At 72.8% G+C, this 56,105-nt stretch carries 54 protein-coding genes and 1 pseudogene (1 of these 55 cut by a window edge); 27 read left to right on the forward strand and 28 right to left on the reverse strand.

Annotated features, from left to right (window positions below):
• Window positions 1-85 precede the first annotated feature (85 nt).
• The 5 genes from ACZ6TV_RS29505 to ACZ6TV_RS29525 all read left to right on the forward strand — a co-directional run bounded on the left by ACZ6TV_RS29505 (window position 86) and on the right by ACZ6TV_RS29525 (window position 9,374).
• Window positions 86-505, forward strand: coding sequence for a carbohydrate-binding protein (locus ACZ6TV_RS29505; protein WP_465300545.1), 420 nt, complete (start codon window positions 86-88; stop codon window positions 503-505).
• Window positions 506-624: 119 nt separating this feature from the next.
• The gene (locus ACZ6TV_RS29510) at window positions 625-1,809 is read left to right on the forward strand and encodes a sensor histidine kinase (RefSeq protein WP_465300546.1); all 1,185 of its coding nucleotides are present in this window, start codon (window positions 625-627) and stop codon (window positions 1,807-1,809) included.
• On the forward strand, window positions 1,806-2,456 hold the full coding sequence (locus ACZ6TV_RS29515; RefSeq protein ID WP_465300547.1) for a LuxR C-terminal-related transcriptional regulator: 651 nt from the start codon (window positions 1,806-1,808) through the stop codon (window positions 2,454-2,456). The genes ACZ6TV_RS29510 and ACZ6TV_RS29515 overlap by 4 nt, the downstream gene beginning before the upstream one ends.
• A 155-nt stretch (window positions 2,457-2,611) precedes the next feature.
• Window positions 2,612-8,893 (forward strand): RHS repeat domain-containing protein, encoded by a 6,282-nt coding sequence (locus ACZ6TV_RS29520; RefSeq protein WP_465300548.1) that lies wholly within the window; start codon window positions 2,612-2,614, stop codon window positions 8,891-8,893.
• 10 nt (window positions 8,894-8,903) lie between these two features.
• Window positions 8,904-9,374 carry a hypothetical protein gene (locus ACZ6TV_RS29525; protein ID WP_465300549.1) on the forward strand — a complete coding sequence of 157 codons (471 nt, stop codon included), beginning with the start codon at window positions 8,904-8,906 and terminating at the stop codon, window positions 9,372-9,374.
• Window positions 9,375-9,377: 3 nt separating this feature from the next.
• Here ACZ6TV_RS29525 and ACZ6TV_RS29530 read toward each other — a convergent pair whose 3' ends face one another.
• Window positions 9,378-9,833: a DUF1707 and DUF4190 domain-containing protein gene (locus tag ACZ6TV_RS29530; RefSeq protein WP_465300550.1), complete on the reverse strand. Its 456-nt coding sequence runs from the start codon at window positions 9,831-9,833 to the stop codon at window positions 9,378-9,380.
• A 54-nt stretch (window positions 9,834-9,887) separates the two neighbouring features.
• On the opposite strand from ACZ6TV_RS29530, the gene ACZ6TV_RS29535 reads away from it, so the two are divergent.
• Window positions 9,888-10,436, forward strand: coding sequence for an HD domain-containing protein (locus ACZ6TV_RS29535; RefSeq protein ID WP_465300551.1), 549 nt, complete (start codon window positions 9,888-9,890; stop codon window positions 10,434-10,436).
• Here the strand turns inward: ACZ6TV_RS29535 and ACZ6TV_RS29540 are convergent.
• Both ACZ6TV_RS29540 and ACZ6TV_RS29545 read right to left on the reverse strand, forming a co-directional pair.
• A complete protein-coding gene (locus tag ACZ6TV_RS29540) occupies window positions 10,417-11,145 on the reverse strand; it encodes a YaaA family protein (protein ID WP_465300552.1) in 729 nt (242 codons plus the stop codon). The genes ACZ6TV_RS29535 and ACZ6TV_RS29540 overlap by 20 nt on opposite strands.
• Before the next feature lie 21 nt (window positions 11,146-11,166).
• On the reverse strand, window positions 11,167-12,054 hold the full coding sequence (locus ACZ6TV_RS29545) for a sigma-70 family RNA polymerase sigma factor (RefSeq protein WP_465300553.1): 888 nt from the start codon (window positions 12,052-12,054) through the stop codon (window positions 11,167-11,169).
• 200 nt (window positions 12,055-12,254) lie between these two features.
• Here ACZ6TV_RS29545 and ACZ6TV_RS29550 point away from each other — a divergent pair, with 200 nt between their 5' ends.
• Window positions 12,255-13,976 (forward strand): RecQ family ATP-dependent DNA helicase, encoded by a 1,722-nt coding sequence (locus tag ACZ6TV_RS29550; protein ID WP_465300554.1) that lies wholly within the window; start codon window positions 12,255-12,257, stop codon window positions 13,974-13,976.
• 39 nt (window positions 13,977-14,015) lie between these two features.
• A complete protein-coding gene (locus ACZ6TV_RS29555; protein ID WP_465300555.1) occupies window positions 14,016-14,432 on the forward strand; it encodes a nitroreductase/quinone reductase family protein in 417 nt (138 codons plus the stop codon).
• Here the strand turns inward: ACZ6TV_RS29555 and ACZ6TV_RS29560 are convergent.
• Window positions 14,419-14,904 carry a DUF6980 family protein gene (locus ACZ6TV_RS29560; RefSeq protein WP_465300556.1) on the reverse strand — a complete coding sequence of 162 codons (486 nt, stop codon included), beginning with the start codon at window positions 14,902-14,904 and terminating at the stop codon, window positions 14,419-14,421. The genes ACZ6TV_RS29555 and ACZ6TV_RS29560 overlap by 14 nt on opposite strands.
• 83 nt (window positions 14,905-14,987) lie before the next feature.
• On the opposite strand from ACZ6TV_RS29560, the gene ACZ6TV_RS29565 reads away from it, so the two are divergent.
• Complete coding sequence (locus tag ACZ6TV_RS29565) at window positions 14,988-15,398, forward strand: hypothetical protein (RefSeq protein WP_465300557.1); 411 nt, start codon at window positions 14,988-14,990, stop codon at window positions 15,396-15,398.
• 51 nt (window positions 15,399-15,449) lie between these two features.
• On the opposite strand, the gene ACZ6TV_RS29570 is transcribed toward ACZ6TV_RS29565, so the two are convergent.
• Window positions 15,450-16,382 (reverse strand): ArsR/SmtB family transcription factor, encoded by a 933-nt coding sequence (locus tag ACZ6TV_RS29570; protein ID WP_465300558.1) that lies wholly within the window; start codon window positions 16,380-16,382, stop codon window positions 15,450-15,452.
• 55 nt (window positions 16,383-16,437) lie between these two features.
• On the opposite strand from ACZ6TV_RS29570, the gene ACZ6TV_RS29575 reads away from it, so the two are divergent.
• Entirely contained in the window at window positions 16,438-17,220 is a 783-nt protein-coding gene (locus tag ACZ6TV_RS29575) for an isocitrate lyase/PEP mutase family protein (RefSeq protein ID WP_465300559.1), read from the forward strand.
• Here the strand turns inward: ACZ6TV_RS29575 and ACZ6TV_RS29580 are convergent.
• Both ACZ6TV_RS29580 and ACZ6TV_RS29585 read right to left on the reverse strand, forming a co-directional pair.
• On the reverse strand, window positions 17,201-17,653 hold the full coding sequence (locus ACZ6TV_RS29580; RefSeq protein ID WP_465300560.1) for a DUF1905 domain-containing protein: 453 nt from the start codon (window positions 17,651-17,653) through the stop codon (window positions 17,201-17,203). The two genes, ACZ6TV_RS29575 and ACZ6TV_RS29580, sit on opposite strands and share 20 nt — an antisense overlap.
• A gap of 4 nt (window positions 17,654-17,657) precedes the next feature.
• Window positions 17,658-18,794, reverse strand: coding sequence for a geranylgeranyl reductase family protein (locus ACZ6TV_RS29585; RefSeq protein ID WP_465300561.1), 1,137 nt, complete (start codon window positions 18,792-18,794; stop codon window positions 17,658-17,660).
• A gap of 94 nt (window positions 18,795-18,888) precedes the next feature.
• On the opposite strand from ACZ6TV_RS29585, the gene ACZ6TV_RS29590 reads away from it, so the two are divergent.
• The 3 genes from ACZ6TV_RS29590 to ACZ6TV_RS29600 all read left to right on the forward strand — a co-directional run bounded on the left by ACZ6TV_RS29590 (window position 18,889) and on the right by ACZ6TV_RS29600 (window position 20,812).
• Window positions 18,889-19,377 (forward strand): beta-class carbonic anhydrase, encoded by a 489-nt coding sequence (locus ACZ6TV_RS29590; protein WP_465300562.1) that lies wholly within the window; start codon window positions 18,889-18,891, stop codon window positions 19,375-19,377.
• A gap of 5 nt (window positions 19,378-19,382) precedes the next feature.
• Window positions 19,383-20,144 (forward strand): SDR family NAD(P)-dependent oxidoreductase, encoded by a 762-nt coding sequence (locus ACZ6TV_RS29595; RefSeq protein WP_465300563.1) that lies wholly within the window; start codon window positions 19,383-19,385, stop codon window positions 20,142-20,144.
• A 68-nt stretch (window positions 20,145-20,212) separates the two neighbouring features.
• A complete protein-coding gene (locus ACZ6TV_RS29600) occupies window positions 20,213-20,812 on the forward strand; it encodes a hypothetical protein (protein WP_465300564.1) in 600 nt (199 codons plus the stop codon).
• Window positions 20,813-21,115: 303 nt separating this feature from the next.
• Here the strand turns inward: ACZ6TV_RS29600 and ACZ6TV_RS29605 are convergent, their stop codons facing one another.
• The 4 genes from ACZ6TV_RS29605 to ACZ6TV_RS29620 all read right to left on the reverse strand — a co-directional run bounded on the left by ACZ6TV_RS29605 (window position 21,116) and on the right by ACZ6TV_RS29620 (window position 23,860).
• Window positions 21,116-21,559, reverse strand: a complete 444-nt coding sequence (locus tag ACZ6TV_RS29605) for a hypothetical protein (protein ID WP_465300565.1) — start codon at window positions 21,557-21,559, stop codon at window positions 21,116-21,118.
• Window positions 21,560-21,940: 381 nt separating this feature from the next.
• The gene (locus ACZ6TV_RS29610; RefSeq protein WP_465300566.1) at window positions 21,941-22,390 is read right to left on the reverse strand and encodes an SRPBCC family protein; all 450 of its coding nucleotides are present in this window, start codon (window positions 22,388-22,390) and stop codon (window positions 21,941-21,943) included.
• A gap of 59 nt (window positions 22,391-22,449) precedes the next feature.
• On the reverse strand, window positions 22,450-23,187 hold the full coding sequence (locus ACZ6TV_RS29615) for an SRPBCC family protein (RefSeq protein WP_465300567.1): 738 nt from the start codon (window positions 23,185-23,187) through the stop codon (window positions 22,450-22,452).
• Window position 23,188: 1 nt separating this feature from the next.
• A complete protein-coding gene (locus tag ACZ6TV_RS29620; protein ID WP_465300568.1) occupies window positions 23,189-23,860 on the reverse strand; it encodes an ArsR/SmtB family transcription factor in 672 nt (223 codons plus the stop codon).
• A 77-nt stretch (window positions 23,861-23,937) separates the two neighbouring features.
• On the opposite strand from ACZ6TV_RS29620, the gene ACZ6TV_RS29625 reads away from it, so the two are divergent.
• Window positions 23,938-25,080, forward strand: a complete 1,143-nt coding sequence (locus tag ACZ6TV_RS29625; RefSeq protein ID WP_465300569.1) for a low temperature requirement protein A — start codon at window positions 23,938-23,940, stop codon at window positions 25,078-25,080.
• Between the two features lie 427 nt (window positions 25,081-25,507).
• On the opposite strand, the gene ACZ6TV_RS29630 is transcribed toward ACZ6TV_RS29625, so the two are convergent.
• The 5 genes from ACZ6TV_RS29630 to ACZ6TV_RS29650 all read right to left on the reverse strand — a co-directional run bounded on the left by ACZ6TV_RS29630 (window position 25,508) and on the right by ACZ6TV_RS29650 (window position 31,945).
• On the reverse strand, window positions 25,508-26,152 hold the full coding sequence (locus ACZ6TV_RS29630; protein ID WP_465300570.1) for a response regulator: 645 nt from the start codon (window positions 26,150-26,152) through the stop codon (window positions 25,508-25,510).
• A gap of 169 nt (window positions 26,153-26,321) precedes the next feature.
• Window positions 26,322-27,566, reverse strand: a complete 1,245-nt coding sequence (locus tag ACZ6TV_RS29635; RefSeq protein ID WP_465300571.1) for a sensor histidine kinase — start codon at window positions 27,564-27,566, stop codon at window positions 26,322-26,324.
• Window positions 27,563-28,351 carry an ABC transporter permease gene (locus ACZ6TV_RS29640; RefSeq protein WP_465300572.1) on the reverse strand — a complete coding sequence of 263 codons (789 nt, stop codon included), beginning with the start codon at window positions 28,349-28,351 and terminating at the stop codon, window positions 27,563-27,565. The genes ACZ6TV_RS29635 and ACZ6TV_RS29640 overlap by 4 nt, the downstream gene beginning before the upstream one ends.
• On the reverse strand, window positions 28,348-29,175 hold the full coding sequence (locus ACZ6TV_RS29645) for an ABC transporter ATP-binding protein (protein ID WP_465300573.1): 828 nt from the start codon (window positions 29,173-29,175) through the stop codon (window positions 28,348-28,350). Before ACZ6TV_RS29645 ends, ACZ6TV_RS29640 begins: the two co-directional genes overlap by 4 nt.
• 190 nt (window positions 29,176-29,365) lie before the next feature.
• The gene (locus ACZ6TV_RS29650; protein ID WP_465300574.1) at window positions 29,366-31,945 is read right to left on the reverse strand and encodes a galactose-binding domain-containing protein; all 2,580 of its coding nucleotides are present in this window, start codon (window positions 31,943-31,945) and stop codon (window positions 29,366-29,368) included.
• 615 nt (window positions 31,946-32,560) lie between these two features.
• Between ACZ6TV_RS29650 and ACZ6TV_RS29655 the strand changes: the two genes are divergently transcribed.
• From ACZ6TV_RS29655 to ACZ6TV_RS29675, 5 genes are all read left to right on the forward strand, one after another.
• Window positions 32,561-33,811, forward strand: a complete 1,251-nt coding sequence (locus ACZ6TV_RS29655) for an ABC transporter substrate-binding protein (RefSeq protein ID WP_465300575.1) — start codon at window positions 32,561-32,563, stop codon at window positions 33,809-33,811.
• Window positions 33,808-34,854, forward strand: a complete 1,047-nt coding sequence (locus tag ACZ6TV_RS29660) for a carbohydrate ABC transporter permease (protein WP_465300576.1) — start codon at window positions 33,808-33,810, stop codon at window positions 34,852-34,854. Before ACZ6TV_RS29655 ends, ACZ6TV_RS29660 begins: the two co-directional genes overlap by 4 nt.
• Entirely contained in the window at window positions 34,847-35,686 is an 840-nt protein-coding gene (locus ACZ6TV_RS29665; RefSeq protein ID WP_465300577.1) for a carbohydrate ABC transporter permease, read from the forward strand. The genes ACZ6TV_RS29660 and ACZ6TV_RS29665 overlap by 8 nt, the downstream gene beginning before the upstream one ends.
• A 44-nt stretch (window positions 35,687-35,730) precedes the next feature.
• Window positions 35,731-37,101 carry a GH1 family beta-glucosidase gene (locus ACZ6TV_RS29670; protein WP_465300578.1) on the forward strand — a complete coding sequence of 457 codons (1,371 nt, stop codon included), beginning with the start codon at window positions 35,731-35,733 and terminating at the stop codon, window positions 37,099-37,101.
• Window positions 37,102-37,170: 69 nt separating this feature from the next.
• The gene (locus tag ACZ6TV_RS29675) at window positions 37,171-37,611 is read left to right on the forward strand and encodes a DUF5709 domain-containing protein (RefSeq protein ID WP_465300579.1); all 441 of its coding nucleotides are present in this window, start codon (window positions 37,171-37,173) and stop codon (window positions 37,609-37,611) included.
• On the opposite strand, the pseudogene ACZ6TV_RS29680 reads toward ACZ6TV_RS29675, so the two are convergent.
• Window positions 37,605-38,849: pseudogene (locus tag ACZ6TV_RS29680) on the reverse strand (amino acid permease); the annotation flags it as partial. The gene ACZ6TV_RS29675 and the pseudogene ACZ6TV_RS29680 overlap by 7 nt on opposite strands.
• A 69-nt stretch (window positions 38,850-38,918) precedes the next feature.
• Here ACZ6TV_RS29680 and pdxR point away from each other — a divergent pair.
• From pdxR to ACZ6TV_RS29700, 4 genes are all read left to right on the forward strand, one after another.
• On the forward strand, window positions 38,919-40,328 hold the full coding sequence (gene pdxR, locus ACZ6TV_RS29685; RefSeq protein ID WP_465300580.1) for a MocR-like pyridoxine biosynthesis transcription factor PdxR: 1,410 nt from the start codon (window positions 38,919-38,921) through the stop codon (window positions 40,326-40,328).
• Window positions 40,329-40,363: 35 nt separating this feature from the next.
• Window positions 40,364-41,221, forward strand: a complete 858-nt coding sequence (locus ACZ6TV_RS29690) for a L,D-transpeptidase (RefSeq protein WP_465300581.1) — start codon at window positions 40,364-40,366, stop codon at window positions 41,219-41,221.
• Window positions 41,222-41,318: 97 nt separating this feature from the next.
• Window positions 41,319-41,954 (forward strand): dTMP kinase, encoded by a 636-nt coding sequence (locus ACZ6TV_RS29695; protein ID WP_465300582.1) that lies wholly within the window; start codon window positions 41,319-41,321, stop codon window positions 41,952-41,954.
• A gap of 145 nt (window positions 41,955-42,099) precedes the next feature.
• Complete coding sequence (locus ACZ6TV_RS29700; RefSeq protein ID WP_465300583.1) at window positions 42,100-42,765, forward strand: histidine kinase dimerization/phospho-acceptor domain-containing protein; 666 nt, start codon at window positions 42,100-42,102, stop codon at window positions 42,763-42,765.
• A gap of 36 nt (window positions 42,766-42,801) precedes the next feature.
• Here the strand turns inward: ACZ6TV_RS29700 and ACZ6TV_RS29705 are convergent, their stop codons facing one another.
• The 4 genes from ACZ6TV_RS29705 to ACZ6TV_RS29720 all read right to left on the reverse strand — a co-directional run bounded on the left by ACZ6TV_RS29705 (window position 42,802) and on the right by ACZ6TV_RS29720 (window position 45,796).
• The gene (locus ACZ6TV_RS29705; protein ID WP_465300584.1) at window positions 42,802-43,269 is read right to left on the reverse strand and encodes a PIN domain-containing protein; all 468 of its coding nucleotides are present in this window, start codon (window positions 43,267-43,269) and stop codon (window positions 42,802-42,804) included.
• Window positions 43,266-43,424, reverse strand: a complete 159-nt coding sequence (locus tag ACZ6TV_RS29710) for a hypothetical protein (protein ID WP_465300585.1) — start codon at window positions 43,422-43,424, stop codon at window positions 43,266-43,268. The genes ACZ6TV_RS29705 and ACZ6TV_RS29710 overlap by 4 nt, the downstream gene beginning before the upstream one ends.
• A gap of 359 nt (window positions 43,425-43,783) precedes the next feature.
• Window positions 43,784-44,509 (reverse strand): dethiobiotin synthase, encoded by a 726-nt coding sequence (bioD, locus tag ACZ6TV_RS29715; protein ID WP_465300669.1) that lies wholly within the window; start codon window positions 44,507-44,509, stop codon window positions 43,784-43,786.
• Between the two features lie 117 nt (window positions 44,510-44,626).
• Entirely contained in the window at window positions 44,627-45,796 is a 1,170-nt protein-coding gene (locus tag ACZ6TV_RS29720; protein ID WP_465300586.1) for an 8-amino-7-oxononanoate synthase, read from the reverse strand.
• 118 nt (window positions 45,797-45,914) lie between these two features.
• On the opposite strand from ACZ6TV_RS29720, the gene bioB reads away from it, so the two are divergent.
• Window positions 45,915-46,898, forward strand: coding sequence for a biotin synthase BioB (gene bioB / locus ACZ6TV_RS29725; RefSeq protein WP_465300587.1), 984 nt, complete (start codon window positions 45,915-45,917; stop codon window positions 46,896-46,898).
• Complete coding sequence (bsaP, locus tag ACZ6TV_RS29730) at window positions 46,895-47,107, forward strand: biotin synthase auxiliary protein BsaP (protein ID WP_465300588.1); 213 nt, start codon at window positions 46,895-46,897, stop codon at window positions 47,105-47,107. Before bioB ends, bsaP begins: the two co-directional genes overlap by 4 nt.
• Before the next feature lie 110 nt (window positions 47,108-47,217).
• Here the strand turns inward: bsaP and ACZ6TV_RS29735 are convergent, their stop codons facing one another.
• Window positions 47,218-48,423, reverse strand: a complete 1,206-nt coding sequence (locus ACZ6TV_RS29735; protein ID WP_465300589.1) for an FAD-dependent monooxygenase — start codon at window positions 48,421-48,423, stop codon at window positions 47,218-47,220.
• Window positions 48,424-48,435: 12 nt separating this feature from the next.
• Window positions 48,436-49,470 (reverse strand): prolipoprotein diacylglyceryl transferase, encoded by a 1,035-nt coding sequence (lgt, locus tag ACZ6TV_RS29740; protein WP_465300590.1) that lies wholly within the window; start codon window positions 49,468-49,470, stop codon window positions 48,436-48,438.
• A 152-nt stretch (window positions 49,471-49,622) separates the two neighbouring features.
• Between lgt and ACZ6TV_RS29745 the strand changes: the two genes are divergently transcribed.
• Together ACZ6TV_RS29745 and ACZ6TV_RS29750 are read left to right on the forward strand one after the other, a co-directional pair.
• Window positions 49,623-50,087, forward strand: coding sequence for an NUDIX hydrolase (locus ACZ6TV_RS29745; protein WP_465300591.1), 465 nt, complete (start codon window positions 49,623-49,625; stop codon window positions 50,085-50,087).
• Window positions 50,088-50,121: 34 nt separating this feature from the next.
• The gene (locus ACZ6TV_RS29750; protein WP_465300592.1) at window positions 50,122-50,760 is read left to right on the forward strand and encodes an SGNH/GDSL hydrolase family protein; all 639 of its coding nucleotides are present in this window, start codon (window positions 50,122-50,124) and stop codon (window positions 50,758-50,760) included.
• A gap of 8 nt (window positions 50,761-50,768) precedes the next feature.
• Here ACZ6TV_RS29750 and metG read toward each other — a convergent pair whose 3' ends face one another.
• From metG to trpC, 5 genes are all read right to left on the reverse strand, one after another.
• Window positions 50,769-52,184, reverse strand: coding sequence for a methionine--tRNA ligase (gene metG, locus ACZ6TV_RS29755; RefSeq protein ID WP_465300593.1), 1,416 nt, complete (start codon window positions 52,182-52,184; stop codon window positions 50,769-50,771).
• Between the two features lie 134 nt (window positions 52,185-52,318).
• Complete coding sequence (locus tag ACZ6TV_RS29760; protein ID WP_465300594.1) at window positions 52,319-53,632, reverse strand: outer membrane protein assembly factor BamB family protein; 1,314 nt, start codon at window positions 53,630-53,632, stop codon at window positions 52,319-52,321.
• 52 nt (window positions 53,633-53,684) lie between these two features.
• Window positions 53,685-54,482 carry a tryptophan synthase subunit alpha gene (gene trpA / locus ACZ6TV_RS29765; protein ID WP_465300595.1) on the reverse strand — a complete coding sequence of 266 codons (798 nt, stop codon included), beginning with the start codon at window positions 54,480-54,482 and terminating at the stop codon, window positions 53,685-53,687.
• Between the two features lie 2 nt (window positions 54,483-54,484).
• Window positions 54,485-55,702, reverse strand: coding sequence for a tryptophan synthase subunit beta (trpB, locus tag ACZ6TV_RS29770; protein WP_465300596.1), 1,218 nt, complete (start codon window positions 55,700-55,702; stop codon window positions 54,485-54,487).
• Window positions 55,699-56,105 carry the 3' portion of an indole-3-glycerol phosphate synthase TrpC gene (gene trpC, locus ACZ6TV_RS29775; protein ID WP_465300670.1) on the reverse strand. Its footprint extends 397 nt past the window's final position, so only the last 407 of its 804 coding nucleotides appear in the window; the start codon falls outside the window, past its right edge — the gene reads right to left on this strand; it ends in the stop codon at window positions 55,699-55,701. The genes trpB and trpC overlap by 4 nt, the downstream gene beginning before the upstream one ends.

The following is a 56,105-nucleotide window of genomic DNA, read 5'->3' on the forward strand; positions in this document are numbered from 1 at the left end:
TCCCCTCCTCCTCCCCCCCCCCCCCCCCCCCCCCCCCCCCCCCCCCCCCCCCCCCCCCCCCCCCCCCCCCCCCCCACCGCCGGTCGTGCGGGGCTCGGCGAGCGTCCCCGGCAGCAGCGCGCCGGCGAGCTTCACGCCGATCGTGGTGGAGGCCGAGGACCCGGGCAACCGGTTGACCGGCGGCGCCGGTGTGACCGCGTGCGGGACCTGCCACGGCGGCGCCCGGGTCCGCTACCTGTGCTTCACCTGCGCTCTGGAGGTGCGGGCGGTCCTGCCGGTGGCCGGGTCGCGGACGGTGACCGTCGGGTACGAGGTCGACGGCCCGCGCTCGGTGAAGGTCAAGGTCAACGGCGGGGCGCCGCGCACGTTCCAGGTGACCGGCCCGGCGTGGACCGTGCCCCGGTCGTTCCGGTTCACGGCCGAGCTGCCCGCCGGTGAGCTGCGGCTGACGTTCTACAACGACGACACCCCGGCGCCCGACCTCGACGTGGTCACGATCACGTAGCGCAGTGCCGTCTTAGCCGCGGCTGAAATCCGCCTGAAGCGCGCGGTCCGGGTTCGGCGGCGGGGCCGGCGGCAAGTAGCGTGCGGGTCAGGGACGGGCACGGCACAGGCGGGTGATGGATGCGATCGGCGGGCCGGGAGGTCGCCGCGGCGGCGTTGACCCGTGCGGCGCTCATCGCGCGCGCCGCGGCCACCATGGGCGCGGCCGCCGCCGGGCTGCTGCTGGTCGACGACCCGGGCCCGGTGCTCGCGGCCCTCGTCCTCGTCGCCGTCGCCACCGCCGCCCAGCTCGGCGCGCTGGCCCGGTGGCCGGGCCTGGTCGCCCGGCCGGCCGCGGTCGTCGCCGCCGACTTCGCCCTGGTGTTCGCGGTCCTCGCGGTGAGCCGCGGCGGCATCGCGTATTTCTGCTTCGCCGCCGGCGCGGGCGGGCTCGCCGGGGTGGTGCTCGGCATGCGAGCGCTGCCGGTGTGGGTCGCGCACGCGGCGGTCAGCTTCGCGGTCGCCGCCGAGGTGCTGCGCCGCTCCGCGCCGCCGGCCGAGATCGCCGCGTTCGTCGTGGCGTTCCCGATGGCCGGCGCGCTGGCGGGACTCGGCGCGGTCGTCGCGACCACGGCCCTGACCCGGCACCTGGAGCTGTCCACGAGGCTCCTCGTCGCCGCGCAGCGCTCGGCGGCCGCGGACGAACGCGCCCGGCTCGCCCGGGAGCTGCACGACTCGGTGAGCAAGACGCTGCGCGGCGTGTCCCTGGCCGCCCTGGCGCTGCCGTCGTCGCTGCGCCGCCAGCCGGCACTCGCCGAGCACCTCGCCACGACGGTCGCCGCCGGCGCGTCCGCGGCCGCCCGGCAGGCGCGGGAGCTGCTGGAGGAGATGCGCCTGGACGTGCCGGACCGCGACTTCGCCACGAGCGTCGAGCAGCTCTGCGACGTGTGGGCGGCGGCGACCGGCGTCGCGGTGCGGACCGAGGTCAGCGACGTCCAGCCGCCGGTCATGGTGTGTTACGAGCTGACCAGGATCCTGCGCGAGGCCCTCGCCAACGTGGCCAGGCACGCGGACGCCCGGCGGGTCGTCGTGCGGCTCGCCCCGACCCGGCGCGGGGTCCTGCTCGAGGTCACCGACGACGGCGCGGGCTTCGTCGTCCCGGCCGACCTGTCCCGCCTGCAGTCCGCGAACCACTTCGGCATCGTCGGCATGGCGGAGCGGGCCCGCACGGTCGGCGGCCGGCTGCGCCTGGACTCGGTCCCCGGCGGCGGCAGCACCGTCGCCGTCCACGTGCCGCTCACCCCCACCGTCGTGGCGGTGCCGTGACGGCCGCGGCCATCGGCGTGCTCGTCGTCGACGACAACCCCGTCGTGCGGGCCGCGGTCGGCGGCATCATCGCCGGCGACGACGCGCTCCGGGTCGTCGCCGAGGCCACCAACGGCCGTGAGGCCCTGGACACCGCCCGCCGTCTCCGCCCGGCCGTCACCCTGCTGGACCACCGCATGCCGATCGCCGACGGGCTGTCCGTGATCGGCGGGCTCGCGCGGTACACCACCGTGCTCGTCCTCACCAGCGACGACCATCCGGACCTGATCCGCGCCATGCTCCACCACGGCGCCCGGGGCTACCTGGTGCACGGCGAGTTCGACCCGGCCGAGCTGCTGCGCGCGGTGCACGAGGTGGCGCGGGGACGTGGCTGGCTGTCCCCGGTCGCCGCGTCGGTCGCCGCGTCCGCGGTCCGCTCCCAGCTCACCCGCGAGCACGTCCAGGACCGCGCCCGGTCCGGGTTCGGGCTCACCGAACGGGAGGAGGACGTGATGGCCCTGCTGTGCCAGGGCCTGTCCAACGCGTCGATCGCCCGGCAGCTGCTCCTCACGGAGAAGACGGTGAAGAACCACCTCAACCACGTCTTCGCCAAGCTCCACGTCCAGAACCGCACCGAGGCCGTCGTCCGCTGGACCACCCCCGCCTGAACTCCGGCGTCTCTGGTCCGGCTTTCAGCCGGTTCACGGCTTGCCTGGGGATAGGTCCGTCCGGGCGCATGGTGCAATCCATGATCGACGATGGGTCGATTCTGTCGGAGTCGTGTGCGACCGTACCCCCGCGAACCAAACGGGGAGGTATCGCGATGGCCGGGCTTCGGCGTGCGCTGGTGCTGTTGTTGTTGGCTTCGACGGTCGTCGCGGGGGTGTCGGGCGACCTCGGAAGGCGGGCGGAGCCCGTCACGCCGTTCGCGGGGCCGGCGGTGCACGGGGTGTTCGACGTGCCGCAGGGTGAGCATCCGGCGGGCGGCAACGCGCTGGCGGTGTATCGGCCCGGCGCGACCGCCTGGCCGAGGGCCGCGGCCGCGACCGTGGACGTCTCCTCGTCGCCGCGCCGGGCCGGCACCGCGCCGGTGTGGGTGCAGGCGGGCGACGCGACGTCGCGGGTGTCGCAGGTGGCGGTGCAGGTGCTCGATCACGAGCGGGCGGTCGCCGCCGGGGTCAGCGGGGTGCTGCTGACGGTCACGCCGACCAGCGGCGCGGCGGCCGCGGCGCAGGGCGACGGCACGGTCCGGGTCGGGCTGGACTATCGCGGGTTCGCGCAGGCCAACGGCGGGGACTTCGGGGCGCGGCTGCGGCTGGTGGCGATGCCGGGGTGCGCGTTGAGCACGCCCGAGCTGGCCGAGTGCCGGCAGCGCACGGACCTGGCCTCGGCCAACCGGGTGGCGGACGGTGACGTGTCGGCCCAGGTGCGGTTGCGGGCGGGCGCCGCGACGGTGCTCGCGGCGACGACGTCCGGCGGGTCCGACGGTGGTGAGCCGCGGGGGTCGTTCACCGCGAGCGCGCTGAGCCCGTCGGGCACGTGGGCGGGCGGGTCGAGCTCGGGGGCGTTCACCTACTCGTATCCGATCGACCTGCCGGCGGCGCCGTCGAAGCTGGTGCCGGAGGTCGGCCTCAGCTACAGCTCGGCGGCGGTCGACGGGCGGACGGCGGCGACCGGTGCCCAGGCGAACTGGCTCGGCGACGGCTGGTCGACGCCGGAGTCCTATGTGGAGCAGACATTCGCGTCGTGCTCCGACAGCCCTGGCGGGTCGCCGGCGCCGGTCGCCACGGCCGACGCGTGCTTCGCCGGGCCGGTCATGACGCTGTCGCTCAACGGCGCGTCGACCACGCTGGTGTGGGACGCCGGCGCGTCGGTGTGGAAGCCGAAGCGCGACGACGGTTCGGTCGTCAGGCACGTCACCACCGGCGGCGACTACTGGACCGTGACGACGCGGGACGGGACGCTGTACCAGTTCGGGCGCAACCAGCTGCCGGGGTGGAGCGCCGGCAAGCCGGTCACGAACTCGGTCAGCACCCAGCCGGTCTACGCGACGCGCGCCGGCGAGCCCTGCTACAGCGCGACGTTCTCCGCGTCGGTGTGCCCGAGCCAGCCCTACCGGTGGAGCCTCGACTACGTCACCGACGTGCACGGCAACGCCATGGCGTACTACTACAAGCAGGACGTCAACAACTACGCCGCGTTCAACGGGGCGACGAAGCGTTCCTACGTGCGCGACACCTACCTGGACCACATCGACTACGGGTTCAAGGACGGCGGTGCGTATGGCACCCCGCCGGACCGGGTGGTGTTCGGCACCGCCGAGCGGTGCGTCACCGGGCCGTGCACCCCGCTGAACGCGAGCACCAGGGCCAACTGGCCCGACGTGCCCTACGACCTGATCTGCACCGGCTCGGCGGCGTGCGTGTCGTGGGCGCCGGCGTTCTTCTCCACGGTGCGGCTGACGTCGATCACGACCCAGCAGTACTCGACGGCGACGAGCGAGTACAAACCGGTGGACACGTATGCGTTCACGCACACGATGCCGCCGCCGGGTGACGGGATGCCGGCGACGCTGTGGCTGCGCACGATCGTCCGCACCGCGTCCGACCTGTCCGGCGGCGGCTCCACCGCGGCGGTCACGCTGCCGCCGGTCACGTTCGACAGCGTGTCGCTGGCCAACCGCACCGACACCAGCAGCCTGCCGTCGTACTACCGGCTGCGGATCAACCAGATCAAGACGGAGACGGGCGCGGTGATCGCGCCGACGTACGAGCTGGCCAACCCGTGCACCACCCCGGTGACGGTCAGCCCGGCCGCCAACACCACGTCGTGCTATCCGGTGTCGTGGCAGCCCAGCGGGTATGCCCAGCCGATCCTCGACTGGTTCAACAAGTGGGTCGTGACGAAGGTGGTCCAGACCGACCGGCCGCTGGGGCAGCCGGCGCTCGCGACGAGCTACAGGTACACCGGCGGCGCCGCGTGGCACTACGACGACAACGAGGTCGTGAAGGCGAAGTACCGCACGTACGGGCAGTTCCGCGGGTACGGCGACGTGCAGACCCTCACCGGTGACGGGGTCAACGACCCGCGGACCCAGTCCCGCACCACCTACCACCGCGGGATGTCGAACAACAACAACACCGTCGCGGTCACGCTCACCGACTCGGCCGGCGGCACCCACGACGACACCGACCAGCTCGCCGGGCGGGTGCTGGAGTCCACGACGTACCGGGGCGACGGCGGCCCGGTGGAGAAGTCGACGATCAACGCCTACTGGATCTCCGCCGCCACCGCGACGCGCACCAGGACCGGGCTGCCCGCGCTGACGGCGAACCGGGTCGAGGTCGCCGAGACGTACGCCCGGCAGGCGGTCACCAGCACGTCGCCGGCGACCTGGCGCTACACGCAGACCGACAACACCTACGACGCCACGGCGTCCTCGGCGACGTTCGGGCTGCTGCGGCACTCCTACACGCACTCGGTCCCGGCGGCCGCCGCCTACGACCGGTGCGTCACGCACACGTACGCGCCGGTCAACACGGCGAAGAACCTGGTCGGCCTGGTCGCCTCGACGGAGGTCGACGCCGTCGCCTGCGGCGGTTACACCGCGGGCGCGAAACCGTCGGTCCCGGCCGCGTTCAACACACTGACGGCGCCGCCGTCGGTGTCCCGGCCGGCGCAGGTGGTGTCCTACACCCGCAGCTTCTACGACGACGAGACCTTCGCGGCCACGTTCCCGCAGGTCACCGCGCCCGCCAAGGGCAACGTGACGATGATCCAGGACGCCACGACGCACAGCGGCGGCGCGTTCACGATGCTGACCCGCGGCCGGCAGACGTTCGACGGCAACGGCCGGACGGTCGACTCGTACGACGGCAACGGCAACCGCACGACCACGGCGTACACGGCGAACAGCATCGGGCTGACCACCGGCACGACCGTGGCCAACCAGCTCGGGCACGACACCGTGACCACGTTCGCGACGCCGCGGGGGCTGCCGCTCACCGTGACCGACGCCAACGACGTGGTGACCACCTCGCGGTACGACGCGCTCGGCCGGATCACCGCGGGCTGGCTCGCGTCGCGGACCACGGCGCAGCCCGCCGACTTCACGTTCGGCTACGACCTGTCCGCGGCGGGCCCGCTCGCGGTCACGACGAAGAAGATGAACGACTCGCTCGGCTACGCCACCACCGTCGTCATCTACGACGCGCTGCTGCGCGAACGGCAGACCCAGGCGGACACGCCCCAGTCCGGGCGGTTGGTCACCGACACGTTCTACGACAGCCGCGGCTGGGCGTCGTCGAAGTACAACGGCTGGTGGGACCCGGACACCCTGCCCGGCACGGCCCTCGCCTCGGCGGCCGACCTGCACCGGCAGGTGCCGAGCCAGAACCTCTACACGTACGACGGGCTCGGCCGGGTGGTGCGCGACGTCAGCGCCAAGGACGGGCTGGAGGTGTCGAGGACCACGACGGTGTACAACGGCGACCGCACCACCGTCGTCCCGCCGGCCGGCGGCGTGGTCAGGACCACCGTCGTCGACCAGGTCGGCCGGACCGTCGAGCTCGACGAGTACTCCGCCGCACCCACCCTGTCGGTCCCGGCGAACACGTTCACCGGCACGTTCGGCGTCTCCGGCGGCACGAAGGTCGCGACCACGTACGGCTTCGACAGCCACGGTTACGCGGCCGTCACCACCGGGGCCGACGGCACGTCGTGGACCGACACCATGGACCTGCTCGGCCGGATGACCGCACGGGACGACCCCGACGCCGGCGACTCGAGCGTGGTGTACGACGGCAACGGCAACGTGGTGCAGAGCACCGACGGCCGGGGGAAGACGACGTCGTCCACCTTCGACGCCCTCAACCGCAGGACCGGGTGGTATGCCGCCACGCAGGCCGGTCAGAGCCCGGCGAACCAGCTCGCGTCGTGGGTGTTCGACAACTCCGACAACGCGCTGCCCGGCATGACGTACCCGATCGGCCGGCTGACCACCAGCAAGAGCTTCCGCGGCACCGACGTGTACACGAAACAGTCGCGGGGCTTCACGATCTTCGGCGGGTCGAAGGGTGAGCAGTACACGATCCCCGCGTCCGAGGGGGGTCTCGCCGGCACGTACCTGTTCCAGCACGCGTACTCGACGAACACCGGCCTGCTGCTCAGGGACGTCTACCCGAGCGCCAAGGGCCTGCCCGCCGAGACCGTCAACCACGGCTACAGCGGCGTGCTCGACCTGCCGAACACGCTCGGCGGGCTCACCGGCTACGGCGACGGCACCACGTACGACGCCACCGGCCGCGTCACGCAGGTGCTGCTCGGCGCGCAGCCCAGCACCGCGACCCTGGTCAACGGCTGGGACCCGCACACGGGACGGCTCAAGACGCAGACGGTCACCCGGGCGGTGGCGACGCCGCACGACGTGGACACCGAGGCCTACGACTACGACCTCGCCGGGAACCTGACCCGGCAGGTCAGCACGAGGTTCGGCGCGGGCACGGCGACCGAGACGCAGTGCTTCGGCTACGACGGGCTGGCCCGGCTGACGAAGGCGTGGACGGCGACCGACAACTGCGCGGTCTCCCCCACCACCGGCAACCGCGCGATGGTCGGCGACAGCCTCGGCGCGGCCAGCGCCTACTGGACCGGCTGGACCTTCGACGCGATGGGCAGCCGGCAGAGCCAGGTCCAGTACAGCACCACCGGCGGCGCGGACGTCACCACCGGCTCGACGTACAACGGCGCGGGCACCGGCCAGCCGCACACGCTGACCGCGGCCGGCACGAGCACCTTCTCCTACGACGCGGCGGGCAACATGACCGGCCGCAACGCCGGGCAGGGCAACCAGACCCTGGTCTGGAACGACGCCGGTCAGCTCACCGCGGTCACCGGCGGCACCGCCGGGCCCACGAGCTTCGTCTACGACGCCGACGGCAACCTGCTGCTGCAGAAGGACCCGGGGACCACGACGCTGTACTTCCCGGGACAGCAGCACGTGCTGAACACCGGCACCCAGGCGGTCACCGGCGTGCGGTACTACCAGCTCGCCGGCAGCTGCGTCGCGCTGCGGACCGGCAGCTCCGCCGGTTCGGTCACGTTCCAGGTCACGGACCCGCACGGCACGCCGGTGCTGTACCTGGACTCGACGGCGCAGGTGCCGACGTGGCGGCAGAGCACCCCGTTCGGCGCGCCCCGCGGCGCCGTCTCGACCTGGCCGGACAACCGGGGCTTCCTGGGCAAGCCGACCAGCGGCGCGACCGGGCTGACGGTGATCGGCGCCCGCAGCTACGACCCGCAGGCCGGCCGGTTCGTCTCCCGTGACCCGGTGTTCGTGCCGAGCGACCCGCAGAGCCTCAACGGGTACACGTACTCGGCGAACAACCCGACGTCGGCGAGCGACCCGAGCGGGCGCAAGCACGAGTGGGACGAGCCGTGGCAGGGCCCGCCGCCGCCGACGTGCGTCATCAAGGCATCGAAGCTGTGCCTGACCGAGGACGACATCCAGGAGAACCACCCGAAGGGCAGCGACAAGCGCAAGACCAGCAGCCTGCGCAAGGGCAACATCAGCAACCACAGCACCAGGTGGGGCATCGACTACGCGGAGACCCACGGCGCCTCGGACTGCCAGCGCAGCGGTGGCGGCCAGATCGTCTGCTGGGACGTCGACACCCCCACCGGGGACGTGACGACGATCGGCGACGTGATGCTCTACCCGTACGATCGGACGACCTACAACAACAGGCGGACCGAGCAGAAGAACAAGCGTGACGAACTGACCAAGAAGTTCGGCGCCTGGTACGCCGACCAGTACGGCCCGGATCTGCTGCGGCACGAGGCGGTGCACTCCGACCAGTACACCCGCTATCCCATGGCCGAGGCGTTCATGCTCGACTACGCGTGGGAGTCGCTGCAGTCCTTCGACCGCTACGGCAATGCGTGGGAGGGCAACGGCTTCGAGATCGAGGCGAACCTCTACTGGGGCCACTACCTCAACACCGACGACAACCCTCCCGGCTTCGAGATCATGGCCCCGTGTCCGCTCAACGACCCGGCGTGCATGGCGCACCGGCCGCAGCGGCCGTCCGGCGGGGTCCCGGTCTAGGCTGGCCGCGATGAGACGTCTTCGACACGTGTTGATGTCGGTGCTGCTCCTGGCGACCACCGCGGTCGCCGGGTGCACGCCCCGCGAGATCTTCCTGGCCGCCATGGCCTGGAGCGACGGGCGGCCTGCGATCGTCCTCGCCCCGTGCAAGGGCAGCAAGGTCACCCGCGTGTCGCTGTTCGAGGCGACCGGCGCGTCGTGGGAGGTCGCGAACGAGGGCGGGGTCGACTACGCCGAGTTCCCGCTCTTCACCACCCCGGACGGGTGGACGCAGACGCAGGCCGGGCTGCGGGAGCTGAGCGACGACCGCACCTATGTCGCCGGCGGGAAGATCGTCGGCAGGTCCCCGGTCGCCGGGGTCGAGTTCACCCCGCCGCAGCTGCGGGACCTCGGCCCCGACGAGGTGCTCGCCAAGCCCGGCAAGAAGGCGGAGAAGATGACCAGGGCGGCGTACCGCAAGTTCGCCCGCGACGCCTGCTGACGGTCAGCTCACGGCGGCGACGTAGATGGTGAAGGCGATCGTCAGCAGCAGGCCGGCGATGCCGCAGATGAGGCCGGCCAGGGCCAGGCCGGGCTGGCGGCCGGCGCCGCGGGTCGCCCTGTGCAGGCCGAGGCTGCCGAACACGATCCCGCCGAGCCCCAGGACGGCGCTGACCGGGATGCAGAACACCATCAGCAGGGACAGGATGCCGAGGACCAGGGCCAGGGTCGGCCAGACCGGGTCCTGCTGCGACTTGGCGGGGGGCGCGGCGACCGGCAGCGGCGGCAGGTCTCGGACGACGCGCAACAGCTCGCCCCAGGTGCGGGCCGCGTAGACGTGCCGGGTCCGCGCGTCGAACTCGGACAGCGTCAGCCGGCCCTCGCCGAGCGCGGTGCTGAGGTGCGCGACGACAGCCTCGCGATCGGCGTCCGATGCCCGGAACGACGGCGACGGGTGCATGCTTCCGACCGTACCGCCACAGGTCAACGACCGAGGGTGACAGCATGGGGCGGCATGTGGGTGCCTTCGGAGGATGAGATCCGCGCGCTGCACGAGCGGCACGCGCCGGACCGGGCCGCGTTCGACCTGGTGTGGACGCACTGCGGCATCGTGTGGCGGATCGCCGAGCGGTTGCTCGGGCAGGAGCACGACCCGGAGCTCGTCAAGGCCGGCTGTCTGCTGCACGACATCGGCGTGTACCGGCTGCGCGAGGGTGAGCACTACATCCGGCACGGGGTGCTGGGCCACGAGCTGCTGCGCGAGGAGGGCCTGCCGGAGGCCCTGTGCCGGTTCGGCTCCTGCCACACCGGGGTGGGGCTCACCCGCGACGACATCACCCGGCAGGGGCTGCCGATCCCGCCCGGCGACTACGTCGCGGTGAGCGAGGAGGAGCGCCTCGTCATGTACGCCGACAAGTTCCACAGCAAGAGCAGCCCGCCGAGGTTCCTGACCGCCGAGGAGTACCGGGGCGCCGTCGCGCGGTTCGGCGAGGGCAAGGTGGCGCTGTTCGACGCGATGGTCGGCCGGTACGGCGAGCCGGACCTCACAGCGATTCGACCGTGACGTCCAGCTCGTGCGGGGTCCGGGCGGCGACGGTGTAGCCGAGGTCGCGCAGCGCGCCGGCGAGCGCGGCCGGGGTGCGCGGGCGGGCGCCCGCGAGCAGCAGCGCCCGCACGATCCGGCCCTTGGTGGCCTTGTTGAAGTGGCTGACGACCTTGCCGCCGTGCAGGACCCGGACGGTGACGGCGTTGCGCGGCGTCCACATCGGCAGGTACGCCGAGGACCGCAGGTCCAGCACGAGCTTGTCCCCGGCGAGCTCGTCGAGCACCGGCGGCAGCGCCGAGCGCCAGTGCGCGGTGAGGACGCCCGCGGCCGGCAGCCGCACGCCGATCGAGCAGCGGTAGGGCGGGATCCGGTCGGCGGGGCGGACGGCTCCCCACAGCCCGGAGAAGATCAGCAGTGACGACCGCGCCCGGGCGGGCAGCGACGCCAGGTCGAGCGCGTCGTAGAGGACCCCGGTGTAGAGCGCGGCCGCCGGCAGCGTGGGCGAGGACCACAGCACGGCGTTACGGGCGGCCTCGGGAGCGAGGCCCGGCGTCAGACCCAGGACGGTCAGCGCCGCCTCGGGGTCGGTGCTCAGCTTCACCAGGTCGTCGAGCACCGCCGTCCGCGCCTCGGACAGCGCCGGGAACGACAGCTTCTCCAGGGCGAGCGAAGCGCCGCGGCGCGGGGCGGCGGCCTTCCCCTCGGACGGTGGCAGCAGGATCAGCACCGCCCGAGGGTACAAGCTGTCCTAGGCGTGCCGGCCCGACTGCACGAACGGCATGCCGTGGTGGTTCGTCTGCGCCAACCGGCTGTTGAGGTTGCCCGCGTTGGCGATCTTGTCGTGGTACGCCTCGCGGCGGCGGGCGACGCAGCCCGTCGGTTTGTCGCTGATCGAGACGAGATCCGGGTCGAGGTGCGTGTTGAGCCCGTCGCGCAGCAGCATGAGCGCCTCGGCGCGCAGCTGGGACACCCGCGACTCGGTGACGCCGAGGTCGTGGGCGATCTCCATCATGGGGCGCTCCTGGAAGAAGTACCCCTTGACGACCTTGCCGAGCCGTTCGGGCAGCGCCTCGACGGCGTTGTGCAGGTAGCCGATCCGCTCCCGGTGCAGGATCAGGTCCTCCGGGCCGGCGGCCCGTTCCGGCACCATGTCCTCGGCGCTGCCGGCCGCGAACCCCTGCAGCGACAGCACCGCCGCCCGTTGCACGTCGTCGTCGATCGACTGGAGCTCGTCGACGCTGACGCCGAGCGCCTCCGCGAGCTCATGGTTGGTCGGGGTGCGTCCGAGCGCCGCGGTCAGCTCCTGTTGCATCGCGTCCGCCTGCCTGGCCCTGGCCCGCACGGATCGGCTCGCCCAGTCCAGTCCCCGCAGCTCGTCGAGGATCGCGCCGCGGATGCGGGTCGTGGCGAAGCTGCCGAACGGGATGCCCCGGCTCGGGTCGAACGCCTTCGCGGCGCCGGCCAGGGCCGCCATGCCCGCGGACACCAGGTCCTCGCGGCTGACGTGGGCGGGCAGTCGGCCGAGCGTCTGGCGCACCAGATGCCCGACGAGTGGCAGGTGCTCGCGGATCAGGTCCTCGAGCTCGCGGCCTTCCAACTGGACCTTGAGCGTGGCACCCTCAAGGGTCGCTGTCATCGGTTCCCCCTCGTGTCTGTGGTGAACCCCGTGCAGGCGGTCCACCTGCTGACACGAAGAACTTTCGACTACGAAGGGTGCTGGCACCGTCACTTTCGGGTGCCTTTTGGTTGCGAGACGGTGAGAGTGCTCAGATTCGGCGTGTCGCGGAAACTCGCTCAGCGCGCCGAGTCATTCGAACACCGGTACAGTCGCCCGCGATGAATCTTGTACCGCTCGCACCCCGCCTCCGCCGCGCCGCCCGCCAGCACTTCGGCTGGGAACAGTTGCGCGCAGGACAGCTTCCGCCGATGCGCGCCCTGCTGAAGCGACGTGACGCCCTCGTGGTGTTACCCACCGGCGGGGGAAAATCCGCCATCTACCAGGTCCCGGCGATGCTGATCAACGGGCCCACTGTCGTCATCTCACCACTCCTGGCCCTGCAGCAGGACCAGATCGCCGGACTGAACCGCCGCCAGGCCGGTCAGGCGGTCAGGATCAGCTCGGCCGAGACGCCCAATCAGCGCAACGCCGCCCTGGAGGCGCTGCGGGCCGGCACCGCGAGGTTCCTGTTCATCACGCCCGAGCAGCTCGGCAACCCCGACCGGCTCGCCGACGTCCGCGCGTTGCGGCCCGCCATGGTCGCCGTCGACGAGGCACACTGCGTGTCCGCGTGGGGCTACGACTTCCGCCCCGACTACCTGCAGCTCGGGCACCTCATCCGGGAGCTGGGCGACGGCACCCGGCGGCCCGTGATCGTGGCCCTGACCGCGACGGCGTCGCCGCCGGTACGCGCGGACATCACCGAGACGCTCGGGCTGCGGGACCCGTTCACGCACGTCGCCGGCCTGGACCGGGCCAACCTGGAGCTGGCCGCGGTGCACTGCACCAGCGACGAGCAGCGCTGGCAGCGCCTCCTCGCCCAGGTCAGGCAGGAGCCGCAGCCCGGGATCGTGTACGCGCCGACCAGGGCGATCGCCGAGCAGTACGCGACCCGGCTCACCGAGAACGGCGTCGAGGCCGTCGCGTTCCACGCCGGGCTGGCGGCCGGCGAGCGCACCCGCCGGTACACCGACTTCATGGCCGACAAGATCCCCGTCATGGTCGCGACCAGCGCCTTCGGCATGGGCGTGGACAAGCCCAACATCCGCTGGGTGCATCACGTGGCGCTGCCCGACTCCCCCGACAGCTACCTGCAGGAGATCGGCCGCGCCGGCCGGGACGGCAACCCGTCGCGCACCGTGCTGTTCTTCCGGCCCGAGGACGTGTCGCTGCAACGGTTCTTCGCCTCCGGCGCGCCCGACGGCCACGAGCTCACCCAGCTCGCCGCCGCGCTGCGGGAGGGGCCGGTGAGCAGGACCGCCCTCGCGACCCGCAGCGGCCTGCCCGCCCGGAAGGTGACGTCGCTGCTGAGCCTCCTGGAGCAGGTCGGCGCCGTCGAGGTCCTCCCCGGCAACAAGATCGGCACGCCCCGCTACGCGCCCACCCCGGCGGAGGCGTCCCGGCTCGCGCTCGCCCAGTTCGAGCGGCACCAGACGCTGCGGCGCTCCCGGATCGACATGATGCGTGGGTACGCCGAAAGCGCCGGCTGCCGCGGCAAGGCGCTCCTGGCGTACTTCGGCGAGCAGGCGGAGCGGGCCTGCGAGCACTGCGACAACTGCGCCAACGGCACCGTCGTCGTCGACCCCGTGGTGCCGCACGTCCCCTGGTACCGCAAGCTGTTCCGCCGGCCGGCCGCGGTGATCGACGCGGCGGACGTGCCGGTGCCCGTCGAGCACGACCGGCCCTTCCCGGTGTCCAGCGAGGTGCGGCACACCGCCTGGGGCACGGGCACCGTCATGGCCTACGAGCAGGACCGGGTCGTCGTGCTGTTCGAGGAGGTCGGCTACAAGACGCTGTCCGTGCCGATCGTGCGGAAGTCGAAGCTCCTCGAACCCGTCTGACGACGGGCGCGGTCGTGGGCCGGCGCTTAGGCTTGGCCCATGACTGAGCTTCCCGTCGACCAGCGTGCCTACAACCGCAAGCTGATCGAGGAGTTCCGCGCCGCCGGGCGGCGGATCGAGGACCGGCCGCTGCTGCTGCTCACCACGAAGGGCCGCAAGAGCGGCACCCCGCACACGACCCCGATGATGTACATCCGGGTCGACGACGGCATGTACGTCATCGCCTCCAACGCGGGCGCCGTGTTCGACCCGGACTGGTATCGCAACCTGGTGGCGGAGCCGGTCGTCACCGTCGAGGCGGAGGGCGAGGAGTACGCCGCCGTCGCCCGTCCCGTCGCCGATGAGGACCGGCCCGTGCTGTGGACCAGGATCGTCGAGCGCTACCCGTTCTTCATCGACCACCAGAGCGGCGTCGAGCGCAAGATCCCGGTGGTCGAGCTGCTCAGGCGGGGCTGATCACCTTCTCCGGCTCGACGTAGTCCCGGGACGTGCTCTCCTCGACCAGGTCCCGGGCCCACCAGCCGTCGCCGCGGAACTCCGCGGGCAGCTCGTCCTCCCACGCGTCCAGGCCGAGCCCCTCGACCGCGTCGAACCACGCGTCCCGCCGCGACGCCGGCAGCCGGCCGCCGCACCAGGGGCAGTAGCCGATCACGACCATCGACGCGCCGCCGTCCCTGACGGGCAATCCGTACTCGTCGAACTTCGCGTCATACACGACGACCACGTCCGGGTCGTCCTCCCCCGCGTCCGACTCGGACCGGGCCAGCTGATCGCGCATACCGTCGCAGCAGTGTTTCCGCACGGCAGGCAGTATGGCGGGCGCACACTGTCGGGTGTCCGGCAGGCCCACAACTGTCGTTTCGGGGATAGTCCAGGCCGCTGACCACGGTATACGCTCGCCGCCACTGGCACATTTCCGGGATTCCACGCCACGGCGAGCGCCCTAGTGTCATCACCAACACCTGAATCGCAAATCCCCGAACACCCCTGCAATACCGAGAGGACCTCACCATGAGCGAGTACGACGGCGGCGACGGCGGCGTGGACTACGGCCACGTCGAGACCGGCCAGGAGAGCGAGTCCCTGGACCAGCTGCACCAGGTCAACGCCAGCGAGGCCGACTACAACAACCAGTTCAACGTCTACGAGCAGGACCACGCGTCCGCCGAGTCGACCTCCTTCGACCAGGGCCACAGCGTCGAGTACACCAACCCGGACGGCGCGCACTACGCCGAGTCGAGCTTCACCTCCTACGACCACTCGGCCGCCGAGACCGACCACGTCTTCGCCGCCGAGGGATCCGAGTCGTCGCACCAGGCCGAGTTCTCGCAGCTCGACGCCCTGCAGGCGCGTCTGGAATCCGCCTTCTCGGAGGCCACGGTCATCGACACCGACACCCCGCCGTCGATCTCCGCCGGCTGATCCACCGCTGTTCCGCTGCACCGCGCTGCCGTTGCACTCCGGGCGTCGACCTCATTGCGCAGGTCGGCGCCCGGCTGTTTGCAGCAGCGCGTCGGCGACGCCGGTGCGGATGTTGAGCACGGTGCGCCCGTCGCGGTGCGCCGTGACCAGGCCGGCCGCGCGCAGCGCCGCCAGGTGCTGGGAGATGCCGCCGGCGGTCAGCCCGGTGCGGGCGGCCAGGGCCGTCGTCGACGCCGGCGCGGACAGCTCGACGAGGAGCCGGGCGCGGGTCCGGCCGAGGACCGCGGCGAGCCCGTCGGGGGCCGGCGCCGGCCGCTCCCACAGCGCGCCCGTCCCCCGCGGCGGGTACGCCAACTGGGCGGACCGGCCCGTCGAAACGGTCAGGATCGACGGCCACACGAACACCGACGGGATCAGGACCAGGCCGCCGCCGTCGGGTACGTCGTCCGCCGTGCACCACCGCTGCGCCACCGACAGCGTGTCGTCGGCCCACCGCACCTGGGTGTGCAGGTCGTTGAGCAGGCCGCCGACCCCGCCGGCGGCCAGCGCCCGGGCGCGGGTGAACACCTCCGCCTCCAGCAGCCGCCGGATGCGCGGCCAGTCGGGGGCGAGCGCGGCGTCGAAGTAGTCGGCGATCTGCTCCGCCAGGCGCTCCAGCAGCCCGTCGGGCGGGGGCGCGCCGAGCTGCCGCCCGACCTCCTCCGCCGGGGTCGCCAGCATCGCGTCGAGCTCCGCGGGCAGGTCCGCGAACAGCCCCGCGGGCGCCGGGGTGAGGAAGTCCGGCACGTACGCCGGTCCCGCCGGCACCAGCCGCCACAGCTCACCGCCGATCCTCGTGCGCCGCGTCCGGGCGACCCACGGCAGGTGCACCGCATGCGCACCGGGGTCACGCAGGACACGGATGCTGGCGATCGTCTCCCACAGGGGCGAGATCGCGAAGCGCACCCGCGCGACGGCATCCGCGGACAGTCCGATGGCGACCATGTAGCCCAGGCTAAAACGTTGGAGCGCCGCCCGCGGCCACGCGAGGATGACCGGCATGACCAACTTCCACTCCCTGCACAACCCCGCCGACCCGCTCGTCCTCGTCAACGCGTGGGACGCCGCCTCCGCGAGGGTCGTCGCGGCCGCCGGGGCCCGCGCGGTCGCCACCACGTCCGCGGGGGTGGCCTGGTCGCTCGGCATGCCCGACGGTGACGCACTGACCCGCGACGCGATGCTCGCGCACCTGGCCCGGGTCGTCGCGGCCGTCGACGTACCGGTGACCGCGGACATCGAGTCGGGCTTCGGCGCGACCCCCGACGACGTCGCGGAGACGCTGCGCGGGGTCGTCGCCGCCGGCGCCGCCGGGATCAACCTGGAGGACACCATTCGCGGTGACGTCGCCGCCCTCCGGCCGGTGCCGGAGCAGGTCGCGCGGATCCGTGCCGCCCGGGCCGCCGCGCCGGACGTCTACATCAACGCCCGCGTCGACACGTACCTGCGCGGCGCCGGCGACCTGGCCGGCACCGCGGCGCGGGCGGCCGCCTACCTGGACGCGGGCGCGAGCGGCGTCTTCGTGCCGGGGGTCGCCGACGCGGACACCATCCGGGCGCTCGCCGAGGCGATCCCCGCGCCGCTGAACATCCTCGTCGGGCCGGACACGCCGAGCGTGGGCGAGCTCGGGAAGCTGGGCGTGGCACGGGTCAGCCTCGGCTCGTGGGTGGCGGAGGCGGCGTACGCGGTGGCCAGGCGGGCCGCCGTGGAGGCCTTCAGCACCGGGACGTACACCAGCCTCGAGAACGCCTTCGACTACTCGGAGCTCAACCGTCTGATGGGCTGACGCCCAGCGCGGCGAGGGTCTTCTCCAGCCGGCGCAGGCGGGTGGCCTCGGTCTTCGCGCCCTCCAGGGACAGCACGTGCAGCCGCTGGTTGCTGTAGGACAGCGCGTCGAAGCGGGCCTTCGCCGCCGGGTCCGCGGCGAGGGCGGCGGCGAGATCGGCGGGGACCTCGACGACTCGGGGCGCGGTGTCGAGCTCCAGGTCGACGTCGATCTCGTCGCCCGCGGCGACCCCCGCCCCGGCCCGGACCTCGGCCGAGACGGGCAGCATGAACTCCCCGCCGTACACGGCGACGGTACTGCGATACGTGTAGCCGTTGATCGTGACCAGGACCTGCGGCTTCCTGCCCTTCCCGAACGCCTCGACGACCTCGGCGGGGACCTGCACGCCCGTGGCGGTCTTCCCGGCGAGCAGCAGCGTCGCGCGAAACCTCATGCCCTCATTGGAGCATCTTCAGCGCCGTCCTGACCGGCAGGCGTTCGACGGTGCGTTCGAACGAGGTCTCGCCGAGGCAGAAGCGCTCGAACATGCGCCATCCCGGCGGGGTCCGCAGCATCGCGTGGAAGAGCCCCGGCCTGCGGCTGAACGTGTCGAGGAGGCGCCGGCCCGCGGTCATCGCCGGGGCGAGGCGCCGCTGCACGGCGGTCACGTAGCCGTCGAGGTCACCGGACGCGGCGGCCGCGCCGGCGAGGGCCCCGGACCGCACGGCGAAGCTGATCCCCTCCCGGGTCCACGGCTCGAGCAGGCCCGCCGCGTCACCGGCGACCAGGACCCGGCCGGTCCGCAGCGGGGACGTGGCGGTGCGGCACCGGGTCAGGTGGCCGGAGTCGTGGACGGGCTCGATGCCGTCGAGGCCGAGCCTGGTCACGAAGTCGCGCAGGTACTGCTTGGTCCGCTCGCCCTGGCCACGCGACGCGATGACCCCGACGGTGAGCAGGTCGTCCTTCGGGAACACCCACGCGTAGGAGCCGGGCAGCGGGCCCCAGTCGATCAGCAGCCGCCCCTTCCACCTGGCGGCCTCCTCGGCGCCGACCGGGAGCTCGACCTCCAGGCCGAGGTCGACCTGGCCGTACTCGACGCCCGCGTGCCGTGCCGTGATCCCCGACGACCCGTCGGCGCCGATGACGGTGCGCCCGGTGACGGTGCCGCCGCCGGCGAGCCGGACGGTGACCGCGTCGCCGGTCTGCTCCAGGGACCGGGCCGTCACCGACTGCCGTACGACGGCGCCGGCCTTCTCCGCGGCGATCCGCAGCGCGTCGTCGAACCGCGGCCGGCGCACCATCTGCAGCAGCCGCCTGCTGTTCCCGCGGCTGAACGCCTTCCGGCCGTCGTGGGTGAACCCGACCCGCGTGATGTGGTCGTCGGCGGGGATGTCGATCAGGTCGCCGACCGCCTGGACGGTGAAGCCGATCAGTCCTCCGCCGCAGGTCTTGTACCGCGGGTGCACGGCCTTCTCCAGGACGAGGGTCCGCGCGCCGCCGGTGGCCGCCGCGTGCGCCGCGGACAGGCCGGCGGGCCCGCCACCGACGACGACCACGTCCCAGTCCTGCCGGTCCACTGTGTTGGGTTCACTCACCCGAGCAGCGTAGAGGTCTGCTTTCACAGGTGAGATTGGCCTCGTGTGACGCGGACGTCATCCGAATGAGTGACCGATCTGTTTCACTGGCGGGATGTCGGCGATCGACCACCTCATCCACGCCAATGAGCAGTACGCGAGCACGTTCCCCGGCCCGCGCCCGCTGCGTCCCCGTCTGCGCCTGACCGTCATCACCTGCATGGACTCGCGCCTGGACCTCTTCGGGGCGCTCGGCCTGGAGATCGGCGACGCGCACCTCATCCGCAACGCCGGCGGCCTGCCGACCGAGGAGGTGCTGCGGTCCCTCGCGATCAGCCAGCGCCGCCTCGGCACCCGCGAGGTCGTCCTGATCCACCACACCGAGTGCGGCATGCAGGGCTTCGACGACGACGAGTTCCGCGCGACGCTCACCGCCGAGACCGGCCGCGCCCCGACGTGGGACGTGCCCGGCTTCAGCGACCTGCACGACACGATGCGCTCCTCGATCGAGACCGTCCGGCAGTGCGAGTGGCTGCCGCACCGCGAGGACGTGCGCGGCTTCATCTTCGACGTCGGCACCGCCAAGATCGAAGAGGTGCACTGACCGCGGTGCGGTCGTTCGTGGTGACCGGCGGTGGACGCGGCGTCGGCCGCGCCATCGCCGCGCGCCTGCTCCGCGACCCGTCCACCGCCGTGGTCGTCGTGGAGCGCGAGCCGCTGGACTGGACCGCCGACCGGCTGTTCGCCGTCACCGGGGACGCCGGTGACGAAGCGGTCACCGAGCGCGCCGCCGACCTCGCCGAGTCCTCGGGACCCCTGGCAGGCTGGGTCAACAACGCCGCGGTCTTCCGCGACGCCTTCGTCGACGACGCCCCGGCCGGCGACGTCCTCGCCCTCATCATGGCCAACCTGGCCCCCGCCGTGGCGGGCAGCGCCACGGCCGTGCGGCGCTTCCGCGCGGCGGGCACCGGCGGCGCCATCGTCAACGTCTCCTCCCACCAGGCGCTGCGCCCGGTGCGGGGCGCGCTGCCCTACTCGACCGCCAAGGCCGCCGTCGAGGGCCTCACCCGCGCCCTCGCCGTCGACCACGGCCCGCACGGCATCCGCGTCAACGCCGTCGCGCTCGGCTCGATCGTGACGGCCCGCTCGGAGGCGCTCCTCTCCGCCCGTACGCCACCGGACGCCGCCCACATCGTGGACCAGCTCGCGCAGCTGCACCCCCTCGGCCGCCCGGGCGACGCGTCCGAGGTCGCCGACGCGGTCGCGTTCCTCCTCTCCCCCGCGGCGTCGTTCATCTCCGGCGCCGTCGTCCCCGTCGACGGCGGCCGCGCCGCCAGGGGCGCCGACCCCGAGTCCCGCTCCCCGTCATAAACAGCGGGGGTCCGCGCGAGGGGTAATGGGATGCAAAAAAAGGCGGACAATGCTGCACGATCGATCCCATGCGATACGGGGGGCGGCTGAACCGCATCGAGTTCACAGCGCTGATCGACCAGCAGGCGAACCGGATCCGCGCGAGCGCCGCCGCGCTGCCCCTGTACGGGATGGCCGGCTGGACCGGCCCGTGCCGGATCGGCGCGTGGTCCTGGGACGACGACCGGCTCGTGCACGCCGGCCTGACCTTCGGCGACCCGGCGACGGGCAGCGGCGGCTGGGTCGAGGTCGTCACCACCGCCGGCCCGCCCCTGCCCCTGCTCATCGACATGCGCGTCGCCGCCGTCATGCCCCAGCCCCCCGAGGACCGCAAGACCTACGAACGCAACCTCCGCGCCGCCTCCACCCCGGCCCCCCACCGCGTCGGCATCACCGTCGACGGCGTGCCGAAGCCCTTCCAGCGCTGGCCCGACCAGCAGGTGCTCCCCTCCCAGAAGGGCTGGCTGGCCGTCCTCGACGAGGTCCCGGGCCTGCTGCTGCGCGTGTCCAACATCGCCCCGGCGGAGATCAGGCTCGCCCGGGTCGGCGACCTGGAACCCCACCTGACGGGCACCCGGACCCAGCTCCTCGCCGGCTACGACAACCACACCGAGGACCGCCTGCTGTAACCCCCCGCGCCGCCCGGCGTCAGCCCCACAACGGTCAGCGTTCCAATGCGGCGTCGCTCAGCGTTCCAAAGCGGCGTCGCTCAGCGTTCCAATGCCGGGTTCCTCGACGTTGCGTGCGGGGTTGCTCGACGTTTCAGTGCGGGGTTGCTCAGCGTTGCGGTGCGGGGTTGCTCAGCGTTGCGGTGCGGGGTTGCTCGGCGTTCCAGTGCCGGGTCGCTCGGCCGTTCCGGTGCGGGGTCGCTCAGCGTTCCAGGCCGCAGCGTCCAGCGCTTCCGGCGCCGCAGCGCTTCCGGCGCCGGGCGTTCAGTAGCGCGACGCCAGCGCCTGCGCGAAGTTGACCCGCTGCAGCGCCTCGGCCGCGTGCAACGGCGAGTACACGATCTCCCGCGCCATGTAGTGGAACTGCCCCGCCTGCACCGACACGATCAGCGGCCCCGACATGGTGTTGGTCTTCGCCGTCAGGAAGAACAGACCGAACATCAGGAACAGACTCAGCCCACACGTGAACGGCGCCAGCACCACGGCCAGAATCGCGCAGGTCACACCGAGCCCGATCCCCCACCCCGCAGTTGTGGTGACCGGCACCGGCTGCGAGATCACCATCCACCGGCTACCCCGGATCGGCCACACCCCCATGGGCGTGTAGATGGCCCGCCCGTCGACCCGCACGTCACCGATCTGCACGTCAGGCCCGGTGTACGCAGGCAGCTCACCGCCACCGCCGCTGTATGGGATGGGCAACGTCACGTGAGCATTGTGCCGCCTCCCACCCCCACGAGGGACCCTCTCCGCGGCCCCCAGCGCACCACCTGAACAGCCAGCGCCCCCAACGAGCCACCACGCTCTCTCCCACCCGGCGCCGCCACCGGCGGCGTTGACCCGCAACTACCCAGGCCCCGCCACCGTCCCCAGGCCCTCCCACCGCTCCAGGCGGGACACCACCCAGGCCGCCGCCGCCCAAGCCCAAGCCCACGCCCCCAGCCCCCATACGTCCCAGGCGGGACACCGCCCGGCCGCGCCATCACTCGGGCCACGCCACCACTCGGGCCACGCCACCACGCGGGCCGCGCCACAACTCGGCGCCCAAGGCATCGGGGCGGAGGGATCGGATGCGGGGGTGGGTGCGGGTCATCGCTCGTCCAGGTGCTCCGCGAGCCGGTCGAAGCACTGGCGCCAGCCCGCCACGGCACCCTCGGCCTGCGCATCGTCGGTGTTGACGCCCTGCTCCCGCATGGTCATCTCGGTGCCGCCGTCACCGGTCGGCTTGAACATCACGCTGACGGTCGAGGCGACGGCGCCGGTGGTGTTGTCGGGGTCGCCGGTCGTCATGACGAGCCGCGCGGGCGCTTCGAGCTCGCGGTAGACACCGCCGAACGGGTGCTCGTTGCCGACGCTGTCGAGCATGACGACGTGCCAGGCACCGCCGGGCCGGGTCTGCATGACGATGCGGTCCTCCGGCGTGCTGAACCCCCTCGGCCCGAACCACCGGCTGAAGCCCGCAGGCGTCGTCCATGCCCGGTAGACCTTCTTCGGGTCGGCGGCCAGTCTGCGGGTGATCGAGTATTCGGCGGTCCGCACCGTGCGCTCCTTGCAGGTGTGGGAGGGACCGGCGCCGATGCCGGCCCCTCCCGGTGTGGTCAGGCGTAGACGGCGGCGAGCCACTCGGACCAGGTCCGCTCCGCGGCCTCCCGGTCGATGTCGGCGAACACGTGGTGACCGGTGAGGATCATGCCGCCGCCACCCACGAACCGCAGCAGCGCGTCGTCGGTGCGCACCCCCAGGAAGCCGGGCTCCCGGACGACGTCGACGACACCGGCAACGTTCTGACCGTCGACGGTGAACTCCACCTTCTCGCCCTCATTGACCCGGCCGGTCAGGCCGACCGCGCCGATGACGGCGTCCCAGGCGCCCTCCTGGTCGGCCTGCGGCGGCCCGAAAGCGGTCACCGGCACGGCGGTGCGGCCCGGGAAATGCACCAGATACTGCTCGAGCGTGCGCAGGTAGAGCGGGTTGCCCTTGCGCAGCGCGTCATACTGCTCCTCCCAGTCGCCGGTCATGATGCCGCTGTGCACGAACCGCAGCGTGGTGCTCCCGCCGTCGCGGCCCTCGACGAGATACTCGAACGCCATGAACGCGCCGTCCTCGCCGGGCGTCGCACGGTAGGCGAAGCGGTGCGGCGGCTCCCAGGCGGTGATCGTCGACTCGGCGGTGAAGCCGGGCATCGTGAGGGAGCCCCGCCCGCCGACACGGGGCTCGATCTCGGTCCTGCCCATGAACCACGAGTCGACGCCGGGGCCGGTGGCGATCGCGTCCCAGACCTGCTCGGGCGTGGCTGCGATGTCGATGTCGTGGATGAGCTCGAACTCGTGCGACATGTCAGGACTCCTTGGTCTGTGGACGGTGCTGGCTTTCGATCTGAACGTCGGTGTCGGCGTCGACGACGGCCGTGTCCATCCGGCGGGCGGCCTCCGGACGCAGGCTCGGATGGATCGCGACGATGACCCTGTGCTCCCGGCCGTCCTCGGCGCTCTCGTCGTGATAGCGGCTGACCAGCCCGGCGACCGCCGTGGCCAGCTCCTGGGCGAACGCTGCCCGGTCGGCCGCGGAGGCGAACCGCACGGTGCCGTCCAGCGCGAAGGTGGCGACCGGCTTGCCCGCCCGGGCGGCCCCGGTGATGAGTGCGCCGACCTCTTTGACGAGCCGGGCCGCGACGGCGAGCAGCCAACGCGCGGACAGCTTGTCGGGCGACCTCGCCGGGTCGGGCTCCACGTCGGCGAGGGCCGTCGGCGAGATCACGAACGAGGCCGCGGCGGACCGCAACACCCGCTCCGTGACATTGCCCTTGCGCCGCTCCTCCACGAGCTCGACGAGGCCGTGCGCCTCGAGCGTCTTGAGGTGGTAATTCACCTTCTGCCGGGGCAGGCCGACGATTGCGGCGAGGCCGGCCGCCGAGTTCGGCTCCACGAGCAACGCCAGCAGTCGTGCCCGGATCGGGTCCAGCGCCACCTCAGCGGCACTCGGCTCCTCGATGACTTCCACTTCGAACATGCGAGAAATGTAGTCGCCGACAACTTGGGCTGTCAAGACAGGAAAAATTGTCGGTGCCCGTCGCTACAGTGACCGCTGTGACATCGCAGGTGCGGGGGCCCCGGGTCTCCACCATCGAGTTGTTCTTCGACCTCGTCTTCGTCTTCACCGTGATGCAGTTCGCCAACGTGCTCGTCAAGCACGTCGACCTGACCTATGCGTATCGAGTGCTGCTGATGCTCGGCATCATCTGGTGGATGTACGGCGGCTATGCGTGGCTGACCAACGCGGTGGCACCGAGCAGCGCGCTGCGCCGCACACTCCTGCTCACCGGCATGGCCGGCTTCCTGGTCATCGCCCTGTCCATCCCATACGCGTTCGACGGCGACGGATGGGCGTTCGGCGTGGGGTATCTCGTCGTCACCGTCGTGCACTCCGCACTGTTCCTGCAGGCGGACGACAACGCCTCGATCGGCGCGGCGATCGCCGGCCTGGCCCCGATCAACGGCACCGCCGCACTGATGGTGCTGGCCGGCGGTTTCCTCGACGGCCTCTGGCAATACGGGTTGTGGACGACGGCGCTCGCACTGGTCATCGTGGCACCGCACCTGCATCGCATGGGAGCTTGGACGATCGACGCGGGCCACTTCGCGGAACGGCACGGCCTGGTCGTCATCGTCGCCATCGGCGAGTCCGTGATCGCCGTCGGCCTCGCGTTCGCCGGCCTGCACCTCGACCCGTCGGCCCTGCTCGTGGCGCTGCTCGGCCTGTGCATCGCGTATTACCTGTACTGGAACTACTTCTCCGGGGACGAGGTCCGCGCCGAGCACGCGCTGGGCGCCATCACCGACCCGGCCCGCAAGGCGCGCGTCGCGGTGCAGGCCTGGGGCTACGCGCACTACTTCCTGATCGCCGGCATCGTGTTCACGGCGGTCGGGGTGAAGCTGTCGGTCGGGCACGGATTCGAGGCGCTGCACTGGCCGAGCGCCATCGTCCTGAGCACGGGCGCGGCCATGTTCCTGCTCGCCCACGCATGGTTCCTGTCCATCCTGAAGCTGCCCGGCGCCTGGTATCGGGTGGCGGCAGCGGCCGGCGTCCTGGCGGTGATCCCGCTGGGGCACTGGCTGGCCGTCGCGCAACTCGCCGCGGTCCTGCTCGTGATGGCCGCGGCGGTCATCGCCAAGGACCTGAAGACCATCCGGACCGAGCACACCACCGTCATCCACGACTTCGGACGCTGACCGCCGGCCGCCCCGGGGAGGGCCCGCCCGGGGAGCGCCCGCCCGGGGAGCGCCCGCCTCGGGACGGAACTGTGAGGACAGCGAAGGAGTGCGGACCAGAGAGGAGTTTCTGCCGGCGCGCTGACCAACCGGACTTCGACGACAGGCCGGCCGCGATCGGTGGTGCGTTGCAAGCGTGCCCCAGCGGACAGGCTCGCCTGTGGAGAACCTGCCCATGGAGCAGCGGTGCGCGGCGGGTCGGCCTGCGGGCAGGCTGCGCGCTGAGAACCATCGCTGGTGGAACAGGCCAGATCGGCCGGGTCAGCATCGGGTCAGAGGAACGGCTCCGATGAGGTCGGCCGGGCGGGTCAAGGGCGGGTCAGGGGCGGGTCACGGGTCAAGGGCGGGTCAAGGGTCAAGGGCGGGTCAAGGGCGGGTCAAGGGCGGGTCAGGGGCGGGCCGGTGGGAGGAGGCCGAGGGACATGGCGGTGGTGACGGCGGCGGTGCGGTCGCTGACGTCGAGTTTGTTGAAGGCGCGCAGCAGGTGGGTCTTGACGGTCGCTTCGGTGATGTGGAGGGCACGGCCGATGTCGGCGTTGGTGTGGCCGGTGGCGACGAGGGACAGGACCTCGAGCTCGCGGGCCGAGAGGATCGGGGTGGTGGCAGGGCGGGGTGGGTTGCGGACCTGCTGGACGAGGCGGCCGGCGACCGAAGGGGCCAGGACCGTCTCGCCGCGGGCGGCGGCGCGGACGGCGGTGGTGAGGTCGGACCGGGAGGCGTCCTTGAGGAGATAGCCGCTGGCGCCGGCCTCGACGGCTCGGAGGATGTCGGCGTCGGTGTCGTACGTGGTGAGGACGACGACCCTGGTCCGCGGGAGCGTGGCGAGGATGCGGCCGGTCGCGCCGGCGCCGTCGAGGCCGGGCATCCGCAGGTCCATGAGGATGACGTCGGGGTGGTGGGTGTGCGCGGCGGTGACGGCCTCGTCGCCGGAGCCTGCCTCGCCGACGACGGTCAGGTCTGGTTCGGCCTCCAGCATGCCGCGCAGGCCGTCGCGGACCACGGGGTGGTCGTCGACCAGCAGGATGCGGATCATGCGAGCCGGTTCATGACGGCGGCATCGGCGCAGGGCAGGCATCCGGCCGGCCAGGACGGGGATCGGACCGGCAAGGAAGGAGTGGCACGCGGCATGCCGGGGATCGTACGAGTCGGGCCGGGCCTGCGCAGACCGGTGGGAAACGGTGGGCGGGGTGGCACAGTGCGGGTCATGCGAGCTGGACCGTGACAGTGGTGCCGGTGCCGGGGCGGCTCGAGACGGTGCACACGCCGCCGGCCTGCTCCACCCGCGCTCGCATGCCCGAAAGACCGAAACCCGAGCTGACGCTGGGCGCAAAGCCAGAACCAGAACCAGCGCCAGAACCAGCGCCAGAACCAGCGCCAGAACCAGCGCCAGAACCAGCGCCAGAGCCGGAGACAGAGCCGGAGACAGAGCCGGACTCGGACAACGGGCCAGGCGGTGGTGGGGTGAAGCCGAGGCCGTTGTCCGTCACCGCCAGGACGACCGAGCCGCCGGTGGTCGAGAGCCGGACCTCGACAGCCGTGGCGTGGGCGTGTTTGCGGACGTTGGTCAGGGCCTCCTGCAACGACCGCAGCAGCACCACCTGCGCCGCGGTCGGCAGGGCGGCAAGGGCGTCGTCGGTGTGGTGCTCGAAGTGGCAGGCGGTGTGGATGCCCGTCTCGGAGGCGAGCCGGGACAGTTGCCGGCGCACCGCGTCGCCGAGGCCTGAGGTCTGCAGGTCGGCGGGGCTGAGGGCGGCGACCAGGGCGCGCGCCTCGGCGAGGTTGTCCCGGGCGGTGCGGGTGACCTGCTCGAGGCGGCGGGCGGTCTGCGCCGGGTCACCGGAGGCCGCCTGGGCGAGCGTGATGATGCTGGTGAAGCCCTGGGCGAGGGTGTCGTGGATCTCGGCGGCGAGGCGGGCCCGTTCGGTGAGGACCCCGGCCTCGTGGGAGAGGCGGGCGACCTCGGCGCGGCTGGCGGACAGCTCGGCGATCATCGCGGCGCGTTCCTCGTTCTGGTCGGAGAGGCGGGCGATGTAGGTGCCGGCCACGACCGCGAACGCCAGGCCCAGCACCGTGAGCGGGATCAGCCCGTGCACCTTGGTGAGGGTGCCGTCGCGGGCCAGCGCCATCGGCACCGGGAGCAGGTCGAGAGCGGCGACCGCGGCGACGGCGGGGCGCAACGGCAGCGCGGCGAACAGCATCGAGCCCCAGGCGAAGAGCGCGAACGACGCCGTGTGGTCGAGCCAGACGGCGGTGAGGTGCAGCAGCGCCAGGACGGCGACGAAGAGCCAGGTGAGCCGCAGGAACCTCGAACAGAGGAAGTGCCAGCCGAGGCACAGCACGAGGAGCAGCGAGGCGGGCGCGGACCCGGGGGCCCGGTCCAGCAGCATGAAGCCGACGACCGAGCCCACCACGACGACGTAGAGCGCGTCCCACAGGGACAGGGTCACCGGCGTGACCACCGGAACGTCAGCAGGCTCAACGCCAGGCCGATCAGGCACCACGCGCCCAGCACCAGGGCGGTCCTGCCGGGCTCCCACGAGCCTGCCACCTCCTGCGCGGCGAGGGCGTCGGGCAGGAAGACCGAGCGGAATCCCTGCCCCATCCATTTGACGGGGAACAGCGCCGACACGTTGACCATCGCCTGGGGCAGCGCGGCGATGTGGACGAAGATGCCGGACGTGAACTGCAGGACGAGGACGGGCAGGTTGAGCACCGCCGGGGCGCTGCGGGCCGAGCGGGCCAGCGACGACGCGGCGATGCCCAGCAGGGTACAGGCGATGACCGACAGCACCAGCAGCCAGGCGAAACGGAACCAGTGCGACGGCAGCGGCAGGTCGAACATCAGCACCCCGACCGCCAGCAGCAGGAACACCTCGAACAGCGCCGCGAAGAAGACGAGCACGATCTTGCCGATGAAGTAGGACCCGGCGGTGATCGGCGTGCCCCGCAGTCGTTTGAGCGTCCCGTCCTCCCGGTCGACGGCGATGCCGACGCCCATCGAGATGAACGCGGTCGACAGGATGCCGTAGGCGATCATGCCGGCGGCGAAGACCTGGCTGTGCGTGGTCGGCGAGCCCGGCATGACGGGCGTGTCGAAGATGAGGCCGAGCAGGACCGTCAGCAGCGCCGGGAACGCGAACGTGAAGATCACCGCGTCCTTCTGCCGGATCAGCTGCAGCACCTCGACGAACCCGCGGGAACGGCCGACGGCGAACGTGGACGGCATGGTCATGACCGGGCTCCGATCAGGTCGAGGTAGACGTCTTCCAGGCTGGGCCGGCGGACCTGCAGGTCGGCGGCGTCCGGCGGCAGCGCCGCCACCACGGTGCTGGGCGAGTCGGTGCGCACCTCGTGCAGCCCGGTGCCGTCGCGCCAGGTGACGGTCGCCTGCGCGGCGGCGAGGCCGCCCACAGTGGACGGTGTACCGGCGGCGACGACCCGTCCCCCGGCGATGATCGCGAGCCGGTCGGCGAGGGCCGCGGCCTCTTCGAGGTAGTGGGTGGTGAGCAGGATCGTGGTCCCGTCGGCGGCGAGGGAGCGGATCAGCGCCCAGAACTGCCGCCGTGCCTCGGGGTCGAACCCGGTCGTCGGCTCGTCGAGGAAGACCAGCGAGGGGTTGCCGACGATGCCGAGCGCGACGTCGACCCGCCGCCGCTGCCCACCGGACAGCGTCCGGATCCGGGCGCCGGCCTTGTCCGAGAGCCCCACCAGGGAGATGACGTCGGCGACGTCCCGCGGAGCGGGGTAGTACCCCGCGAAGTGCCGGACCGTCTCGCGCACCGTGAGGTCGGCCGCGTCGGTCGCGGTCTGCAGCACGATCCCGATCCGCGAGCGCCACCGGCGGCCGGCGGCAGCGGGGTCCTCGCCGAGGACCCGGACCTCACCCGAGTCCCGGCGGCGGTGGCCTTCGAGGATCTCGATGGTCGTGCTCTTGCCCGCCCCGTTGGGACCGAGCAGGGCGAAGATCTCCCCGGCGCCCACGGAGAGGGAGATCCCGTCGACGGCGGTGACTCCCCCGTACGACTTGCGCAGCCCGTGCACTTCGATCGGTGTCATGGACACATCGAAACGCGTACACGGGGAGCCGGGGGACGACCGGAGGACGGACACCCGGGGGTCAACCGGTCGACCGACACGGAACAGGGCCGAGCCGGAAGACCCGGGCGGGTAGGTCTTCCGGCTCGACACTTACCTGAACAAAGCGATTACCAACCTGAACCGAGCGGTTACAGGCCTGAACAAGCGGTTACGGGCCGGCCGTCACGTAGATGATCTGGTTGGCCGTGTTGGCGGGTCCCGCCGTGTTGTTGATGACGTGGTTGATCGTGCCGACGCCGCCGAGGGAGACGCTGACCATGTTCCGGAACTGGATTCCGGCCTTGACCGGCACCTCGAAGGAGCGTTCGCCGACGACGGCGGGGTTGACGTTGAAGTAGCAGTAGCTGCCCAGCCCGAACGCCTGGTGCGTGTTCACGCTGTCGGCGACCTTGTAGGCGGCCCAGCCCCGGGTGGAGCCGTTCATCCAGGCGGCCTGGTTCGGCGGGTCGTAGGGCATCTCGTTCTGGTAGAAGTACGTGCGGCCGCCGTTGCCGTTCCAGATGGTCTGGTACTGCTGGTAGTGCTCGACGAACAGCCCGTACATCGTCACGTCGTTGCCGTTGACGACCATGCCGTTCTGACCCTTGCTGACGGTCCAGCCGTAGGTGCCGGCGTTGCCGTGGTCGGCGCGCCAGATCCACATGTGGTCGCCGATCACGTTGTTGCTGTTGACCTGCAGGCTGACCGTGGCGTTGCCGACGTGCGCGCCGCCGATGCGGAAGTACACGTCGTGCAGCGACGTCGGGTTGGCGGCGTGGTTCGCCGACGAGCCGGCCGGGCCGAGCTCGACCAGGGTCGGCGAGTTGACCGTGCCGGCGTCGATGAGGATGCCGGCGAGCTTGACGCCGTCGACGTCGGCGACCTTGATCGCGGAGACGCCGCCGTCCGGCACGAACGTCGCCAGGCCCAGGCCCAGGATGATCGTGTTCGGGTTGTTGACCTGCAGCGCCTGGTTGAGGTGGTAGACGCCGGGGGTGACCAGCAGGTGCCGGCCGGCGGCCAGGGCCGCGTTGATCTGCGCGGCGGTGTGGCCGGGGCGGACGATGAAGAACTGGTCGAGGGAGATCGACGAGCCCGCCGGGGTCTTGCCGAACCAGCTGGTGCCGGTCGTGTTGGCCTGCAGCGCCGGGACGAACACCCGGTAGGTGCCGGTGCCGTCGATGTACAGGAACGGCTTCTCCCGCTGCAGCGGCGTGGTGTTGATGACCGTGTGCGAGGGGTTCGGGAAGTTCGGCGGCGGGGCGCCCTGCACGCCCTGGAAGACCATGTTCCACACGGAACCGGCCCAGCTGCCCAGGGTGCTGTTGCGGGTGTACCACTGCTGCTGCGAGCCCGACACGACCCGGCCGTCGATCTTCGTGTCGGCCATGAGACCGCCGGAGGACCAGCCGTCGCCGCCGTTCCACAGCTGGATCTCGTTGTTGGCGCCGCGCAGGTGCATGCGGCGGTACTGCACGGCCTGCGAGACGGCCCAGCGCTCGACCTGCGTGCCGTTGCCGGTGTTCGGCAGGGTCACGGACAGGTTCTCCGCGCCGCGCCAGAAGTTCTGGGTGGCGTTGCCGCCGAACCAGGTGGCCTCGGCCCGGACGTGGCCGTTGATGTTCACGTCGTCGGGCGAGAAGCCGAGCCCGGCGACCTGGGTGTAGAAGCCGATGTTGGCGTCGATGGTGTGGTTGCCGGGCTTGAACAGCACCGCGTAACGCTCGGTGCCGAACTGGTTGGTCTCCTGGCCGGCGAAGATCTGGTTGAGCCGGGCCTGCGCGGCGGCCTGCTGCGACGGGTCGTAGACGGAGACGTTGGGGCCGAAGTTGGGGTTCTTCGGGTCCGGGGTCTCGATCGGGCCGGTGCTGGTGGGCGGGCTGCTGGACGGCTGGCCGCCACCGAGGACGTACACCTCGAACTCCCACAGCGACACACCCCACTGGGTGGCCTTGGCGGTGGCGTTGACCCGGACGTAGCGGCCGGTGCCGGTCACGTCGATCGTCTGCACGCCGCCGGTCCCGGTGGTCGTGGAGTAGATGTTCGTCCAGGCCGCGTTGTCGTTGGAGACCTGGATCTGGAAGGCGTTCGCGTAGGCGGCCTCCCAGCGCAGGACCACCCGGCAGAGCTGGTACGAAGCGCCGAGGTCGACCGTGATCCACTGCGGGACGGAGGCGGCGCTGGCCCAGCGGGTGCCGGTGTTGCCGTCGGTCGCGGCGGTGGCGGGGGTGCCGGCGTTCTCGGTCGAGGACGCGGTGGTCGGGCGGGTGACGGCGCGGTTCGTCGGTCCGCAGGTCTGGCCGGTCGGGGACAGCTCGCCGAAGACCTGGAACTCCCACAGCGAGTAGCCGTAGGCGGTGTTGCGCTGGGTGCCGTACATCCGCACGTACCGGCCGGTGCCGGTCACGTTGATCGTCTGGGTCCCGCCGGCGCCGGTGGTGGTGTTGTAGACCTGCGTCCAGGTCGCGGCGTCGTTGGAGATCTGGATCTGGAACGCCTTGCCGGAGGCGGCCTCCCAGTTGAGCACGACCTGGGACAGCGCGGCGGGCGCGCCGAGGTCGACCTGGATCCACTGCGGGTCGCTGAAGGTGCTGGCCCAGCGCGTCCCGGTGTTGCCGTCGGTGGCGGCGGTGGCGGGTGTACCACCGTTCTCGCTCGACGAGGCGGTGGTGGGCTTGCCCTGGGACAGCAGTGTCGGCGCGGCGCTGGCGTCGGGCAGCGCGATCGCGGCGACGGCCGTGGAGAGCATCAGGGTGGCGGCACCACCGAGGAGCCAGCGGCGCAGGCCGCCGCGACGTCTACCAGGGGAGGTAGACGACAAAGTCGGATATTTCATGATCCTGCCTGTCAGTCGGGGGACGTTGGCGGGGATCCGGACCGGAGCGAACCGGCCGTGATCTGGGCGGGTGTAACCGTGAGGGGTCGTGCGATGACACGCAGGCGCAAGGCGGTGCGCCTGCGGTGGCCGGCATCGTCATGCCGGAACACGCAGATGAGAGAGCGCTCTCTCAGAACCACGAGTGTTACGCCGGGGTTGCTTCGGCGTCAAGACAAACTTCTATCGCGAGGCGAAAAATCCAGCTATGTGGCTTTTGTGGCCCACCGTCAGGGCCGGGCGGACCTTGACGCCGGGAATGCGTCCCACTTTAATGACGACATTATTTAAGTCTCGATAGAAATCTGGTCGCGGCACCACACCCCCGTTCGGCTGGGACCAGCACCACCTTCACCTCCCTGTCGAGCGTGCGACCGTCACGCCGCAGCCCCAACCCCTGCGGTCGCTTCGGCACGCCGGTCGGCAGCCATCGAAAGGGCAGACACCGTGCCGGGACGACACAGGCTCGCATTACTGATGGCGGCCGCCATGCTGACCGGTTCGCTCGCGGCGTGCGGCGACCCAGTGGCGGACGCCAAGACCCTCACCTACTGGGCCAGCAACCAGGGCAGCAGCCTCGAGTTCGACAAGCAGACCCTCGCGCCCGTCCTGGAGCGCTTCGAGCAGCAGACCGGCATCCACGTCAAGGTCGAGGTCGTGCCGTGGTCCGACCTGCTCAACCGGCTCCTGGCGGCGGCGACCTCGGGCCGCGGCCCGGACGTGGTCAACATCGGCAACACCTGGTCGGCGTCGCTGCAGGCGACCAACGCGCTGATCTCCTTCGACGCCGCGGCGTTCGACCGGATCGGCGGCAAGGATCGGTTCGTGCCGGCCGCCCTCGCCTCCGCCGGCGCGCCCGGCAAGGCCCCGGCGGCGGTGCCGCTCTACTCGCTGTCGTACGCGCTCTACTACAACAAGCAGATGTTCGCCGACGCGGGCATCAGCAAGCCCCCGGCCACCTGGGAGGAGCTCGTCGACGTCGGCAGGCGCCTCACCAACGGCAAGCAGTGGGGGCTGGCGGTCGAGGGCGCCAACCTGTCCGAGAACGCGCACCACGCGTTCACGTTCAGCCAGCAGTACGGCGGCGAGTGGTTCGACGTCAGCGGCAAGCCGACGTTCGACACCGACCAGAACGTCAAGGCCATCAAGCGGTACATCGACCTCATGGCCGTGGACAAGATCGTCAACCCGAGCAACGCGGAGTACGCGAAGAACGAGTCGCTGTCCGACTTCGCCAACCGCAAGGCGGCGATGCTGCTGTGGCAGGCGGCCGGCTCCGCGTTCCAGGCGCAGGGCATGCGCCCCGAGGAGTACGGCATCGCGCACGTGCCGTTCCCGGCGAACCCCCCGACCGGCGGGCGCCGGATCAACAGCATGGTCGCCGGGATCAACATCGCGGTCTTCCGGCACAGCCGAAATCTGGAGGGCGCGATGGAGTTCGTGAAGTTCATGACCAGCGACGCCGAGCAGGTCGCGCTCAACAAGGTGTACGGGTCGCTGCCGTCGGTCAAGGCGGCGCTGAGCGATCCCGCGTTCGCGGCACCCGAGCAGAAGATCCTCGCCGAGGTGCTCGCCTCGACCGCCTCGCCGCTGCCGCAGGTGACCACGGAAAGCCAGTTCGAGACCCTGGTCGGCGCGGTGATGAAGGAACAGTTCGCCAACGCGGCCAACAACAAGCCCATCACCGAGGCCGCCATCCGCGCGAAGCTGAAGGCCGTCGAGCAACGGATGAAGGGATGAGCCCCGCACAGGCACGGGGATCGGCGGCGGTGCCGGTCCGGCGGCCGATGCATGCCGCGCCCGACGTCCGCCAGCACAACGCCCGCGCGCACGCCCCGGTGCGGCGGCCGAGCTCGCCGAAGCAGCGCCGCAGGCGGCGGATGCGGTCCAAGTACCTGCCGTACATGCTGGTCCTGCCGGCCGCGATCCTCGAGATCGCGATCCACGTCGTGCCGATGCTCGTCGGCGTGTGGATGAGCCTGCTGGAACTGACCCAGTTCCACATCCAGGACTGGTCGACGGCGCCGTTCGTCGGGTTCGGCAACTACACCGCCACGCTCGACTTCGACAGCGAGACCGGCAAGGCGCTCGCCCACTCGTTCGGCATCACCGTGCTGTACACGTCGCTGTCGGTCTTCATCTCGTGGCTGTTCGGGCTGTCGGCCGCCGTGTTCCTGCAACGGCCGTTCCGCGGCAGGGCGCTGCTGCGCACGCTGTTCCTGACCCCCTACGCGCTGCCGGTCTACGCGGCCGTCATCACCTGGGGGTTCCTCTTCCAGCGCGACACCGGGCTGGTCAACCACGTCCTCGTCGACCAGCTCGGCCTGGTGGACGGCGAACGGCCGTTCTGGCTCATCGGCGAGAACAGCTTCTGGGCGCTGCTGGTCGTGTCCGTGTGGCGGACCTGGCCGTTCGCGCTGCTGTGCATCACCGCCGGGCTGCAGAACGTGCCGACGGAGATGTACGAGGCGGCCGCGATCGACGGCGCCGGGTTCTGGCGGCGGATCACCTCGGTGACGCTGCCGTCGCTGCGCCCGATCAACCAGGTGCTGCTGCTGGTGCTGTTCCTGTGGACGTTCAACGACTTCAACACCCCGTACGTGCTGTTCGGCGGTTCCGCGCCGCCGGAGGCGGACCTCATCTCCATCCACATCTACAACAGCTCGTTCAGCACCTGGGACTTCGGCACCGGCTCGGCGATGTCCGTGGCCCTGCTGCTCTTCCTGCTGCTGGTCACGGCCGTGTACCTGGTCATCACGAACCGCAGGAGGATCCATGCGTGAGGGCAGGGGCGAGCGGATCGCCCGCTGGATCGTGCTGACGTTCCTGGCGGTGTTCGTGCTGACGCCGCTGTACGTGATGGTGAGCTCGGCGCTGAAGCCGCTGCAGGACGTGCAGGACTACTTCACCTGGTTCCCCTCGACGGTGACGTTCCAGGCGTTCGTCGACATGTGGACCACGGTGCCGCTCGGCAACTACCTGCTCAACAGCGTGATCGTGTCGTCGGTCGCGGCGGTGTTTTCCGTCGCGATCGCGGTGTTCGCGGCGTTCGCGATCAGCCGGTACCGCTTCCGCGGCCGCGGCGTGTTCTCCGTCGCGGTGCTGTCGACGCAGATGTTCCCCGGCATCCTGTTCCTGCTGCCGCTGTTCCTGATCTACGTCAACCTGGGCACGGCCGGCGGCGTCGACCTGTACCAGACCCGGCTCGGCCTGGTCATCACGTACCTGACGTTCTCGCTGCCGTTCTCGATCTGGATGCTGGTCGGCTACTTCGACTCGATCCCGCGCGGGCTGGACGAGGCGGCGCAGGTCGACGGCGCCGGGTCGATGCGCACGCTGTTCACGGTCATCCTGCCGACGGCGGTGCCCGGGATCGTCGCGGTCACCGTCTACGCGTTCATGACGGCGTGGGGCGAGGTGCTGTTCGCCTCCATCATGACGGACCAGGACAGCCGCACCCTCGCCGTCGGCCTGCAGGCCTACTCCACGCAGTTCCAGGTGTACTGGAACCAGGTGATGGCCGCGTCCCTGGTGGTCAGCATCCCGGTCGTGGCCGGGTTCCTGGCCCTGCAGCGGTACTTCGTCGCCGGTCTCACCGCCGGTGCGGTCAAGTAAGGCGCAAGCAACCCCCGTCCTCAAACCAAGAGGAGAACCGTCGCGTGCTGGATCTGTCCAACCTTCCACCCAACTTCGTCTGGGGGTCCGCGACCGCGGCGTACCAGATCGAGGGCGCCGTCACGGAAGACGGCCGTGGACCGTCCATCTGGGACACCTTCAGCCACGCCCCGGGCAACGTCGACAACGGCGACACCGGCGACGTGGCCTGCGACCACTACCACCGCTGGCCGGAGGACATCGCGCTGATGCGCCGGCTGGGCCTTGCCGCGTACCGGTTCTCGGTCGCGTGGCCGCGGATCGTCCCGGCCGGGACCGGCGCGGTGAACGAGGCGGGCCTGGACTTCTACGACCGGCTCGTCGACGGGCTCCTCGAGGCGGGCATCCGGCCGTTCGCGACGCTGTACCACTGGGACCTGCCGCAGGCGCTGCAGGACAGGGGCGGCTGGCCGGAGCGCGCGACGGCGGAGGCGTTCGCGGACTACGCCGCCGTCGTCGCGGGCCGGCTCGGGGACCGGGTCGCGGACTGGAACACGGTGAACGAGCCGCTGTGCGTGTGCTGGATCGGCCATCTCGAGGGCCGGATGGCGCCCGGCGAGCGGGACCTGACCCGGGCGGTGCGCGCCTCGCACCACGTGCTGCTCGGCCACGGTCTGGTCAACCAGGCGATCCGGGCGGCGGCGCAGCTGCCGCCCGCGGTCGGCATCGTGCTCAACCTGAGCCCGACGGAGCCCGGCAGCGACCGGCCGGAGGACGTGGCCGCGGCCGTCCGCGCCGACGGGCACATCAACCGCTGGTGGCTGGACCCGCTGCACGGCCTCGGCTACCCGGCGGACATGCTGGACACGTACGGGGTGGACCTGCCCGTCCGCGACGGCGACCTCGACCTGATCGCGGCGCCGACGGAGTTCCTCGGCATCAACTACTACTTCCGGCAGGTCATCGTCGACGACCCGGCCGGCGTGGCCCCGTTCGTGCGGCAGATCCCCGTGCCGGGATCGGTCGAGACGGCGATGCCGTGGGAGGTCTACGCGAAGGGCCTGGAGGACATCCTGGTGCGCGTCGCCGAGACGTACCGGCCGCGCAGCATCCTCGTGACGGAGAACGGCTCCGCGTGGGCCGACACGGTCGAGCCGAACGGCGAGATCCAGGACAAGGAGCGCGTCGACTACCTGGAGCAGCACCTGGACGCGGTCCGCAACGCGGTCGTGCGGGGCGCCCCGGTCGACGGCTACTTCGCCTGGTCGCTGCTGGACAACTTCGAATGGGGATACGGTTACGACAAGCGGTTCGGCCTGGTCAGGGTCGACTACGACACGCAGCAGCGCACGATCAAGGCGAGCGGGCACCGCTACGCGGAGCTGATCCGGCACCACAGAGCCGCACACAGCGCGGCCCACGATTCGGTGGATTAGGGTCGAATGTGGCGCTGCCGGGTAAGCAGGACGGCAGCGCCACAGGACCTGCCACCGAGGAGACGAATCATGAGCTCTGACACCGCGAGCTGGGACCCGGCCCCGGACGAGGAAGGCCAGTTGTCCGTCGAGGACACCCTGTCGGACCGCGGGCTGGACGACGCGCTCGACGAGGGCTACTCGCCGCCGGAGAAACCGCTCGGTCTCAACGCCTTCGGGGTCACCCAGGCCGAGGCGCAGCGAGGCGAGTCCTGGGACCAGCGGATCAAGCAGGAGGAGCCGGACCCGACGGCCCGGCCCGACCTCGACGACTACGGCACCACCACCGAGTCCGGCGAGTTCTTCGACGCCGGCGAGGTCGGCGACCGGCGGGCCGGCCGGCTCGTCGCCCCGGACGAGGGCTGGGGCGAGGACGAGGAGAAGGACGAGATCGGCTCCGACGTCGGCATCGACGGCGGCGCCGCGTCCGCCGAGGAGGCCGCCATGCACATCATCGACGTCGACCGCTGACGGCCGCGCGCCCTGCGGGCGGTGGCCGCCTGATAACCCAGCGCGACCACCGCCACGCCCGCGGCCCACAGCACGTACCACCCGGTGAGGGCGAGCAGCCCCACGACGCACAGCAGCGCGACGACGGCCGTGCGGCGGGCCCAGCCGCCCGCCGGGAGCACCTTCACCGCCGCCGCCGTGCCCAGGACGTACACGACGACGAACGACGCCGTCGTGGCCAGCATCAGCGGCCTGGCGCCCACCCCGAGCGGCCCGGCGACCGCGATGCACACGCCGGCGAGCCCGGCCACCACCGCCAGGGACCGCCTGGGCACCTCACCGGCGCCGGCGCCCTTGGCGAACCAGGCGGGCAGCGCGCCGTCGCGGCCCAGCGCGGCGCCGAGCTTGGCGGCGCCGGCGAAGTAGGCGTTGACGGCACCCGCGGTGAGCAGCAGCGCGACGACCGCGGTGAGGACCTTGACGTCGCGCCCGAGGCCGATGGTCAGCAGCTCGGCGAGGGGTGCCTCGACGGTACCGGCGCGGGGGCCGAGCACGAGCTGGCTGGTCGCGGCGACGAGCAGGTAGAGCACGCCGACGATCCCGACGGCGATCCAGGTGGCGCGGGGCACGTCCCGGCGCGGGTCGCGGTAGTCCGCGGCGAGCGAGGTCAGCGCCTCCCAGCCGGCGAACCCCCACACGAGCACGGCGACCGCCGGTCCGACCGCCGGCCAGCCGTGCGGGGCGAAGGGCCGCAGGTTCGCCGGGTCCGCGTGCGGCAGCGCGGTGACCACGGCGAGCAGCAGCAGCGCGGCGAGGGCCCCCGCCAGCCACAGCTGGGCCCGGCCGGAAAGCCTCACACCGCCGAAGTTCAGCCCCGCGACGAGCACGATGAGCGCGCCGGCGGTCAGCAGCGTCGTACGCTGGCCGCCGCCGACGACCGCGGTGACGTAGGCGGCGCCGAAGCTCGCCGCGGGCAGGAAACCGACCGGGACGGCGACGTAGAAGGTCCAGCCGACGACCGCGGCGGCGCGCGGGCCGAACGCCGTGCCGACGTAGGTGGAGACCCCGCCGGCGTCGGGATACCGGGCGCCGAGCGCGGCGAACGTGGCGGCCAAGGGCGCGGACAGCACGACGAGGGCGAGCCACGCCACCAGTGACGCGGGCCCGGCGACCTGGGCGCCGAGGGCCGGCAGGGCGATGACGCCGGTGCCGAGGACGGCGCCGACGGACAGGGCGGCGCCCTGCTTGACGGTGAGCATACGATCGACGCTAGGCCTCGCCTTGGCCCGGTAGAAGTGCCAATCGATCACGGATTGCGTTGGGCCAAATTGGATCTGCACATCAGCCTCGCCGGCCCCGGTGACCAGTCCGCCCGCATCTACCGGCAGGTCCGCGACGCGATCCTCGACGGGCGGCTGCGGGCCGGCGAGCGGGTGCCGCCGAGCCGGCAGCTGGCGCGCGACCTCGCCGTGTCGCGCAACACGGTCGCCGCCGCCTACGACCGGCTGGTCGGCGACGGGTTCCTGGCCGGCAGGGCGGGCGCGGGCACGTTCGTGGCGATGCCGGCGTCCACCGGGGCGCGGCGGGCCCCGGTGGGCGAGCTGCGGCCGTCGCCGCGCTGGGCCGCGCTCACCGCCGACCTGCTGCGGCGGCCACCGACCCCGCCGGCCCGCTACGACCTGCGCGCGGGGCACCCGGACGGTTCCCTGTTCCCGCTGGCCACGTGGCGCCGGCTCCTCGCCCGGTCGGTGCGCGCCTCCGCCGAGTACGCAGACCCCGCGGGACTGGAGCCGCTGCGGGCCGCGATCGCCCGGTCGGCCGGGCTGTCCCGGTCGGTGCGGGCCGCCCCGGAGGACGTGATCGTGACCAACGGCGCCCAGCAGGGCCTCGACCTCATCGGCCGGGTGCTGCTCGAGCCGGGCGCGGTCGCCGCCGTCGAGGACCCGGGCTATCCGCCGGCGCGGCTGGCCCTCGAGGCGCTCGGCGCCCGCGTCGTCCCGGTGCCGGTGGACGGCGACGGCCTGGTCGTCGAGGCACTGCCGAGGTCGGCGCGGCTGGTGTACGTGACACCCTCGCACCAGTATCCGCTGGGTGTGCCGATGTCCCTGGCGCGGCGCTCGGCGCTGCTCGGCTGGGCCGAGCGGCACGGTGCCGCGATCGTCGAGGACGACTACGACAGCGAGTTCCGCTACTCCGACCGGCCCCTGGAGCCGCTGCAGAGCCTCGACCGGGCGGGCCGGGTCGTCTACGTCGGCTCGTTCGCCAAGACCCTGCTGCCTGCGCTGCGCCTCGGGTTCCTGGTGGCGCCCGCGTCGCTGCGCCCGGCCCTCGTCGCGGCGAAGCGCCTCACCGACTGGCACGCCGAGCCCGCCGCGCAGGCCGCCCTGGCGGACTTCATCGACGGGGGGCTGCTGCGGCGGCACGTGCGGACGGTGACGCGGGTGTACGCCGCCCGCCACGACCTCGTGACGGCGGCCGCGCGCGGGGTCCTCGCCGGCCGCTTCACCCTCGTCCCGTCGTCGGCCGGGCTGCACGTGACGCTCCTCGCCGCCCCCGGTGTCGACGTGCCCGCGGTCGTGGCGCGGCTGCGGGACCGCGGGGTCGCGGTGGAGCGGCTCGCCGGGTTCCACGCCGGCCCGGACGGTCCGGACGGCCTGATCATCGGCTACGGGATGATCAGCACCGCCGACCTTCCGGTGGCCCTGGACCTGCTCGACCGTTCCTGCCCGGCGGGATGACAGCCGCCTCCCGGACGCTCCGCTACGGTGTACGGATGCTCGTGCGCCGCGCCGCCGCCCTCACCGCGCTCACGGTCTGCCTCACCGGCGTGACCGCCTGCGGGAAGGCGAAGCCGCACGCCGCGCCCCCCGCCGCCGCGGCGTCGTCCGCGCCCGCGGCGGCGCCCTCGGTCTCCGTGCCGCCCTCGCCGGCGGTCGAGGCCGCGGCCAGCAGCGCCCCGCCGGCCGCCGCGGGCATCCCGACGATCACCTACACGCGGGGCGCGTCCGGCTTCCCCGCCGACCCCGACCAGGCCTCGACCGTCCCGCTGACCGAGGCGCTGCACCCGACGGCGAAGCTCGCCGCGTACGACCGGCCCGGCGGCACCGCCCGCGCGTACCTCACCCCGGAGATCAGCGGCGTGCAGCTGATCATGCCGATCGTGGCGCGCCAGGCCGGCTGGGTCGCGGTGCTGCTGCCGACCGTCAACCGCAGCGTCGGCTGGATCCCCGACGGCGCCTGGAGCACCGTGCCGCTGCGGGACCAGATCGTCGTGCGGCGCGGCGCGTACACGCTGACCTGGGTCCGCGACGGCGTCGCCCAGCAGACGTGGACCGTCACCGTCGGCGCGGCGGCGACCCCGACGCCGCTGGGCCGCACGTTCGTGCTGGGCCGGTCGGCGCTGCCCGGCAAGGTGTACGCGGGGCTCGACGTCCTCGCCCTCGGCGCCGTGCCCGACGACAAGGGGGCCGTCGCGGAGGGGCTGCAGGACGCGCACACCGGGATCCACGCGTGGTATCGCGACGAGTTCGGCTTCCGCAGGTCCAACGGCTGCGTCCGGATGCCGCCCGCGGCCCAGAAGGCGCTGCTCGACGCGGTGCCCAGCGGCACCAGCGTCGTCGTCCTGCCCTGACCACCGCCCGCCGGCCCGCCCTCACGTTCTGTCGTCGTCCCGCGCTTCACTGGCGCTTCACCGCCGACGGCTTACCGTAGGGAAGGTGAACCGTACAGTGGCACTGATTGGTATCGACGGCGCCGGCAAGTCCACCCAGGCGCGGTGGCTCGCCGACTGGCTCGACGCGACCGGCACCCCGGCGCGCTACCACCGCAACGCCGCAGGCCGGGTCTTCTTCAGCCGGCTCGCCCAGCGGCTCGGCCGCCGCGACGCCGAGCACCTCCTCGGCGTGCGGCTGTTCCTGCTGGTGGAGACGCTGATCCGGGGGTTCGTCATCGCGCGGGCGCTGATCGTGTCGCGGCTGACCGGCACGGTGGCCGTCATGGACCGGTACACCTACTGCCAGTACACGAGCATCACCGTGCGCGGGGGCACGGTGCGGCCGGCCCGGCTGCTCTTCCGCCTGCTGCCGCAGCCCGACCTGGTCTTCTACCTGGCGGTGCCGCCGCTGGTGGCGCAGGCCAGGGTCGACGCGCGGGGCAAGGACCACGAGGAGCTCGACTACCTGACGGCGTCGGACCGGGCGTACCGGGCGCTGCCCGAGGCGGACCGGTTCACGATCGTCGACGCGGGCCTGGACCCGTCGGCGGTGCAGGCGTCCCTGCGCGCGGCGCTGCGCCCCGACCCGCTGCCGGGCACCGCCTCGCCGCGTGCCGCGCGATCCACGTCGCACCTGCTCCCGATCGGGTGACGGGCACGCCCGACGCTGGCCCGGCGGGCGCGCTCCCGATCGGGTGACGGGCGCGCCTGTCGCGGGGGCGGCGGGCGTGACGGCCGGTTAGCGTCGATGTCTCGGGCCGCGGGGGCATCCGAGCTCGACGAAAGAAGGAACGCGCGTGTTCTCCACCGGCGACGATCCCGCGGCACGGCTGCGCCACGAGCTGCACACCCCGTTGACGTCGATCCTCGCGTACACGCGGCTGCTGCGCGACGACCTGGCCGGCGCCCCCGCGGCGGACGCGCTGCGCGAGGGCGTCGCCTGTCTCGACGCGATCGACCGCAACGCGGTCCGCCTGCAGCGCTACGTCGACGGCGTCATCCTGCCCCTCGCCGTCGAGGACACCGCCGCCGCGGACGCGCACCGGGTCGGCGCCACCGACCTGGTCGTGGTGCTCCGCGACGCCGTCGACCTGGCCCGGCGGGTCGCGGTCGCCGGCGCCGTCAGCATCCACGCGGACGCGCCGGCGTCGGTCCTCGTCGCCGTCGACGACCTCGTCTGCCGGCACCTCGTCGGGCAGCTCGTCCTGTGGCTGGCGACGGCCGCCCCGAGCCGCGCCCACATCGGGATCGCGCTGCGCGCCGACCCGGTCCCGGCGATCGACGCGAAGATCGTGCCGCACGGCGAGCTGACCGCTCCGCAGCCGCGCCCCAGCGACCCGCAGCGCCCCGCCGACCTGCGGGTCGCGAGCGCGGTGGCCAGCCTGTGCGGCGGTGAGGTCCGCCTCGACGAGACCTCGTTCCGCCTCACCCTGCCGGCCAGCGTCCTCGCCGCCGCACGGTAGCCCGGCCCACGGTGGCCCGGCCCACGGTGGCCCGGCTCAGAGGTCGACGATGCCGTCGAGCTCGCCGATGGTGCGGCGGACCGCGGGCCCGTGCGCGGTGAGCAGCCGCGCCTCGTGCCGGTGCGCCTCGGCCACGGCGTGCGCGAGCCCGAGCGACCCGTTGAGCCGCGACGCGAGCCTCCCCAGCCCGACCGCGTCCCCGCCCACGAGCGGCGCCACGGTGACCGCGCCGAGCAGGGCGTCGAGGCGGGCGAGCTCCTCGGCGTACGCGAGCTCGCTGCGGGTCTCGGCGAGCGACACGGCCGGCACCACCACGACGCCCCCGTCGGCGAGGACGGTGCTGACCAGGTCGTCGACCCCGGTGTTGCCCTGCGTGTAGGCGAGCACCGCCGACGGGTCGAGGACCAGCCCGACGGCCTCGCTCCCGGTGCTGGTCCCGGTGCTGGTCCCGCCGGTCGTGGCCTGGTCGGCGGTGGTGTGCCCGGTTGCCGGCTGCTCGGTCATGCCCAGCCCATCAGCTCGCGGACCTGCTCCCGCGACTCGGTGCGGGCATCGGCGGTGACCTTCGCGCCCGCGTCTCTGAGCCGCTGCCGAGCGCGGGCGCGGCGCTCATGTTCGGGTGCGGTGTCGGCGACGGCACCGGGGTCGATCTCGGTCATGGCGTGACCGTACCCCTTCGTATCGATCACCGCGGTCCCCCGAAGCGCCGACCTTCCCCGGACCGCCTTTCGCACCGGTGCCGCGCGGTGCCGGGCAGCGGCGGTGGGAGCGGAAGCCGACCTTCCCCGGGCCGTCTCCGCACCCGGTGCCGCGCGATGCCTGCGGGGCCGGTCAGCGGCTAGGAGAACGGCGCCGACCTTCCCCCGGACCGCATCCGCACCCGGTGCCCGCGGGGGGAGCGGAAGCCGACCTTCCCCCGGACGGCCTCCGTGCCGGTGCCGCGCGGTGACGGGCAGCGGCGGTGGGAGCGGAAGCCGACCTTCCCCGGACCGCCTCCGCACCCGGTGCCGCGGGGCGGTCAGCGGCTGTGGGAGCGGAAGGCGACGGGGTCGAAGCGGCCGTGGAGCAGCGGGGCCAGCCAGTGCGGGGACTCGCGGCGGAACAGGTCCGGGGCGAGGGCGCCCGCGCCGTCGGGGATAGCGCCGGCCAGGTCACCGGACAGGTCGTGCAGGTTGGTGCGGTGGACGAGCTCCGGCTCGGCGGGCCAGGTGCCGAGGACGACGACCGCGGGGACGTCGCGGGCGGCGAGCGCGGCGAGGGTGAGGGCCGTGTGGTTGAGCGTGCCGAGGCCGGGGCGGGCGACGACGACCGCGGTCGCGCCGAGCGCGGCGGCGAGGTCGAGCATCGTCCAGCCGTCCTCGCCCATGGGCACGAGCAGGCCGCCGGCGCCCTCGACGAGGGTGAGGTCGTGGTCCTCGACGACGGTGCGCAGCGCCAGCTGGGCCATGACGGCGGTCAGCGGGTCCTCGCCGGCGACCCGGGCCGCGGCGAGGGGGGCGAGCGGATCGGGGAAGCTGGCGAGGGTCCGCACCGTGACGGGCTCGGCGAGGCGGGCGACGGTCGCGGCGTCGGGCTCGTCACCCTCGGCGGTGCCGGTCTGCGCCGGTTTGACGACGGCGACCCGGCGGCCGGCGGCCGTCGCGGCGGCGGCGATCGCGGCCGTGACGATCGTCTTGCCGACGCCGGTGTCGGTGCCGGTGACGACGACCGCACCGGTGATCGGCTCGGTCGCCGCCGGGGTCACGTCCTGCGCCGGCAGCGCCTCGGAGCGCAGCGCGTCGGCGAGAAGGGCCTCCGCGGGCGAGACGTCATAGGGGTCTGCGGGGCGCGGGTCGCTCAACGGCTCGTCCTTCGGTCGTGCCTAGGGGCGCTCTTTGACGACGATGTCGAGCGCGTGCTCGAACGCCGCCGGTGGCACGCCGACGTTGACGCTGAGCCGAAGGCGCGACCGACCGTCCGGTGTGGACGGTGGGCGGAAGCAGCCTACCGCGACCCCCCTGTCCCGGCACGCGGCCGCCCAGGCGAAGGCCTCGTCGGGGCTGGGCGCAGCGACGGAGACGACCCCGCCGTCGGGGTCGGAGACGTCGAGGCCCTCGGCGCGCAGCCGGGCGACGGCCCGCGCGACCCGCCGGGCGAGCTCGGCCCGCAGGTCGTCGCCGGCGGTCAGCAGGTCCAGCGCGGCGAGGGCGCCCGCGGCGACGGCGGGCGGCAGGGCGGTGTCGTAGATGAACGTGCGGCCGGTGTCGACGAGTTGCCGGCCGAGCTGGCGCGGGCCGGCGACGACCCCGCCGGCGGCGCCGAGCGACTTCGACAGCGTCGCGGTGACGACCACGTCCGGCTTCCCGGACAGCCCGGCGGCGGCGACCCCGCCCGCGCCGCCGGGGCCGATCACGCCGAGCGCGTGCGCGTCGTCGACGAGCAGCAGCGCACCGCCCGGATGCCGGCCGCAGGTGGCGTACAGCTCGGCGAGCGGCGCCAGGTCACCGTCTACGGAGAAGACGCTCTCGGTGACGACGACGGCGGGCCGGTCCGGCTCGGCGGCCAGCAGGGCCCGCACGGCCGCCGGGTCGGCGTGCGGCGCGACCACGGTCCGCGCGCCGCGGGACGCGCTGCCGGCGCAGGCGAGGCGGCAGCCGTCGACGATCGACGCGTGGTTGTGCGCGTCGGAGACCACCAGCGTGCCGGGGCGCACCAGGGCCCGGATCGCGCCGAGGTTGGCCAGATACCCGGACGAGTACACGAGCGCGGTCTGCGCGCCGAGGAGCCGGGCGAGCCCGTCCTCCAGGGCGTGGTGGGCGTCGGTGGAGCCGCGCACGAGCCGGGAGCCGGTCGCGCCGAGCCCGTAGTCGGCGAGGGCCCGCGCGGCGGCGGCGAGCACGTCCGGGTGGCGGGACAGGCCGAGGTAGTCGTTGCCGGCGAGATCGATCACATCGTCGCCGGCGCCGCGCGGGCGCAGCTCCCGGCGCAGCCCGGCGGCCCGCCGGCCGGCGGCCTCATCGTCCAGCGTGGACAACCACGACGCGTCGTGCACCGCCGCACCCTCCCCCTCGCGTTGTAGAACCCCTACGATGTCGTTTGTTCGATGTGCACAATTTAACTGATCACCTTCGGGCCGACCGCCCGACCCTAACGTTTTGTAAGGTACGAGCATGCTTGATGCTGCCAAGGCTGTCGTCGACACCGGAGTCGGACTCGACCTGGACGGCGTCCTCGCCGTGCTGCGCTGCTCCGACGAGGAGCTGCCGGAATATCTCGCGATCGCGCACGAGGTGCGGATGACGTGGTGCGGCCCGGAGGTCGAGGTCGAGGGCATCGTCTCGCTCAAGACCGGCGGCTGCCCCGAGGACTGCCACTTCTGTTCCCAGTCGGGCCTGTTCACCTCGCCGGTCCGGGCCGTCTGGCTCGACATCCCGTCGCTGGTCGAGGCCGCGAAGCAGACCGCCGCGACCGGGGCCACCGAGTTCTGCATCGTCGCCGCCGTCCGGGGCCCCGACCAGCGGCTCATGACCCAGCTCGCCGACGGCGTCGCGGCGATCCGCGCCGCGGTCGACATCAACATCGCCGCCTCGCTGGGCATGCTCAGCCAGGCGCAGGTCGACGAGCTGGCGGCGCTGGGAATCCACCGCTACAACCACAACCTGGAGACCGCGAGGTCGCACTTCCCGCAGGTGGTCACCACCCACACCTGGGAGGAGCGGTGGGACACCCTGCGCATGGTCCGCGACGCCGGCATGGAGGTCTGCTGCGGCGGCATCCTCGGCCTGGGCGAGACCGTCGAGCAGCGGGCCGAGTTCGCGATCCAGCTGCAGGAGCTCGACCCGCACGAGGTCCCGCTCAACTTCCTCAACCCGCGCCCCGGCACCCCGCTGAGCGACCAGCCCGTCCTCGACCCGAAGGACGCCCTGCGCGCCGTGGCCGCGTTCCGGCTCGCGCTGCCCCGCACCCTGTTGCGGTATGCGGGCGGCCGCGAGATCACGCTCGGCGACCTCGGCACGCGTGACGGCCTCCTCGGCGGCGTCAACGCGGTCATCGTCGGCAACTACCTGACCACCCTGGGCCGCTCCCCCGACCAGGACCTCGCGCTGCTCGACGAGCTGAGCATGCCGGTCAAGGCCCTCTCGGCGACGCTGTGACGGGCGCCGGCACGACCACCGGCACCGGCACCGCGGCGTGGTGCGACCGGTGCGGCGAGTCGCTGACCGGCCCGCACCCGGCGTGCGCGGCGGCACGGGAGCTGGAGCCGCCGCGCTTCTGCCCGCAGTGCCGTCGCCGGATGAAGGTCCAGGTCCTGCCGCAGGGCTGGTCCGCGACCTGCGTCGAGCACGGCCCCACCCACCACTGACCGGGCCGCGGCGACCCGGCGGATCACCGGTCACCCGACCCTGGCGGTCTGCCTGACCCCGGCGGTCCACCGGCCGCCGGGCCGGGCGATTCACCAGGCCGGGCGGCAGGTCAGGCGGAGGTCGGGCCGGGCCATTCGGCGGCCGCGGCGGCCGCCCTGTCGAGGGTGCGGGGGTTGGCGCGGCCGAGCGCGGCGCCCATCGCCCGGCTGGTGAGGCCGCCCCGGGGTTGCAGCACCGCGGCCGCCTTCCGGGTCTGCTGCAGGACCCTGGTGACCCGGGCGCGGCGCAGCCGGCTGTATTCGTCCAGTGCCGGCGCCAGCGGCCCCCGCACGTTGGCGAGGACGGCCTGGAGGGTGGCGACGTCCTCCAGGGCCAGGCAGGCGCCCTGGGCGAGGTGGTGCGGCATGGCGTGGGCGGCGTCACCGATCAGGGCGTAGCCGCCGTTGCCGGCTCGCACGCCGAAGGTCTCCGGCATCGGGGTGAGCTCGCCGACGGGCTCCTGGACGAGGTCGTCGGGCTCGGTCGCGGCGAGCAGCTGCGGGATCGGGGCGTGCCAGCCGGCGAACCAGCGGCGCAGCAGGGCCAGCTGGCCGGCGGCGGGCTCGGGCCGCAGGGCGCCGGGGACGGTCGCGACCCAGGAGATGCCGCCGCGGGTCGAGCCGCCGGACGAGCCGCGCTCGCCGAGGGAGGCGTGGGTGAAGCGGTGCCCCGCGTCGAGCGTCTCGCCGTGCGGCGGGAGGCCCGGTGGCAGGTCGGGGATGCGATACCACGGGATGACGGCCCGCCACGCGGCCACCCCGGCGCTGGCGAACGACGTGGCGGGGGCGAGCCGGCGGCGCACGGCGCTCTGCACCCCGTCGGCCGCGACGATCAGGTCGGCCTCGAACGTGACCCTGCCGTCGCCGACGGCGCAGCGCTCCCGGTGGACGCGGGCGGGCTGCACCTCGATGCCGCTGCGGATGTCGACCTGCTCGCCGAGACCGGCGATGAACGCGTCGTGCAGGTCCTCACGGTGCACCACGACCGGTGGCGACTCGACCTCGTCCGGTGCGGCCGCGCCGGGACGGACCAGCCACTGCCCGTCCGGGCGGCGGATGCCGACCGGCGGGACCGGGGTGGCGATGCCGTCGAGGCCGCCGGCCAGGCCCAGGCCGCGCAACGCCCGGACCCCGTTGGGCCACAGGACGAGCGCGCCGCGGCCCGGCCGGAGCCGGTCGTCACGTTCGAGAAGGGTGACCTGCCAGCCCGTCCGGGCGAGCGCGCCGGCCGCGGCGAGACCGCCGATGCCGGCGCCGACCACGACAGCGGTGCGCATCCGCTCGCTACCTCAGCCCTTCCTCAGCGAGGTGCCCGGCGAACTGTCCGAGTCGCTCTCCTCGCCGGCGGAGGCGTCGGGCTCCGCCGCCTCGTCGTCGGAGGGCGCCGGGGCGTCCGAGACGTCCGAGAGGTCCGGCGCGATGGCCGGCTCGACGGGGGCGGCACCCTCGGTGACCGGGGTGATGCGGCCGTTCTCGTCGTACGTGACGCGCTCCTGCGGCCCGCGGACCCGCAGGAAGTAGGCGAGCGCCAGCGCGAAGACGACGATCGACGTCCAGTTGTTGAGCCGCATGCCCAGGAAGTGGTGGGCGTCGTCGATGCGCAGCGCCTCGATCCAGAAGCGGCCGACGCAGTACAGCGCGACGTACAGCGCGAACGCCCGCCCGCGCCCGAGGGACCAGCGCTTGTCCGCATACCAGACGGCGGCGGCGACGCCGAGGCACCACAGGAACTCGTACAGGAACGTGGGGTGGAAGGTGCCGAGGACGATCGGCTCACCGTTGACCGTCTGGGCGTGGCCCGCGCTCGCGTCCCAGTTGTAGACGCGCAGCGCCCACGGCAGGTCGGTCTCCTTGCCGTAGAGCTCGTTGTTGAACCAGTTGCCCCACCGGCCGAGTGCCTGGGCGACGGGCAGGCCGACGGCCAGGGTGTCGGCGGCCATCGCGAACGGCAGGTTGAGCCGGCGGCAGGCGATGTACGCGCCGATGGCGCCACCCGCGATGCCGCCCCAGATGCCGAGGCCGCCCTCCCAGATCTTGAACGCCTTGATCAGGTCGCCGTTCTCACCGAAGTAGGCCTCGGGCGAGGTGATCACGTGGTAGATCCGGGCGCCGATGATGCCGGCGGGGACCGCCCACACCGCGATGTCGAGAATCACCCACGGCGGGGCGCCGCGCTGGCGCAGCCGCCGGTCGGCGATGAAGCACGCGGCGACGATGCCGAGCACGATGCACAGCGCGTAGGCGCGCAACGGCAGCGGCCCGAGGTCCCAGACGCCCTGCGAGGGGCTGGGGATCACGGCCAGCGGGGAAAGGGCAGCATCCACGGGTGAACACGCTACCGCCGATCCGCCGAAACGCGATGCCCTGGGTTCGCCCAATTCGTCATCCGGCAGCGCGCGGAAACCCACTCCGAGCGGCGAAGATCACCACCAGCGAAGATGTCGCGACGGTCCGCTATGGCGCCTAGAGTGCGAATATGAGCTACGAAGTCACGTCCGCCGTCGCCGCGATCATCGAGGACGCCGCCGGGCGCGTGCTGCTGTGCCAGCAGGCGGGCGGCCACCAGCTGTGGGGGCTGCCCGGCGGGCGGGTCCGCGCGGCGGAGAGCCCGGTGCACGCCGCGGCCCGCGAGATTCTCGAGGAGACGGGTCTCGAGGCCCGGATCGTCGAGCTCGTCGGGCTCTACGAGGTGACCGGCGACGGCTGCGGCGAGGCGATGCCGGACCTGTCCGTCCACGTGTTCCGCGGCCACCTGGACGCCGGCGGCCCGGCGCTGAACGCGCCCGGGCGGATCAGCCGCCTGGCGTGGCACGACCCGGCGGCGCTGCCGGAGCCGCTGACCGCCACGACGCGCACCGCGATCGCCGACGCGACCGCCGGACGCACCGGGGTGGTCCGGCAGATCACGCGCGACACGCAGCGCGAGGTCATCGACGCGTGACACGCGCACGGGCCGGTGATGATCTACTGGGCCCGTGGCCTACTACGCGCTCGGCGACTCCATCTCCATCGACGACTATGCCGGCGGGCCGGGACTGGGCGCCGCCTCGCTGCTCGCCGACGACTTCGGCATCGATCTGACACTGCTCGCCCGGGACGGCGCGACCAGCGACGACGTGGTGCGGTTCCAGCTGGACAAGCTCGAGGGCCGGCCCGCCCTGATCACGCTCACCATGGGCGGCAACGACCTGCTGAGCGCCATGATCAAGGACGGGACCCGGGCGGACGAGGGCACCGTCGCCAGGATCGCGGGCAACTACGAGGTCGTCATGCCCGCGCTGACCGCGACCGGCGCCAAGGTGGTGGTCAGCACCGTGTACGACCCGACCGACGGCACCGGCGACCTGTCCTGGGTGGGGCTCCCGCCGTGGCAGGGCGGCCTGGAGGTCCTCGCCGCGCTCAACGCCGCCATCCGCGACGCGGCGCGGCGGCACGGGGCGGTCGTCGCCGACCTGCACGCCGCGTTCCTCGGCCACGGCGCGAAGGCCGGCGACGTCACCGCCGCCGACCCCCGACCGGCCAACCGCGACCTGTGGCTGTGCGGCCACATCGAGCCCAACGCCTGGGGCGCCCGGGCCGTCCGCGACACCTGGAGAGCGGCGCTGCGGGCCTGACCGCGGGCTCAACGGCGCGGGAACACCGGGTCAGGGGTGCCGACCCGGTCGCCGTCACCGAGCTGCGCCGCGAGGCGGCCCGCGCCGGCCGGCAGGAACGGCGCCAGCTCGCGGGTCACCTCCCGGCACGTCGCCACCAGCGTGCCGAGCACGGCGTCCAGCTCGGCGTCCCGGCCCTGGCCCGCCAGCTCCCACGGCTTGGCGGTCTCCACCAGGCGGTTGCCGCCGGCGACGGCCGCGCAGATCGCCTCGGTCGCGGCCCGGAAGTCGAACCCGGCCAGCGCGGCGTCGACGGCCTTGGACAGCCCGCCGCCGGCGCTGGAGACGGCCACCGAACCGGCCCGGTAGCGGTGCACCAGGCCGAGCGTCCGGTTGACGAGGTTGCCGACCCCGTTGGCGAGGTCCTGGTGGTACCGCTGCAGCAACCGCTCCTCGGTGAAGTCCGTGTCGCCGAGCGGCGCGACGTCGCGCAGCAGCCACCAGCGCAACGCGTCCGGGCCGAAGCGGGACGCCAGGGAGCCCGGGTCGACCGCGTTGCCGGCGCTCTTGGACAGCTTGGCGCCGTCGACCGTCAGGTACTCGTGGACGAAGATCGTCGTCGGCAGCGGCAGCCCGGCGGACAGCAGCAGCGCCGTCCAGTACACGGCGTGGAAGCGCACGATCCCCTTGCCGATGACGTGGACCCGCTCGCCCGAGTCCTGCCACCATTCCCGGTAGAGGTCGCCGTCGAGGGCGGTGACGTAGTTGGCGAGGGCGTCCCACCAGACGTAGACGACCTGCGACGGGTCGCCGGGCACCGGGATGCCCCACCCGCCGGCGCGGGAGGCGGGCCGGGACACGCTGATGTCCTGCAGCCCGGCCCGGACGAACGCGAGGACCTCGTTGCGTTTCGCGGCCGGCTCGACCCGCACCTCCCCCGAGGTCAGGGCCCGCAGGACGCGTTCGGTGTAGGCGGACAGCCGGAAGAACCAGTTTGACTCCGTGACGGTCTCCAGCGGCGCGTCGTGCTCCGCGCACTCCTCGGCCGGTTCGTAGAACTGTTCGCAGCCCTGGCAGTACCGGCCCTCGTAGTCACGCCGGTAGAAGTCCGCGGTGGAGCGCCGCCACAGCGCCTCGACGCCACGCGCGTGGCGCGGGTCGGTGGCGGTGCGGATGAAGTCGTCGAAGGACAGCCCGAGGACGGGCCCGAGCGCGGCGAAGCGGTCCGCGTTGGCCGTGACGAACGCGGCGACGTCCACGCCCGCGGCGGCGGCCGCCGTGACGTTCTTCAACGCGTTCTCGTCGGTGCCGGTGAGGAACCTGACCCGCTGCCCGCGCAGCCGCCGGTGCCGGGCGAGGACGTCGGCCTGCACGAGCTCCAGGGCGTGCCCGAGGTGCGGCGCGGCGTTGACATACGGGATGGCGGTGGTGACATAGAAGCTCATGACGGATCTCCGGTCTGTCTCACGGGACGACCTGATCCGGCTCGCCCCAGAAGCAAGGGGCGAGTGGTGAGCGGAACTAGCGCACGCCGACGGACCCCGTGACGGGGCGCATCATCCGGCCGGTGTGCATGGGGTCAGCGTACTCCGAGCGCGAACAGCTTTTCGAGCGCCGCGAAGTACACGTGGTCGCCGGACAGCAGCAGCGGCTCGTCGCCGTGCAGGGCGTCGAACGGCAGGGGGCGGCGCAGCAGGACCGTCCCGGCGGCAGCGTCCAGGGCGAGCAGCTCGGTGCGGTGCACGGGCTCGCCGTCGCGGATCGCGAACTGGTACACGACCGCGTAGAGCACGCCGCCGCCGGTCACCGGCGACCAGTAGGACGTCGCGACCTCGGCGCCGGCCATGCCCCAGTCGCGGGTCCAGCGCACGGTGCCGTCGGCGGCGTCGAACGCGGCGGCGCGCCCGTGCGCGGCGAGCACCATGAGGGTCTGCCCGTCGGTCGCCGCGGCCTGCGGGTCGGGCAGCGTCTTCGTGTCGCACCACCGGCGGGCGCCGTCGGCGGCGGTGAGGGCGCAGACGCCGCCGGGGCCGGTGACGTAGGCGACGCCGCCGGCCGCGATCACCCGCGGGCCGCTGGCGTCCTGCCGCCACACCCGCGCGCCGGTGCGCAGGTCGAAGCCGGCCAGGCCGGTGCCGCCGGCCACCTCGAACGACTGGATGGCGACGCCGGCGTCGGCGACGGGCGGGTGCAGGCCGGCCTCGCCGTCCAGCGGCGCCGTCCACGCCGTGGTGCCGTCCGCGACCCGCAGCGCGGTGAGGGTGGCGCCGGCGGCGCGCAGCACGAGGTCACCGGCGACCGTGAAACCCCCGGAGACCTCGTCGGGCAGCGGCGCCTCCCACCTGGTTCCGCCGCGCATGGTGTACGCCGTGAGCCTGCGCTCCAGCAGGTGCTTCGTCGTGGGGTCGATCGTCTGTGCCTCGACGAGCAACGCCGGGCCGCCGGTGTCACCGCCGGTGTCACTGCCGCTGCCGCCGGCGGTGCTGCCGGTGCCGGTACCGCCGGTGACGGTCGTGACGGCGAGCTGGCCGAACCTGCGGTCGGCGACGTCGGTGACCGGGCCGAGGTCGGCGCCGGTGACCGCGTCGTAGCGGCGGATCTGGCCGGTCGGGCCGCCCGAGGAGCGCAGCAGGATCCCGTCGGCGACGACCGCGCCGCCGACCTGCTCGTCGGGGCGGGAGACGGGCGCGGTCCACACCGTGTCGAGGCGGGCCGCGGAGCCCGTGCCGAGGTACGGCGTGACCGGCTGGAACCCGCTGCGGCCAGGGCCGTTGCCGTCCTGCCGCCAGCCGGCGTCGGCCTCGGCGACACCCGCCACGGGTGGCCGCTGCGGGCCCGCCGACGCCAGCGCGAGGCCGGGCGCCGCCGCGAGGAGGAGCGCTACAGGTACCAAACGGAAAAATCGCCGCACGCCGGGCTCAACGACGCGCGTCGAACCCGGTGACTCAGCGCTTGCGCACACCCTCCGCCAGGTCGGCGCTCAGGGCGGCGACCGCGGCGACACCCTCGGCCGGGGTGGCGGCCTCCTGGAGGCACCTGACGAGGGCACTGCCGACGATGACCCCGTCGGCGAACGCGCCCACCTCGGCGGCCTGCGCGCCGTTGGAGACGCCGAGGCCGACCGCGACCGGCACGTGCTTGTCCGCCGCCCGGACCCGCTCGACGAGGGCCGGCGCGGCGGTGCTGGTGCTGCTGCGGGCGCCGGTGACGCCCATGACGCTGGTCGCGTAGACGAAGCCGCGGCAGCGGCCGGCGGTCATCGCGATCCGGGCGTCGGTCGACGACGGCGACACGAGGAACACCCGGTCGAGGTCGTGCGCGTCGGACGCCTCCAGCCACGGCTGCGACTCGTCCGGGATCAGGTCGGGCGTGATGAGCCCGGCCCCGCCGGCGGCGGCGAGGTCCGCGGCGAAGCGGCCCACCCCGTAGCGCTCGACGAGGTTCCAGTAGGTCATGACGAGGATCGGGGCACCGGCCGCGGCGACCGCCTCGACGGTGCGCAGGCCGTCGGCGACCCGGAAGCCGCCCGCCAGGGCCGCCTCGGTGGCCCGCTGGATGACCGGCCCGTCCATCACGGGGTCGGAGTACGGCAGGCCGACCTCGACGATGTCCACCCCGTTGTCGATCATCGCCTTGATGGCGTCGATCGCGCCGGGAACGGTCGGGAAGCCGGCCGGCAGGTAGCCGATGAGCGCGCTGCGCCCCTCCGCGCGGGCCTTCTCGAACGCCACGGAAACGCTCACTGTCACACCCCGAAGAAGTCGCGCGCGGTGTCCATGTCCTTGTCGCCGCGGCCGGACAGGCAGATCACGACGACCGGCTCCCGGCCCAGGTCCGCCGCCAGCTTCGGGATCACCCGCAGCGCGCCGGCGACCGCGTGGGCGCTCTCGATCGCGGGGATGATCCCCTCGACCCGGCAGAGCAGCTTGAACGCGTCCATCGCCTCGGCGTCGGTGACCGGCTCGTAGATCGCGCGGCCGGTGTCGTGCAGATAGGCGTGCTCCGGGCCGACGGCCGGATAGTCCAGGCCGGCGGAGATGGAGTGCGACTCGACGGTCTGCCCGTCCTCGTCCTGCAGCAGATACGTGCGGGCGCCGTGCAGCACGCCCGTGGACCCGCCGGTGATGCTGGCCGCGTGCCGGCCCGTGTCGACGCCGTCGCCGCCGGCCTCGAAGCCGTACAGGGCGACGCCCTCGTCGGGGACGAACGCGTGGAACGCGCCGATCGCGTTGGACCCGCCGCCGACGCACGCGGCGACCGCGTCGGGCAGCCGGCCGGTCTGCTCCAGGATCTGCCTGCGGGCCTCGACGCTGATGCCGCTGACGAAGTCGCGGACCATCGCCGGGAACGGGTGCGGCCCGGCGGCGGTGCCGAGCAGGTAGTGGGTCGTGTCGACGTTGGTGACCCAGTCGCGCAGCGCCTCGTTGATCGCGTCCTTGAGCGTCTTGCTGCCGGTCGTGACGGGCACGACGGTCGCGCCGAGCATCCGCATGCGGGCGACGTTGAGCGCCTGGCGGCGGGTGTCCTCCTCGCCCATGTACACGACGCACTCGAGGTCGAGCAGGGCGCAGGCGGTGGCGCTGGCGACACCGTGCTGGCCGGCGCCGGTCTCGGCGATGACCCGGTGCTTGCCCATCCGCTTGGTCAGCAGCGCCTGGCCGAGCACGTTGCGGACCTTGTGCGCGCCGGTGTGGTTGAGGTCCTCACGCTTGAGGAACACCCGGGCGCCGGCGTGCGCGGACAGCCGGTCGGCGCGGTACAGCGGCGACGGCGTGTTCGCGTAGTCGCGCAGCAGCCTGGTGAACTCGGCCTGGAACGCCTCGTCGGCCTGGGCGTGCCGGTAGGCGGCGTCGAGCCCGTCCAGGGCCGCGATCAGCGCCTCCGGGACGAACCGGCCGCCGAACTCGCCGAAGTGCCCCGACTGGTCGGGCAGCAGCCCGGCGGCGGACAGGAACGCGCTCACCGGGCGGGCCTCGGCGTCGCGGGGTGGCTGCCGGCCGTGACGAGCTCGGCGACCGCGTCCCGCGGGCTCTTCTGGGTGACCAGACCCTCGCCGACCAGGACCGCGTCGGCGCCCGCGGACGCGTAGCGGATCAGGTCGTGCGGGCCGCGGACACCGGACTCGGCGATCTTCACGACGTCGTTGGGCAGGCCGGGCGCGATCCGCTCGAACACCGTCCGGTCGACCTCGAGGGTCCGCAGGTTGCGCGCGTTGATCCCGATGACCCGCGCGCCCGCCTCCAGGGCGCGGTCGGTCTCCTCCTCGTCGTGCACCTCGACCAGGGCCGTCATGCCCAGGCTCTCGATGCGGTCGAGGAGGCCCGACAGGGTGTTCTGGTCCAGCGCGGCCACGATCAGCAGCACCA

The sequence above is a fragment of the Dactylosporangium sp. NPDC051087 genome (assembly GCF_055586325.1).

Coding starts and splice junctions, on each gene's coding strand:
- ACZ6TV_RS29630 (WP_465300570.1), bottom strand. CDS start 26,152: ATGATCCGCATCCTGCTGGTCGACGACCACCCCGTGGTCCGCGACGGC.
- ACZ6TV_RS29655 (WP_465300575.1), top strand. CDS start 32,561: ATGCTGACCGGTTCGCTCGCGGCGTGCGGCGACCCAGTGGCGGACGCC.
- ACZ6TV_RS29660 (WP_465300576.1), top strand. CDS start 33,808: ATGAGCCCCGCACAGGCACGGGGATCGGCGGCGGTGCCGGTCCGGCGG.
- ACZ6TV_RS29675 (WP_465300579.1), top strand. CDS start 37,171: ATGAGCTCTGACACCGCGAGCTGGGACCCGGCCCCGGACGAGGAAGGC.
- ACZ6TV_RS29640 (WP_465300572.1), bottom strand. CDS start 28,351: ATGACCATGCCGTCCACGTTCGCCGTCGGCCGTTCCCGCGGGTTCGTC.
- ACZ6TV_RS29535 (WP_465300551.1), top strand. CDS start 9,888: ATGTGGGTGCCTTCGGAGGATGAGATCCGCGCGCTGCACGAGCGGCAC.
- ACZ6TV_RS29705 (WP_465300584.1), bottom strand. CDS start 43,269: ATGACCGAGCAGCCGGCAACCGGGCACACCACCGCCGACCAGGCCACG.
- ACZ6TV_RS29510 (WP_465300546.1), top strand. CDS start 625: ATGCGATCGGCGGGCCGGGAGGTCGCCGCGGCGGCGTTGACCCGTGCG.
- ACZ6TV_RS29620 (WP_465300568.1), bottom strand. CDS start 23,860: ATGTTCGAAGTGGAAGTCATCGAGGAGCCGAGTGCCGCTGAGGTGGCG.
- ACZ6TV_RS29600 (WP_465300564.1), top strand. CDS start 20,213: ATGCGATACGGGGGGCGGCTGAACCGCATCGAGTTCACAGCGCTGATC.
- ACZ6TV_RS29745 (WP_465300591.1), top strand. CDS start 49,623: ATGAGCTACGAAGTCACGTCCGCCGTCGCCGCGATCATCGAGGACGCC.
- ACZ6TV_RS29615 (WP_465300567.1), bottom strand. CDS start 23,187: ATGTCGCACGAGTTCGAGCTCATCCACGACATCGACATCGCAGCCACG.
- ACZ6TV_RS29735 (WP_465300589.1), bottom strand. CDS start 48,423: ATGCGCACCGCTGTCGTGGTCGGCGCCGGCATCGGCGGTCTCGCCGCG.
- metG (WP_465300593.1), bottom strand. CDS start 52,184: ATGAGCTTCTATGTCACCACCGCCATCCCGTATGTCAACGCCGCGCCG.
- bioB (WP_465300587.1), top strand. CDS start 45,915: ATGCTTGATGCTGCCAAGGCTGTCGTCGACACCGGAGTCGGACTCGAC.
- ACZ6TV_RS29690 (WP_465300581.1), top strand. CDS start 40,364: ATGCTCGTGCGCCGCGCCGCCGCCCTCACCGCGCTCACGGTCTGCCTC.
- ACZ6TV_RS29555 (WP_465300555.1), top strand. CDS start 14,016: ATGACTGAGCTTCCCGTCGACCAGCGTGCCTACAACCGCAAGCTGATC.
- ACZ6TV_RS29590 (WP_465300562.1), top strand. CDS start 18,889: ATGTCGGCGATCGACCACCTCATCCACGCCAATGAGCAGTACGCGAGC.
- ACZ6TV_RS29575 (WP_465300559.1), top strand. CDS start 16,438: ATGACCAACTTCCACTCCCTGCACAACCCCGCCGACCCGCTCGTCCTC.
- ACZ6TV_RS29710 (WP_465300585.1), bottom strand. CDS start 43,424: ATGACCGAGATCGACCCCGGTGCCGTCGCCGACACCGCACCCGAACAT.
- ACZ6TV_RS29525 (WP_465300549.1), top strand. CDS start 8,904: ATGAGACGTCTTCGACACGTGTTGATGTCGGTGCTGCTCCTGGCGACC.
- ACZ6TV_RS29570 (WP_465300558.1), bottom strand. CDS start 16,382: ATGGTCGCCATCGGACTGTCCGCGGATGCCGTCGCGCGGGTGCGCTTC.
- ACZ6TV_RS29665 (WP_465300577.1), top strand. CDS start 34,847: ATGCGTGAGGGCAGGGGCGAGCGGATCGCCCGCTGGATCGTGCTGACG.
- ACZ6TV_RS29550 (WP_465300554.1), top strand. CDS start 12,255: ATGAATCTTGTACCGCTCGCACCCCGCCTCCGCCGCGCCGCCCGCCAG.
- ACZ6TV_RS29580 (WP_465300560.1), bottom strand. CDS start 17,653: ATGAGGTTTCGCGCGACGCTGCTGCTCGCCGGGAAGACCGCCACGGGC.
- ACZ6TV_RS29530 (WP_465300550.1), bottom strand. CDS start 9,833: ATGCACCCGTCGCCGTCGTTCCGGGCATCGGACGCCGATCGCGAGGCT.
- ACZ6TV_RS29545 (WP_465300553.1), bottom strand. CDS start 12,054: ATGACAGCGACCCTTGAGGGTGCCACGCTCAAGGTCCAGTTGGAAGGC.
- ACZ6TV_RS29650 (WP_465300574.1), bottom strand. CDS start 31,945: ATGCTCTCCACGGCCGTCGCCGCGATCGCGCTGCCCGACGCCAGCGCC.
- ACZ6TV_RS29520 (WP_465300548.1), top strand. CDS start 2,612: ATGGCCGGGCTTCGGCGTGCGCTGGTGCTGTTGTTGTTGGCTTCGACG.
- ACZ6TV_RS29565 (WP_465300557.1), top strand. CDS start 14,988: ATGAGCGAGTACGACGGCGGCGACGGCGGCGTGGACTACGGCCACGTC.
- ACZ6TV_RS29645 (WP_465300573.1), bottom strand. CDS start 29,175: ATGACACCGATCGAAGTGCACGGGCTGCGCAAGTCGTACGGGGGAGTC.